Source organism: Streptomyces sp. NPDC007088, assembly GCF_042869355.1.
GTDB lineage: Bacteria > Actinomycetota > Actinomycetes > Streptomycetales > Streptomycetaceae > Streptomyces.
In genome coordinates this window covers 72,540-129,021 of sequence record NZ_JBIAFO010000003.1, presented here as the reverse complement: position 1 = coordinate 129,021, position 56,482 = coordinate 72,540, and the positions used below count along the sequence as shown (strand labels likewise).

46 protein-coding genes, 1 tRNA gene and 1 pseudogene are annotated in these 56,482 nt (G+C 74.4%); 21 read left to right on the top strand and 27 right to left on the bottom strand.

Translation table 11 applies throughout. The annotated features are described in order from the left end of the window. Positions 1-266 precede the first annotated feature (266 nt). Together ACFYMP_RS06280 and ACFYMP_RS06275 are read right to left on the bottom strand one after the other, a co-directional pair. Positions 267-1,031: a TetR/AcrR family transcriptional regulator gene (locus ACFYMP_RS06280; RefSeq protein ID WP_388851358.1), complete on the bottom strand. Its 765-nt coding sequence runs from the start codon at positions 1,029-1,031 to the stop codon at positions 267-269. 489 nt (positions 1,032-1,520) lie between these two features. Beyond that, complete coding sequence (locus ACFYMP_RS06275; RefSeq protein WP_388851355.1) at positions 1,521-2,438, bottom strand: NADP-dependent oxidoreductase; 918 nt, start codon at positions 2,436-2,438, stop codon at positions 1,521-1,523. A 189-nt stretch (positions 2,439-2,627) separates the two neighbouring features. On the opposite strand from ACFYMP_RS06275, the gene ACFYMP_RS06270 reads away from it, so the two are divergent. Then, positions 2,628-3,905: a LuxR C-terminal-related transcriptional regulator gene (locus tag ACFYMP_RS06270; RefSeq protein WP_388851352.1), complete on the top strand. Its 1,278-nt coding sequence runs from the start codon at positions 2,628-2,630 to the stop codon at positions 3,903-3,905. 278 nt (positions 3,906-4,183) lie between these two features. Here the strand turns inward: ACFYMP_RS06270 and ACFYMP_RS06265 are convergent, their stop codons facing one another. After that, positions 4,184-4,777 carry a TetR/AcrR family transcriptional regulator gene (locus ACFYMP_RS06265; RefSeq protein ID WP_388851349.1) on the bottom strand — a complete coding sequence of 198 codons (594 nt, stop codon included), beginning with the start codon at positions 4,775-4,777 and terminating at the stop codon, positions 4,184-4,186. A gap of 83 nt (positions 4,778-4,860) precedes the next feature. Between ACFYMP_RS06265 and ACFYMP_RS06260 the strand changes: the two genes are divergently transcribed. The 3 genes from ACFYMP_RS06260 (at position 4,861) to ACFYMP_RS06250 (ending at position 9,633) form a co-directional block, all read left to right on the top strand. Beyond that, a complete protein-coding gene (locus ACFYMP_RS06260; RefSeq protein WP_388851347.1) occupies positions 4,861-5,904 on the top strand; it encodes an NAD(P)-dependent alcohol dehydrogenase in 1,044 nt (347 codons plus the stop codon). An 881-nt stretch (positions 5,905-6,785) separates the two neighbouring features. Continuing rightward, entirely contained in the window at positions 6,786-7,124 is a 339-nt protein-coding gene (locus ACFYMP_RS06255; RefSeq protein ID WP_388852249.1) for a MerR family transcriptional regulator, read from the top strand. Between the two features lie 547 nt (positions 7,125-7,671). Next, a complete protein-coding gene (locus ACFYMP_RS06250) occupies positions 7,672-9,633 on the top strand; it encodes a GTP-binding protein (RefSeq protein WP_388851344.1) in 1,962 nt (653 codons plus the stop codon). A gap of 121 nt (positions 9,634-9,754) precedes the next feature. Here the strand turns inward: ACFYMP_RS06250 and ACFYMP_RS06245 are convergent, their stop codons facing one another. Both ACFYMP_RS06245 and ACFYMP_RS06240 read right to left on the bottom strand, forming a co-directional pair. Then, entirely contained in the window at positions 9,755-10,918 is a 1,164-nt protein-coding gene (locus ACFYMP_RS06245) for a GDSL-type esterase/lipase family protein (protein ID WP_388851341.1), read from the bottom strand. A 273-nt stretch (positions 10,919-11,191) separates the two neighbouring features. Further along, the gene (locus tag ACFYMP_RS06240) at positions 11,192-11,761 is read right to left on the bottom strand and encodes a TetR/AcrR family transcriptional regulator (RefSeq protein WP_388851338.1); all 570 of its coding nucleotides are present in this window, start codon (positions 11,759-11,761) and stop codon (positions 11,192-11,194) included. Between the two features lie 280 nt (positions 11,762-12,041). Here ACFYMP_RS06240 and ACFYMP_RS06235 point away from each other — a divergent pair, with 280 nt between their 5' ends. The 3 genes and pseudogenes from ACFYMP_RS06235 (at position 12,042) to ACFYMP_RS06225 (ending at position 14,677) form a co-directional block, all read left to right on the top strand. Then, complete coding sequence (locus ACFYMP_RS06235; protein ID WP_388851335.1) at positions 12,042-12,440, top strand: GntR family transcriptional regulator; 399 nt, start codon at positions 12,042-12,044, stop codon at positions 12,438-12,440. After that, positions 12,437-13,312 (top strand): annotated as a pseudogene (locus ACFYMP_RS06230) (ABC transporter ATP-binding protein); the annotation flags it as partial. The gene ACFYMP_RS06235 and the pseudogene ACFYMP_RS06230, both read left to right, overlap by 4 nt. A 405-nt stretch (positions 13,313-13,717) precedes the next feature. Continuing rightward, the gene (locus tag ACFYMP_RS06225) at positions 13,718-14,677 is read left to right on the top strand and encodes a hypothetical protein (protein WP_388851332.1); all 960 of its coding nucleotides are present in this window, start codon (positions 13,718-13,720) and stop codon (positions 14,675-14,677) included. Between the two features lie 26 nt (positions 14,678-14,703). Here the strand turns inward: ACFYMP_RS06225 and ACFYMP_RS06220 are convergent, their stop codons facing one another. From ACFYMP_RS06220 to ACFYMP_RS06195, 6 genes are all read right to left on the bottom strand, one after another. Next, entirely contained in the window at positions 14,704-16,977 is a 2,274-nt protein-coding gene (locus ACFYMP_RS06220) for an FtsX-like permease family protein (RefSeq protein WP_388851329.1), read from the bottom strand. After that, the gene (locus ACFYMP_RS06215; RefSeq protein ID WP_388851326.1) at positions 16,974-17,720 is read right to left on the bottom strand and encodes an ABC transporter ATP-binding protein; all 747 of its coding nucleotides are present in this window, start codon (positions 17,718-17,720) and stop codon (positions 16,974-16,976) included. Before ACFYMP_RS06215 ends, ACFYMP_RS06220 begins: the two co-directional genes overlap by 4 nt. 49 nt (positions 17,721-17,769) lie before the next feature. Then, entirely contained in the window at positions 17,770-18,183 is a 414-nt protein-coding gene (locus ACFYMP_RS06210) for a hypothetical protein (RefSeq protein ID WP_388851323.1), read from the bottom strand. 429 nt (positions 18,184-18,612) lie between these two features. Then, positions 18,613-19,995 carry a carboxyl transferase domain-containing protein gene (locus ACFYMP_RS06205; protein ID WP_388851320.1) on the bottom strand — a complete coding sequence of 461 codons (1,383 nt, stop codon included), beginning with the start codon at positions 19,993-19,995 and terminating at the stop codon, positions 18,613-18,615. Next, on the bottom strand, positions 19,988-21,457 hold the full coding sequence (locus ACFYMP_RS06200) for an acyl-CoA synthetase (RefSeq protein ID WP_388851317.1): 1,470 nt from the start codon (positions 21,455-21,457) through the stop codon (positions 19,988-19,990). The genes ACFYMP_RS06205 and ACFYMP_RS06200 overlap by 8 nt, the downstream gene beginning before the upstream one ends. A gap of 239 nt (positions 21,458-21,696) precedes the next feature. After that, positions 21,697-22,782 (bottom strand): DUF5937 family protein, encoded by a 1,086-nt coding sequence (locus tag ACFYMP_RS06195; RefSeq protein WP_388851314.1) that lies wholly within the window; start codon positions 22,780-22,782, stop codon positions 21,697-21,699. 99 nt (positions 22,783-22,881) lie between these two features. Here ACFYMP_RS06195 and ACFYMP_RS06190 point away from each other — a divergent pair, with 99 nt between their 5' ends. After that, a complete protein-coding gene (locus ACFYMP_RS06190; protein ID WP_388851311.1) occupies positions 22,882-24,123 on the top strand; it encodes an MFS transporter in 1,242 nt (413 codons plus the stop codon). Positions 24,124-24,375: 252 nt separating this feature from the next. Here the strand turns inward: ACFYMP_RS06190 and ACFYMP_RS06185 are convergent. Next, a tRNA-Thr gene (locus tag ACFYMP_RS06185) sits at positions 24,376-24,449 on the bottom strand. 413 nt (positions 24,450-24,862) lie between these two features. Between ACFYMP_RS06185 and ACFYMP_RS06180 the strand changes: the two genes are divergently transcribed. The 3 genes from ACFYMP_RS06180 to ACFYMP_RS06170 all read left to right on the top strand — a co-directional run bounded on the left by ACFYMP_RS06180 (position 24,863) and on the right by ACFYMP_RS06170 (position 27,679). Then, a complete protein-coding gene (locus tag ACFYMP_RS06180; protein ID WP_388851307.1) occupies positions 24,863-25,993 on the top strand; it encodes an ABC transporter ATP-binding protein in 1,131 nt (376 codons plus the stop codon). Between the two features lie 439 nt (positions 25,994-26,432). Further along, positions 26,433-26,849 (top strand): hypothetical protein, encoded by a 417-nt coding sequence (locus ACFYMP_RS06175; RefSeq protein ID WP_388851304.1) that lies wholly within the window; start codon positions 26,433-26,435, stop codon positions 26,847-26,849. Between the two features lie 62 nt (positions 26,850-26,911). Beyond that, a complete protein-coding gene (locus ACFYMP_RS06170; protein ID WP_388851302.1) occupies positions 26,912-27,679 on the top strand; it encodes an NDP-sugar synthase in 768 nt (255 codons plus the stop codon). Positions 27,680-27,824: 145 nt separating this feature from the next. On the opposite strand, the gene ACFYMP_RS06165 is transcribed toward ACFYMP_RS06170, so the two are convergent. The 6 genes from ACFYMP_RS06165 to ACFYMP_RS06140 form a co-directional block, all read right to left on the bottom strand. Continuing rightward, positions 27,825-29,645, bottom strand: coding sequence for a DoxX family membrane protein (locus ACFYMP_RS06165; protein ID WP_388851299.1), 1,821 nt, complete (start codon positions 29,643-29,645; stop codon positions 27,825-27,827). 132 nt (positions 29,646-29,777) lie between these two features. Continuing rightward, complete coding sequence (rlmB, locus tag ACFYMP_RS06160) at positions 29,778-30,722, bottom strand: 23S rRNA (guanosine(2251)-2'-O)-methyltransferase RlmB (protein ID WP_388851296.1); 945 nt, start codon at positions 30,720-30,722, stop codon at positions 29,778-29,780. Between the two features lie 203 nt (positions 30,723-30,925). Beyond that, positions 30,926-32,329 carry a cysteine--tRNA ligase gene (cysS, locus tag ACFYMP_RS06155; RefSeq protein ID WP_388851293.1) on the bottom strand — a complete coding sequence of 468 codons (1,404 nt, stop codon included), beginning with the start codon at positions 32,327-32,329 and terminating at the stop codon, positions 30,926-30,928. Positions 32,330-32,549: 220 nt separating this feature from the next. Beyond that, complete coding sequence (gene ispF, locus ACFYMP_RS06150) at positions 32,550-33,047, bottom strand: 2-C-methyl-D-erythritol 2,4-cyclodiphosphate synthase (RefSeq protein ID WP_388851290.1); 498 nt, start codon at positions 33,045-33,047, stop codon at positions 32,550-32,552. Beyond that, positions 33,037-33,822 carry a 2-C-methyl-D-erythritol 4-phosphate cytidylyltransferase gene (gene ispD, locus ACFYMP_RS06145; protein ID WP_388851287.1) on the bottom strand — a complete coding sequence of 262 codons (786 nt, stop codon included), beginning with the start codon at positions 33,820-33,822 and terminating at the stop codon, positions 33,037-33,039. The genes ispF and ispD overlap by 11 nt, the downstream gene beginning before the upstream one ends. Positions 33,823-34,133: 311 nt before the next feature. Beyond that, on the bottom strand, positions 34,134-34,616 hold the full coding sequence (locus tag ACFYMP_RS06140; RefSeq protein WP_003953493.1) for a CarD family transcriptional regulator: 483 nt from the start codon (positions 34,614-34,616) through the stop codon (positions 34,134-34,136). 839 nt (positions 34,617-35,455) lie between these two features. Between ACFYMP_RS06140 and ACFYMP_RS06135 the strand changes: the two genes are divergently transcribed. Continuing rightward, positions 35,456-36,106 carry a DUF461 domain-containing protein gene (locus tag ACFYMP_RS06135; RefSeq protein ID WP_388851284.1) on the top strand — a complete coding sequence of 217 codons (651 nt, stop codon included), beginning with the start codon at positions 35,456-35,458 and terminating at the stop codon, positions 36,104-36,106. Positions 36,107-36,191: 85 nt separating this feature from the next. On the opposite strand, the gene ACFYMP_RS06130 is transcribed toward ACFYMP_RS06135, so the two are convergent. Next, on the bottom strand, positions 36,192-36,872 hold the full coding sequence (locus ACFYMP_RS06130; RefSeq protein ID WP_363144202.1) for a response regulator transcription factor: 681 nt from the start codon (positions 36,870-36,872) through the stop codon (positions 36,192-36,194). Continuing rightward, on the bottom strand, positions 36,869-38,299 hold the full coding sequence (locus tag ACFYMP_RS06125; RefSeq protein ID WP_388851281.1) for an ATP-binding protein: 1,431 nt from the start codon (positions 38,297-38,299) through the stop codon (positions 36,869-36,871). The genes ACFYMP_RS06130 and ACFYMP_RS06125 overlap by 4 nt, the downstream gene beginning before the upstream one ends. 234 nt (positions 38,300-38,533) lie before the next feature. Between ACFYMP_RS06125 and phoU the strand changes: the two genes are divergently transcribed. From phoU to ACFYMP_RS06110, 3 genes are all read left to right on the top strand, one after another. After that, positions 38,534-39,211: a phosphate signaling complex protein PhoU gene (gene phoU, locus ACFYMP_RS06120; RefSeq protein ID WP_388851278.1), complete on the top strand. Its 678-nt coding sequence runs from the start codon at positions 38,534-38,536 to the stop codon at positions 39,209-39,211. A 201-nt stretch (positions 39,212-39,412) separates the two neighbouring features. Then, the gene (locus tag ACFYMP_RS06115) at positions 39,413-39,571 is read left to right on the top strand and encodes a hypothetical protein (protein WP_388851275.1); all 159 of its coding nucleotides are present in this window, start codon (positions 39,413-39,415) and stop codon (positions 39,569-39,571) included. Positions 39,572-39,742: 171 nt separating this feature from the next. Next, positions 39,743-40,159: a 5-carboxymethyl-2-hydroxymuconate Delta-isomerase gene (locus ACFYMP_RS06110; protein WP_388851273.1), complete on the top strand. Its 417-nt coding sequence runs from the start codon at positions 39,743-39,745 to the stop codon at positions 40,157-40,159. 532 nt (positions 40,160-40,691) lie between these two features. Here the strand turns inward: ACFYMP_RS06110 and ACFYMP_RS06105 are convergent. Then, positions 40,692-41,453 (bottom strand): phosphoglyceromutase, encoded by a 762-nt coding sequence (locus tag ACFYMP_RS06105; protein WP_388851270.1) that lies wholly within the window; start codon positions 41,451-41,453, stop codon positions 40,692-40,694. A 193-nt stretch (positions 41,454-41,646) separates the two neighbouring features. Between ACFYMP_RS06105 and ACFYMP_RS06100 the strand changes: the two genes are divergently transcribed. Further along, positions 41,647-43,005, top strand: coding sequence for an MDR family MFS transporter (locus ACFYMP_RS06100; RefSeq protein WP_388851267.1), 1,359 nt, complete (start codon positions 41,647-41,649; stop codon positions 43,003-43,005). Positions 43,006-43,018: 13 nt separating this feature from the next. Here ACFYMP_RS06100 and ACFYMP_RS06095 read toward each other — a convergent pair whose 3' ends face one another. The 4 genes from ACFYMP_RS06095 to ACFYMP_RS06080 form a co-directional block, all read right to left on the bottom strand. After that, positions 43,019-43,933 carry a class I SAM-dependent methyltransferase gene (locus ACFYMP_RS06095; RefSeq protein ID WP_388851264.1) on the bottom strand — a complete coding sequence of 305 codons (915 nt, stop codon included), beginning with the start codon at positions 43,931-43,933 and terminating at the stop codon, positions 43,019-43,021. Between the two features lie 343 nt (positions 43,934-44,276). Next, on the bottom strand, positions 44,277-44,729 hold the full coding sequence (locus tag ACFYMP_RS06090; RefSeq protein ID WP_388851261.1) for a DUF6114 domain-containing protein: 453 nt from the start codon (positions 44,727-44,729) through the stop codon (positions 44,277-44,279). A gap of 326 nt (positions 44,730-45,055) precedes the next feature. Continuing rightward, on the bottom strand, positions 45,056-45,721 hold the full coding sequence (locus ACFYMP_RS06085) for a DUF6230 family protein (protein ID WP_388851258.1): 666 nt from the start codon (positions 45,719-45,721) through the stop codon (positions 45,056-45,058). A gap of 234 nt (positions 45,722-45,955) precedes the next feature. Continuing rightward, the gene (locus ACFYMP_RS06080) at positions 45,956-46,750 is read right to left on the bottom strand and encodes a TetR/AcrR family transcriptional regulator (protein WP_388851255.1); all 795 of its coding nucleotides are present in this window, start codon (positions 46,748-46,750) and stop codon (positions 45,956-45,958) included. A gap of 454 nt (positions 46,751-47,204) precedes the next feature. Between ACFYMP_RS06080 and ACFYMP_RS06075 the strand changes: the two genes are divergently transcribed. Together ACFYMP_RS06075 and ACFYMP_RS06070 are read left to right on the top strand one after the other, a co-directional pair. Continuing rightward, positions 47,205-48,152 (top strand): hypothetical protein, encoded by a 948-nt coding sequence (locus ACFYMP_RS06075; protein ID WP_388851253.1) that lies wholly within the window; start codon positions 47,205-47,207, stop codon positions 48,150-48,152. A gap of 214 nt (positions 48,153-48,366) precedes the next feature. Beyond that, positions 48,367-49,029: a Tat pathway signal sequence domain protein gene (locus ACFYMP_RS06070; RefSeq protein ID WP_388851250.1), complete on the top strand. Its 663-nt coding sequence runs from the start codon at positions 48,367-48,369 to the stop codon at positions 49,027-49,029. 178 nt (positions 49,030-49,207) lie between these two features. On the opposite strand, the gene ACFYMP_RS06065 is transcribed toward ACFYMP_RS06070, so the two are convergent. Both ACFYMP_RS06065 and mshA read right to left on the bottom strand, forming a co-directional pair. Then, positions 49,208-49,759 (bottom strand): YbjN domain-containing protein, encoded by a 552-nt coding sequence (locus ACFYMP_RS06065; protein WP_388851247.1) that lies wholly within the window; start codon positions 49,757-49,759, stop codon positions 49,208-49,210. Then, positions 49,752-51,107, bottom strand: a complete 1,356-nt coding sequence (gene mshA / locus ACFYMP_RS06060; protein ID WP_388851244.1) for a D-inositol-3-phosphate glycosyltransferase — start codon at positions 51,105-51,107, stop codon at positions 49,752-49,754. Before mshA ends, ACFYMP_RS06065 begins: the two co-directional genes overlap by 8 nt. A gap of 345 nt (positions 51,108-51,452) precedes the next feature. On the opposite strand from mshA, the gene ACFYMP_RS06055 reads away from it, so the two are divergent. The 3 genes from ACFYMP_RS06055 (at position 51,453) to ACFYMP_RS06045 (ending at position 56,354) form a co-directional block, all read left to right on the top strand. Next, positions 51,453-52,289 (top strand): class I SAM-dependent methyltransferase, encoded by an 837-nt coding sequence (locus ACFYMP_RS06055; protein WP_388851241.1) that lies wholly within the window; start codon positions 51,453-51,455, stop codon positions 52,287-52,289. A 274-nt stretch (positions 52,290-52,563) separates the two neighbouring features. After that, entirely contained in the window at positions 52,564-54,189 is a 1,626-nt protein-coding gene (locus ACFYMP_RS06050) for an NlpC/P60 family protein (RefSeq protein ID WP_388851238.1), read from the top strand. 494 nt (positions 54,190-54,683) lie between these two features. Continuing rightward, positions 54,684-56,354, top strand: coding sequence for a SpoIIE family protein phosphatase (locus ACFYMP_RS06045; protein WP_388851235.1), 1,671 nt, complete (start codon positions 54,684-54,686; stop codon positions 56,352-56,354). Positions 56,355-56,482: the final 128 nt, after the last annotated feature.

The window sequence follows — 56,482 nt, the reverse complement described above, 5'->3', positions numbered from 1 at the left end:
GCCCACCGTCCTGCGAGTCCCGCGCCGCGAACGGCCGTTGGGAAGAAACGGCCGTCAGGGAGAAGGGGCCGTCAGAGAGAAGGGGCACCCGGACGGGGCCGGCGTCGCCTTGCCGCGACCGCTCCCTCTGACCCGCGCGGCCACACGCCCGCCGCCGAGGACGGCGGCCTCGACGCAGTCGCCCTGCCCGTCGCCGCGGCCGCCGGTCCGGGCCGAACCCGCCACCTCGCGGGTCGAGTCGGGCCCCACCGCGCCCGCTGTCCCGGTCACTCCCGCGCCAGCCGGAACCGTTCCGCCAGTGCCTCGGTCTGGGCGTGCAGGAGGGCCGCCGGGTCGTGGCCCATGCCGGTGAACTGGCCCGTCACCTCCAGGCTCACCGTGCCGTGCACCTGCGCCCACGCGAGGAGAGCCCCGGCCAGGCCCGTGGCCACCGCCTCCGGGGACGCCTCCGCTCCGGTGTACCGCGCGGCCCACTCGCGTACGGCGGGGGTGGCGGCCGCCCATGCGGACATCTCGGCGATCAGCGGGGCGTCGGCGCCGGACTCCGCCGCCGGGCGGGGGGACGTGGCGAGGACGCCGACGAAGGGGCCGAGCGCGCCCCGCGCCCGGTCCACCGTGTCGGGCGGCGCCTGGTAGCCGGCCACCGGGGACCCGGCGATCAGCAGGTAGCGGTGCGGCTGGGCGAGGGCCCACGCGCGGAAGGCGTCCGCGAGCGCGGTGAGTTGTACGGCGGCGGGGCGGCCCGCGCAGGACTGCCGTGCCGTCTCGACCGCCGCGGCCGCGTCGTCGTAGGCGTCCCTGATCAGAGCGCTCAGGAGTTCGTCGCGACCGGCGAAGTACCGGTAGAGCGCGGGGCCGGACAGGCCCATGGCCTTCGCGATGCGGGTCAGCGCGACCGCCTCGACGCCGCCCTCGGCGAGCTGCGCGAGCGCCGTCTGCTTGATCTCGGCGCGGGTCTGCTCGCGGTAGCGGTCCCTCGGACTGCTCGGCGTCCTCGGCGGTGCCGTCGCCTTCGGCGTCCTCGATGTCATGGGAAGGGGTCCGTTCCTCGTCGCACGCGGATGCCGGGCCGGGCCACCGCACAGCCCCGCACGCCCGCCGTCCTCGCTTCCCATCCTAGCTTTCGTTAGGCCCCCTAACCCGGGGCCGGGGACGTCCCTGGCGGGGACGACGGGCGCCCCCGCCAGGGACGTGCCCGGTGAGGACGGCCGCACCGTCGGGGAGGACCTCACAGCACGCGCGGGCCGCCCGCCTTCTTCGACCACCCGCACACGCACACGGTCGGCGAGCCGCCGTCCGCGAGCCGCACCGCGCGGTGGCAGCACGGGCGCGGGGAGGTCGCGACAGCGTCCGCCGGCGCGGGAAGGTCGCGACCGCGTCCGCCGGCGCGGGGCGGCGCCTGGAGTGTTCGCACGAGCGCGGCGGCGGGCCCTTCCCCTTCCCGCCGGGGGCACGGGCGCCCCGCGGGTCTACTCCCCCGGGCGCGGAAACCGCAGTAGCGCGGCGGGGCGGCCCGTTCCTCACGCCTGGGCGATCCGCAGCACCAGCTTGCCCCGCACGTGTCCCGCGTCGCTCTCGGCCGCCGCCTCCGCCGCGTCCTCCAGGGGGAATTCGCGCGCCACCGGCAGGACGAGCGTGCCCTCGGCCGCGCGTCGCGCGTGCTCGGTGAGGCCGGGGCCCGGGTCGCCGGTGCGGCTCGCGGAGAAGGTCACGCCGTAGGTGGCGGCGTCCGTGTCGGCGATCGTCACGATCCGTCCGGTGCTGCCGCCGAGGAGTTCGAGCGAGTCGGGCAGCGCGCCCCGGCCCGCCGCGTCGAACACGGCGTCGGCACCCTGCGGGGCCACCTCACGTACCCGCTCCACCAGCCCCGCCCCGTACGCCACCGGAACCGCGCCCAGCTCGCGCAGGTAGGCGTGGTTGGCGGGGGAGGCCGTCCCGACGACCGTCGCACCGGCGGCGACGGCGAGCTGGACGGCCACCGTGCCGACCGCTCCGGCCGCCCCGTGCAGCAGCAGTGTCTCGCCGGGGGCGAGGGCGAGCAGTCCGAGGACGCGGGAGGCGGTCTCCGTCGCGACCGGCAGGGCCGCCGCCGCGGCCCAGTCCAGCGAGGCGGGCTTGGGCACCCAGCTCTCGGTCAGCGTGTACTGGGCCCAGGAACCGCCGAGGGCCCAGCCCAGGACCTCGTCGCCCGGGGCGACCCCGCGCACCCCCTCGCCGACGGTCTCGACGACCCCCGAGAACTCCTGGCCGGGGACGGCCGGCAGGGAGGTCGGGAAGACCTCCCGCATCCGGCCGGCCCGGATCTTGCCGTCGAGCGGGTTCACTCCCGCGGCGACCACCCGGACCAGGACCTGCCCGGCGCCAGGGACGGGCCGCTCGACCTCGCGGACCCCGAGCACCTCGGGCCCGCCGAACTCCTCGAACACACTCGCTCGCATGACTGTCTCCTTCTCGCCGCGCCCGGAGCCGTGACCGCGTGACGCGGAGCGGTACCCGCCGTATCCCTGCCGGACGCGGCACCCCCAAGACTGCCCGGGGGCGGCCCCCTGTCCGGCCCGCCTTTCGGACAGTCCGCCCCGTCCGGAAGGACAGCCGTCCGCGCGCGGTCCCGGCTTAGCCTGAACGGCATGGGACTTACCGGAACCGACACGGCGGCGCGGACGCTGTCCGCCGTCCACGACGTCCTGCGGCAGCCGCTGGGCGAGATCCTGCCGGCCCTCTCGCGCGTCCTGCGCGACCTCGTCCCGCACGCGGCCGCGGCCGAACTGGCCACGCACTGCGCGCACTCCCCCGTGAAGACAGCCGGGGACACCGCGCTCACCTCGGGTGTCACCGCCGCCGCGCTCGGCCCGCTGCTCTCCTACGTACCGGCCGGGGCGCCCTGGCAGGGAGAGCTGGCGCTCGGCGGGGTGCGGCGCCCGGTCCTCGCCGTGGTCAGCGACGCGACCCCGCGCGGGGCGCTGCTCGTCCTCGTACGGCAGGACGCGCCGGAGGCGGAGGTGCCCGCCCCGGTCCGCACCGTCGTGCAGGCGCTGTGGGACGTGGTCACGAGCCACTACGACCGGCTGGCCACCGAGGCCGTGCCGGGGCAGCTCGCGCCCTCGCGGGCCGCCGCCGGGGAGCGCGCCCGGGTGCTCGCCGCCCTGTCCGAGGCGCACGCGAGCACCCTGTCGGCGCTGCTCGGCGTCCTGCGCAGCCGGGGGCTGGACGACGGCGCGGCGCGCGCGAGCGCCACCGACCTGGCCGCGAGCGCCCTCGTCGACCTGCGCGCGGAACGCGAACTCGACCAGGCCCTCGTGGAGGAGCCCGCCGACCGGGCCTTCACCCGGCTCGCCGACTCGCTGCGGCCCCTGCTGCGACACGGCCCGGTCCGCCTCGAACTGGGCCCGCCAGCCACGGACCGGCCGCTGCCGGACACGGTCGCGCACGTGGCGCGCGCGGTGGTCCGCGCCCTCGTCCTGACGGTGCTGGAACAGGAGACGGTCGGCCGGGTGCACGTCGGCTGGACGGTGTCCGAGAGCAGCCTGCGCGCGACGGTACGGGACGACGGGCCCGGCGAGCTGACCTTGTGCCGGCTGGGCCCGCACCGTGTGCGCGAACGCCTCGAAGCGCTCGGCGGCCGGCTGGAGATCGACGCCGTGCCGGGCTGGGGCACCACGGTGACGGCGAGCCTGCCGCTGGGCAGCACGCCGCCCGCCCCCGCCGAACCCCTGGCCGCGCTCGGCAGCCGCGAACTGGAGGTGCTCGGCCGTCTCGCGCGCGGCCACCGCAACCGCGTCATCGCCGAGGACCTGCACATCAGCGAGTCCACGGTGAAGTTCCACGTCGCGAACATCCTCGGCAAACTCGGCGTCAGCTCGCGCGGGGAGGCGTCGGCGGTGTTCCACGCGGCGGCCCAGCCGTAGGGAGCACGAGCGTGGGAGGCAGCGGACAAGCGGTCCGATTGTCAGGTCGTCAGCCGGTGAATCAAACGGCGAATCAGACGGCGAATCAGGCGGTGAAGGGGAGCCGGACGCGGCAAGGGCGCCGGACGCGGCAAAGGCCCCGGCCGCCACGGGCCAGATGCCCGGAGCGTGCGGTCCCGGCGACGAAAGGTCCTCCCCGGCCCTCCCTCCCCGGTCCTCCCCCGCGACGGCAGGTCCTTCGCGCCGCACGGTTCGGCCGATCGCGGGGCCGGCCTACGTCATCGTTCGGCGCGAAGTCCGGCGAGATGGACGCGGACGAAACGACGCCACGGTGCGTCGTCGCCGTCTGGTGAAGCGGCGACCACTCCCGGGATCGCGACGATGAGGGCCTTGATGTCGTCCGCGGTCACGTTCCGCGTGAGATACCCCGAGGCGACCGCCCTCTGTACGAGCCGTCGGATCCGGTCCGCTGTCCTCGTGCTCACCTCGTCGTCGCCGGGGACGCGGTCGGCCAGGGATGACGCGTAGCGGCGCTTCTCCGCGTTGAAGGCTCCCACGAAGTCGAGGAACTGTTCGAGCCCGGTGCCTGGTTCCGGGGCTGCGAGCGCCTCCGCCGCAGCCTGGTCGATCTCTTGGGTGAACAGGCGCGCTATGGCGTCGAGGAGGGCGTCCTTGCCCGGGAAGCGCCGGTAGATCGTGCCGACGCCGAGGCCGGCGCGGGAGGCGATGGACTCCATGCTCGCCTGCGGTCCCTGTTCCGCGAACACCGTCCGGGCCGCGTTGACGATGATCGCGTCGTTGCGCAGCGCGTCCCGGCGCGGTGCGCGAGGGCTTTTCGAGGAGTTCGCCCGAGGGCTCGCCTGGGAGGTCATCGTCCCCAGGATACCAAAACGGAATCCGCATTCACCTTCATGTTAAAGTGAATACAGATTCCGCTTTGAAGGGATGGACTGCCATGAGGACCACGACCGGCTGGCAGAGCCTCGACCCGGCCACCAACGCGCTGACACGCGTCACCGTCGAGCGACGTGATCTGCGCCCCGACGACATCGCCGTGCGGATCGACTTCTGCGGTGTCTGCCACAGCGACCTGCACCGCATCCACGGGATGCTCGGGGAGAAGGACCTCGTTCCCGGGCACGAGGCGACCGGTGTCGTCCTCGCCACCGGCCCGGAGGTCACCGGCTTCGCCGTCGGCGAGCGGGTCGCCATCGGCACGATCATCGACTCGTGCGGCGAGTGCGCCATGTGCGAGGCCGGTCAGGAGAACTACTGCTACCAGCGTCCGACCACCACCTACGGCGGCACCGACCGCGTCGACGGCACCCCGACCCAGGGTGCCTACAGCCGCGAGTACGTCCTGCGGGAGAAGTTCGCGTTCCACCTGCCCGACGGGCTCGACCCCGCCGCCGCGGCGCCGCTCCTGTGCGCCGGGGTCAGCGTCTGGGAGCCTCTGCGGGCCGCCGGTGTGGGACCGGGCAGCCGCGTGGCGGTCGCCGGCCTCGGGGGGCTCGGTCACATCGCGGTGAAGCTCGCCACCGCGCTGGGAGCGGAGGTGACCGTCCTCAGCCGCAGCACGGCCAAGGAACGCGACGCGCTGGCCCTGGGGGCGACCGGACTGCTCGTGACCACTGACGACTCCCAGATCGCCGCCGCACGGGGCCGCTTCGATCTCGTCCTCGACACCGTTCCGGCCGACCACGAGCTCACTCCGTTCATCGGCATGCTCGGCCTCGACGCGACCCTGTGCGTCCTCGGGAACCCCTTGCTGGCCGGACCGAGGCTCTGGGAACTGGGGGCCGGCCGCAAGAAGCTCACCTCCTCCGGCACGGGAGGACTGCGGCAGACCGTGGAGATGCTTGAGTTCTGCGCCGAGCACGGCATCACGGCCGATGTCGAAATCGTCCCCTCAAGCGAGATCGAGACCGCCCTGGACCGCCTCGCCGAGGGCGACGTCCACTACCGGTTCGTCCTGGACATGTCCGACCTGGACGCGTAGGCCACCACCGCGGGGCCGGAGCCTTTGGACGCGGAGCGTCCGGGCCCCGGCCCCGCTCCACTTCCCCGAGCCGACGGGGGCCCAGCCGACTGGCAGGGGCCCAGCCGACCCGCGGGGGCCCAGCCGACCCGCGGGGGCCCAGCCGACCCGCGGGGGCCGACTCGTCTTCCCCGCCCCGGCCCATGCCATGCCTCGGGGTCGCGTGTTTCCAGTGTCGCTTTCACTGACCGACGACGGCAGAAGACCGTCATTCACCCGTTCGGTAAATCTGTCGTGGCGGGAGTAGACATGCGGCGCTCCATGGGGTTAGCGTTTTCCTCGTAGCCAGAGATCCACGAAGGCGCGGCAGACACGAACTGCCCGCACGCAGGACCAGCAGGTCGGCACGGTGGTGGAGCGGCGGGGCCGGAGAGACACCGGGGTCCCCTCGCTGACGGCCGGGCCGGGCGGCTCGACAGGAGCCGCCGCGGAAGTACGCGGTACCCATCACGTTGACAGGACGAGGAAAGAAGGAGGCAGACGCCATCAGGATCGCCCGGGGCGAGGACATAGCGGCCCCGGGTACCGCAGGCCCCGGAACGGAAGGTGGTCCCACGGTCACGCAACCGCGATCCCCGCACACGTCCCCCTCCTTCGGGAGACGAAGCGGAATGAGAAGGCCGGCCCCGCAGTAGGCCGGCGGATGGTGTTCCAATCCCTCGGGGCTCCGGTGCCGCACGGCACCGGAGCCCCTCAACGCGTTCCCCTGCCGGAGACCCGGCCAGAGGCCCGGTCAGAGGCCCGGCCAGAGGGGCGAATGTGTGGGACGAGACGAACCGGATGAACGAAATGAGTGAAATGAACGAGACGGACGAGACGGACGAGAAGCGGACGAGGTGCAGATGACAGCGGAGAACTCCTTCGACCGTCTCGACGACGAGGACTACCCCGCCTACACCATGGGCCGAGCCGCCGAAGTGCTCGGCACCACCCCGGCGTTCCTGCGGGCGATCGGCGAGGCCCGCCTGATCACCCCGCTGCGCTCGAAGGGCGGCCACCGCCGTTACTCCCGTTACCAGTTGCGCGTCGCCGCCCGCGCCCGCGAACTGGTCGACCAGGGAACGCCCGTGGAGGCCGCCTGTCGCATCGTCATCCTTGAGGACCAGCTGGAGGAGGCCCGGCGTATCAACGAGGAGCGCCGCGGCGCCCTCCCCGTGACGCGCCAGGAGACGGACGCCTGACGCCGCGCGGCGCCTGACGCCGCGCGGCCCCGCATCGCCGGACACCTCCGGCACCTCCGGCACTTCCGGCACCACAGGTACCTCTGGCACCTCTGGCACCACCGGCACCACCGGCACCACCGGCACCACCGGCACCACCGGCACCACCGGCACCACCGGCACCACCGGCACCACAGGTACCGCCAGGCACCACTCCGGCGGACGACGAGGGCATCCGGCCCGGTGGAAATTGCCGCGCCCCGCGCCCCGCCCTGCGGTAACGTCCGCCCGCGAGACCGGCCCTCCCCCGGTGGAGGGCCGGTCTCGCGGGTGCGCCGCCCCCAGGGGAGGTCCCCACCCACCCCTCCACTCGCCCGACCGGTCCCGGACCCCCGGGGCCGTCCTCGGAACACAGCAACGCCGCACCGCCGCACCGCCGTCAGGTCGCAGCACCACCTCGCGACACCACGGCCGACCGGCGACGCGACCGGAAGGAAGAGAGCCATGCGCCGTCACTTCGGAGCAGTCACGACGCCCCGCGCTCTCTCTCCGATCTCCGAGGACCACCTTGACCACCACCCCCTCGCTCCCCCTGAACCTGGGCGTCCTCGCCCACGTCGACGCCGGTAAGACCAGCCTCACCGAGCGGCTGCTGTTCGAGTACGGCGCACTCGGCGCGCTCGGCAGCGTCGACGCGGGGAACACCACCACCGACAGCGGCGAACTCGAACGCGAACGCGGGATCACCATCCGCTCGGCCGTCGCACCGCTGACCGTCGGCGGCCGTCGCGTCAACCTTGTGGACACGCCGGGCCACCCGGACTTCATCGCCGAGGTCGAACGTGCCCTCGGCGTGCTCGACGGCGCCGTCCTCGTCGTCTCCGCCGTCGAAGGGGTCCAGCCGCAGACCCGCGTCCTGATGAAGTCGCTGCGCCGGCTGCGGCTGCCCACCCTGATCCTCGTCAACAAGATCGACCGGCCGGGCGCGCGGGAGGACGGGCTGCTCGACGACATCCGGCGCGGGCTCGCCCCGTACGTGATCCCGCTCGCCACCACGAGCGCGGCAGGCACCCCGGCCGCGCGTTCCCTGCCGCTGCCGCTGTCGTCCGCCGGGCACCACTCGCCCGCCGAACTGCTCGCCGCGCACGACGACTTGCTGCTCTCCCGGCTCGTGGACGGGCCCGCGCCCACCGAGGAGGAGGTGCGCGCGGCGCTCGTACGGCACACCGCCGCCGGACTGGTCCACCCGCTGTGCTTCGGTTCCGCCCTCACCGGCACCGGCATCCGCCACCTCGGCGAGGCGATCGCCACCCTCCTGCCCTCCCCCGACGCCGACGAGGACGCCCCCGCCCGCGGCACCGTCTTCGCCGTCGAACGCGGCGCGAACGGCGAGAAGACCGCCTACGTGCGGCTGTTCGGCGGGCGGCTGCGCGCCCGGGAGCGGGTCGTGCTGCACCGCGACGAGCCGGACGGCTCCACGGCCCCGGTGACCGGCCGCCTCACCCGTCTCGACGTCGTCGGCGACGAGGGGGACCTGCGCGCGGGCGGTATCGGGGCCTTCCGCGGTGTGCCGGGGGTCCGGGTCGGCGACCGGCTCGGCGCGCCCGGCCCCGGCCGCCCCGTGTTCCGCTTCGCCCCGCCCGGACTGGAGGCCGTCGTGCGTCCCGCCGGTCCCGGCCGGGGCGCGGCCCTGCACTCCGCGCTGTCCGCGCTCGCCGAGGAGGACCCCTTCGTGCGGACGCGGATTACGGCGGACGGCGAGTTGTCCGTGCTCCTGCACGGCGCCGTGCAGCGCGAGGTGCTCGCTGAGCGGCTGCGCCGGGAGTTCGGCCTCGCGGTGGAGTTCGCCCCGGTCACCCCCGTGTACCGCGAACGGCCCGTCGCGACCGGCGAGGCCGTACGGGAGCTGGGCCCGGGGCCGGAGGAGTTCTGGGCGACGGTCGGGCTGCGCGTGGACCCGGCGCCGTACGGCAGCGGGGTGCGCTGGGCGCGGGAGACGGAGTGGGGCACCCTGCCCCGGGCCTTCCACCGCGCGATCGAGGAGACGGCCCTCGGCGCGCTCGGGCAGGGGCTGTACGGCTGGGAGGTCACCGACTGCGTGGTGACCCTGACCCGGACCGGGTACGCGGCGCCGTTGAGTACGGCCGCCGACTTCCGCCACCTCACCCCGCTCGTCCTCCTGCGGGCCCTGGACCGCGCCGGTACGCGGGTGTACGCACCGTGCCGCGCGGTGGAGGCGGAGGTGCCGCGGGACGCCCTCGGCGCCGTGACCGGGCGGCTCGCGGCGCTCGGCGCGGACATCGGCGAAACCCGCGAGAGCGGGGACCGCTGGACCGTCACGGCGGAGGTCCCGGTCGGCGACGTGCGGGAACTCACGGCGGCGCTGCCCGGGTTGACCGGCGGGGAGGGCGCCCTGTGGTCCCGCCCCGGCCGCGACCGCCCGGTACGCGGACTGCCCCCGCGCCGCGCCCGCACCGACGGCGACCCGCTCAACCCGGAGTCCTACCTCCGCTTCCTGGCCGGCCGGTGAATCCCGATCCCGCGCTCCGGCGGTACGCGGCCGCGCCGCCCGTGTCCGGGGCGCACCGGACCACCGGACACGCGGAGGACGGCGGTCAGCGAGCGCCCCGGTACGGGTACGGCCCCCGCCCCTATGCGAACGGCCCCCGTGGCCCGAAGACCGAGGCCGCGAAGTTCTCCGCGATACGGCGGTGACCGGCCGCGTCGGGGTGGATCTCGTCGGGGAGCGGGAACTCGGCGTAGTCGGCCTCGCCGTAGAGCGAACGGCCGTCCAGGTAGTGGAGGTTCGGGTCGCGGCCGGCGCGCAGCGCGACGATCCGGGCGAGTTCCTCCCGGACGACGTTCAGGGTGAGCCGGCCCGAGGCGACCTCGGCCGGGTCTCCGGTGGCCCGCAGCCGCAGCGTCCCGTCACTGAAGTCCGGCGCGAGCGGCCCCGGGGTGTCCTCGTGGACGGGGCACAGGACGGCGGAGACGACGAGCAGCGGGGTGTCCGGGTGGCCCTCGCGGATCGTGTCGAGGAAGCCGTGCACGGCGGGCCCGAGGGCGCGCAGCCGCATGAGGTCGGTGTTGACGATGTTGATGCCGATCTTCACGCTGATCAGGTCGGCGCGCGTGTCACGCATCGCGCGGGCCGTGAACGGGTCGAGCAGCGCGCCGCCGCCGAAGCCCAGGTTGATCAGGTCGACCCCGCCGCGGGCGGCGGCCAGCGCGGGCCACGTGGTGCTCGGCGTGGCCGCGTTGGAGCCGTGGCTGATCGAGCTGCCGTGGTGCAGCCACACCCGGCGCCCGTCCGGCAGCGCCTGCTCGACCGGGGCGTCGGTGCGCAGGGCGATCAGCTCGGTGGTCTCGTTGTGGGGCAGCCAGATCTCGATGTTCTTGTCGCCGGGAGGCAGCCCCTCGAACCGCGCCGTTCCGGGCGGCCCCTCCTGGATCTCGGCCTCCTGCGTGGCCATGTCGATCAGGCGCAGCCGCCCCCCGGGCACGGTGGCCCGCCCCGCGAGCCGGCCGTCCACCAGAAGCTCGTACACCCCCTCGGCCGGGGCGGGCGCCCCGCGGTAGGCGCGCTTGGTGGGCAGCGTGTCCAGTTCCACGACGGTGGCCCGGCTGCGGAAGGCCACGCGCACCCCGGAGGGCTGCGACTCGGCCATCGCTAGCTGCTCGTCGGGGATCTGCCACCTGGCCGCCTCGGGCAGCCGGTGCGGGAGCAGTCCGTGCGCGGTGTACTCGAAGCCGAGGGCGCCGCGCAGCAGCCCGGGAGCGGCGGGGGTGGTGATCAGTGCGGAATCGGCGGTCATGTTCCCAGCTCGTTCGGTGAGTTCGGTGCGTTCGGTGCGTTCGGTGCGTTCGTTGGGTCCGGTGAGTCCGGTGGGTTCGAAGGCCGGTCGGGGGCCGGTGGGTTCCGAGGCCGGTCGGGGGCCGGTGGGTTCGAAGGTCGGTGCGCCGGGTGGGTTCGGTGAAGGGGAGGGGGTGCGCGCCCTTCGGCTCCGGGGCTTCGCCCCGGGCCCTTCCGCCCCTGGGCCCCTGCGCCCCTGGGCCCTTCGGTCCCCGGAAGGACAGGGGGCGGGCGCTCAGTGGGGGGCGCGCTCGCTGAGTTGGGCGTCGAGGAAGCCGAGAATCCACGTCCAGCTCTCCTCGGCCCCGGGCGCGCTGTGGCTGAAGCCGTCGGCCAGTTCGAGGCTGACGAAGCCGTGGAACATCCCGCCCAGCATCCGTACCGCGTGCGTCTGCTCCGGTTCGCCCAGCTCGTAGCCGCGCAGGATCGCCCGGGTCATCCGCGCGTGCCGGACGCCCGCACTGGCCGCCGCCGTCTCCGCGTCGAGCGGCAGGCGCGTGGCGGCGTACCGGCCCGGGTGCTCCTTCGCGTACGCGCGGTAGGCCCCGGCGAAGGCGAGCAGGGCGTCCCGGCCGGCCCGTCCGGCCACCGCGTCGGCTACCCGGTCGGCCAGTTCCTCCAGGGCGAACAGCGCGATCCGCACCTTGAGGTCGTGGGAACTCCTGATGTGCGCGTACAGGCTCGCGGTCGCGACACCGAAACGCCGCGCGAGCGCCGGCACGGTCACCTTGTCGAACCCGGCCTCGTCGGCCAGCTCCGCCCCGGCCCGCGCCAGCCGCTCCGCGTTCAGCCCTGCTCGTGGCACGCTCACCCTCCCCTCGATCCGGCGCCCCCGGTCCGGGGCCGCACGACTGAACCTAAAGCATTTAGGTAATCAACCTTACCACTTAGGAATCCTGGCCGCGCCGACACCCGGGGGGCGCGGCCGGGGCGCCGACACCCGGGGGGCGCGTCCGGGGCGCCATCACCGCGCACCGACCGCCCAGGCGGCGCCGTTCACCCGGCGTCCCGCTCTCCGCCACTTGACGGGATTTCCACCCCATGAGACCTTTCACTAGTTAATTAGGGAAAGGGAGGGAGGGGTCGTGGCCGAGCAGCGCGTCGAGTTCCGCGTCGACCGGCGCAGCGGGGTCCCCACCTATCTCCAGATCGTGGCGCAGACCCAGCAGGCCCTGCGGCTCGGTCTCCTGGAACCGGGCGACAGACTGCCCACCGCCCGCGAGGTCGTCGAGGCCACGGCCATCAACCCGAACACCGTCCTCAAGGCGTACCGCGAACTGGAGCGGCAGGGCCTGGTCGAGGGCCGGCGGGGCCTGGGCACCTTCGTCCTGCGCACGCTCGGCGCGGAGGGCGCCCACTCCCCGCTGCGCTCGGCGCTGGACGACTGGGCCCTGCGGGCCCGTACCGCCGGCGTGGACCGGGAGACCGCCGCCGCGCTCATGGCCTCCGCTCTGGACGCGCATTTCCCGAAGGAGGACCCGTGAGCACCACCAGCAGCACCCCGCCCGCGATCGAGGCGAGGGGGCTCGGCCAACGCCACGGCCGGGGCCGCCGCACCACCCACGCGCTGCGGGACTGCACGTTCCGGATACCGGCGGGCAGCGTGTGCGCCCTGGTCGGCCCCAACGGCGCGGGCAAATCGACGTTCCTCCAGGTCGCGGCCGGTCTGTTGCGGCCCACCGGCGGCAGCCTCTCCGTCCTGGGCGCGGCGCCGGGCACGCACCGCGACCGGGTCGGCTACCTCGACCAGGAACAGCCCCTCTACGAGCACTTCACCGTCGCGGACGCGCTCGCCCTGGGGGCCCGCCTCAACGCCGGGAACTGGGACGCGGCGCACGCGGCCCGGATCGTCGAGGACCTCGACCCCCGGCGCCGTGTCCGCCGGCTCTCGGGCGGCCAGCGCACGCGCGTGTCCCTGGCCCTCGCGCTCGGCAAACGCCCCGAACTGCTCCTGCTGGACGAGCCGATGGCCGATCTCGACCCGCTCGCCCGGCACGAGCTGATGGGCGTTTTGCTGGCGGACGTGGCCGACCGGGGCACCACCGTCCTGCTCTCCTCGCACGTCGTCGCCGAACTCGCCGACTGCTGCGACCACCTGCTGCTCCTGGCCGACGGCCGGGTCCGCCTCGGCGGCTCCGTGGACACCCTGCTCGACACGCACCGGGTGGTCACGGGAAAGGGCCTGGACCTGTCCGCGCACACCCTCGTCGAGTCCCGCCCGGCGGGCCGCGGCCTCGTCTCCCTGATCCGCCCCCGGGGCCCCGTCCCCGACGCCTGGCAGCCGGAACCACCCACCTTGGAGGAGCTGATCCTCGCGCACCTGCGCAGCCCGTCGGCCCCCGCGTTGCTCACTCCGGAGATGAACACCGGCGCGGAGACCGCCCTGCGCACGGACGCGGACACGGAGACGGAGACGGAGACGGAGACGGAGACGGGAACCAGCACCGGCTCCGACACCGACACCGGCTCCGGCTCCGGCTCCGGCTCCGGCACGAGCGCGGGTGCCAGGGCGCCGAGGCGCGGTGCCGCCAGTACGGACACCGGTTCCGGCACGACGGCGGCCTGAACCGTCCGGCCGAGGGCCCACCGGGCCGGCTGCCGCCGGGCCGGACCACGCCGAAGATCGGCCGCCCGGCGCGGAGCGAGACCCCCGCGTGCCCCCGGCCCCCCGGCCCCCTGGCTCCCCACTTGCCTCCTCCCCCCTCCCCCACTCCCTCTCCCCTCCCCCTCCCACTCCTCCCAGCACCCACAGGACCGCACGATGACCACGACGCAGCTGACCAAGGACGGGCCGCCGGCCGTGTCCCGGCCCTCCGCCCTCGACCTGATCCGCTCCGAGATCCGCCTGCAACGCGGGGCGCTGTGGGTCTGGCTCGCCTTCGTGACGCTCACCGCGGCCCTGCTGCTGTGGCTCCTGGGCCCCGGGGCGCACGGGACGCAGCGGCTGTTCGACACGTACGGCTACAGCGGAGTCCAGGGGGCCGCCTGGGGGCACGGGGCGGGCGGCCAGCTCCTCTTCGGCACGTACAACGACCTCATCCAGCTGCCGGCCACCCTGCTCGGCCTCGCCTCGCTCTGCGTGGCGCTGTACGGGGCCGGCCCGCTCACCGCCCGCGAGCTGGAGAGGGGAACGGTCCGCCTCGCGTGGTCCCAGTCGGTGTCCCCGCGGCGCTGGCTCGCCGCCAAGCTCGGAGCGGTCTCCGCGTTCCTGGTCGTGGGCACGGCGCTGCTCGTCGTGCTGTACCGCGTGCTGTGGTCCGCCCACAACAACCTGATGCTCTCCGGGATCGGCCCGCGCGCGCTCTACTTCTCCGTCGGCCCCGCCACCGTCCTCGTACCGCTGCTGGCCCTGGCCGTCGGCGTGTTCTGCGGGCTGCTGCTGCGCCGCACCCTGCCCGCGATGCTGGTCGCCGGTCTCGCGCAGTACCTGATCACCGGGGCGGTACGGGGCGGCCGCTGGCCCTTCACCCACACGCGTCTGCCACCCGAGGTCCCGGTGCGCGGCAGCGCGATCACGTCGAGCGGCGCGCACATCCCCGACCCGCAGTGCTACGACAGCCTGCGCTGCCTCGCCCGGCACGACGTGGTCGGCTTCAGCCGCACCTACCTGCCGGCCCCGGAGTTCTGGCCCCGCCAGCTCACCGAGAGCGGCGTCCTCCTCGCCGTGACCGCGCTCGCCGTGGCCGGGGCGTTCTGGCTGCTGCGGCGCCGGGCGGCCTGACCGGCGGGGGGCGGGGCCGCCGCCGGTCAGTCGCCGCGCAGCACCTCCGGGTCCAGATGCCGGCGCGCCATCGGCAGCGAGGCCAGCCCGGCCACGAGGAGGACACCGAGGGTGCTGAGCAGCAGCAGCGGCAGCCCCTCGCCGTCCCAGAACACCGCCCCGCCGCCGGTGACCAGATAGCTCGACTCGGCCAGCCGCCCGGCGACCAGCGCCCCGCCGAGTCCCAGCGCGAGCGGCAGCAACACCTGCGCGCACTGCGCGGCCCGCAGGGTGCGCGAACGGGCGCCGAGCAGGGTCAGAGCCGTGATCTGCCCACGCCGGTCCATGGCCCGGTCGGCGGCCGACACGAGGAAGGCGGCCACACCGATCACGAGCCCGAGGACCATCCCCGTCCCCAGCAGCCCCTTGATGACGCCGAGCTGACTCAGCGACTCGATGACGATGCCGACCGGGGTGATCTCGGCGGTGGGGGCGATACCGGCCAGCCGGTCCAGCGTGCGCCGGACCGTCCCGGGGTCCGGGGCGCTGCTCAGCACGAGGTGGGCGCCCGCCGGGTGGGTTCCCGGGGGGAGGGCGCTCGGGGGGAGGACGATGTCGGCCGACATCAGGGCCGAGGGCTGAACGACGGTGAGCCCCACGCTCTCGCGCGGGGCGCTGTAGCGGTACGTGCCCGCGGGGCGGCCGTCCTCGCCGCGCAGGGGCATTCCGTAACGGCGCCCCGGCCGGGCCTTCTCCGCCACCTGATATCGCGAGTCCCGCAGAACGAGAGGCCGGCCGTCGACACACCCACGCACGCTGCCGGGATCCGCGAAGGCACGCAGCTGGGCGCAGGTGCCGACGAAGGCGCCGAGGGAACCGGCCGTGGACTCGACCGTGACCACGTGCCCCCGCACGCCGCCCGCCGCCTTCATGTCCGCGCGTTGCCGGGCCGTCAGCTTGTCGTAGGCGAGTTCGTACTCCTGGACCGGTGCGATACGCCGGCTGACCTGATCGATCTCGACGAGTACGCCCTGGGTGAGGGAACCCGCGTAGACCAGGACGACGAGGCCGCTCACGACGCGCAGGACCGCCCCGGGCCGGGACTCGTTGTGGCGCATGGCGAGGGTCAGCGGCAGGCGCTGAGTGGCGGAGGCGATCCGCCGGGCGAGCCAGCCCGTGGCCGGAGGGAGCGCGAGAACCAGTCCGGCCCCGGTGAGCAGCGCCCCCGCGGGCACCAGCACGGCGGTGAGGGAGGTGGACACGCCGATGCGGCCGAGGGCCCCGAGCACGCAGTACGTACTGACGATGCCGAGCCCCGGAAGCAGCAGCAGAGCACCGAGCCACCGTGCCCGGCGCTGCCGTGCCTGCCGTCGTACGGCCAGTGGGCGCAGCGCCGCCTCGCGCGCGTGCCGTCGCCCCGCGAGGTACGCCAGGGCCGGGCAGCCGAGCAGACAGGCGGCGAGAGTGCTCCCGGACGGCAGTCCGTCGGAGGGGTACCAGGCGAGGCCGGGGAGCCCGGTGCCCGCCACCGCCGTGTTCACCACGAGGTGCAGACCGAGGCCGAGCACGGCGCCGAGCACGGCGGCGCACAGGGTCTCGACGGCGCTCACCCGCATGGTCTGCCGGGCGCTGAGCCCCAGCAGGCGCAGGGCCGCGAGCCTGCGGCCCCGGGACTCGGCGGAGAGCCGGACGCACACCGAGAAGTAGACGGCGAGCGGGAGCAGTACGAGGCAGCACAGCGTGAACCGCAACGGGTCCAGGGTGGAGGAGTCGACCGCGTGGGTGCTCGGCCAGCGGCTCCCGAAGCTCCGCACCGCCTCGCCGTCGGGAAGCTGCGCGTGCGTCCGGCCGACGTAGGCGTACAGCTCGCGGGGTCCGGTGAGCCCGGCGGCGCCGATGGTGCCGGTCACCTGTCCCGGCAGGCTGGGCCTGAGCCCGGGGTGCTCGCGCAGCAGATCGCGCAACTCGGGCGAGACGAGGACCTCGCCGGGGCCCGGCAGCCGGTCCATGCCGGGCGGCACCGGGCCGTTCTCCTTCTCCGGTCGGGCGACGAAGACGCGGGTGAGGAGGTGGGAGCCGTAGGGATCGGTGCGCTTGAGGGCCAGAGTCGTGGACGTCCGGCCCGCCCGCGCCTCCTTTCCCGGCACGAGGTCCCGGGCCGCGTCCCGCCCGTCGTGCGCGGCGAGCAGGGCGGGGATGGTGAGCACGGCGGCCAGACAGGCGACCCCGAGGGCGCAGCCGGCCGTCATCAGCAGGAAGCGGACCCGGGTGGCGCGGTTGCCGCGCAGCACGAGCCGGAGCCCGAGGGCGAAGGTGCTCACGCGGAACTCCGGGCGGGACGGTCGGCGTCAGCGGGGCCGGGGGCCGCGTCGGGAGCGGCGGCGGCCGCGGGGACCGGGACGCCCAGCCGTCCGTCCCGCATGACGTAGCGCGTGTCGGCGTGCCGGGCGACGTTCTCGTCGTGGGTGACCAGGACGACGGCCGTACCGCGGTCACGGGCGAGTGCCAGGAACTCGTCCAGGACGGCGGCGGCGTTGACGGAGTCCAGCGCGCCGGTGGGCTCGTCGGCGAAGACCACGGCGGGCCGGTGGACGAGCGCCCGTGCCACCGCGACGCGTTGGGCCTGCCCGCCGGAGAGCTGGGCGACGCGGCGGTCGCGCAGATCCGCGAGGCCCAGCCGGTCGAGCACGGGCGCGGCGGCCCGGTGGGCGGGCCCCTTGCGCTGGCCCGCCAGTCGCAGCGGCAGCGCGGCGTTCTCCTCGACGGTCAGCTCGGGAAGCAGCTCCCCGTGCTGGAAGACGTACCCGTAGCGTTCACGCCGCAGCCCGGACAACTCCTCGTCGCTCAGGGTCTCGTAGCCTCGGCCCTCGAAGACGACGGCACCGGCAGCGGCCGGCACGATCCCGGCCAGACAGTGCAGCAGGGAGGTCTTCCCGGAGCCGCTGCTGCCCGTCACGGCGACCACCTCACCCGGCGCGAGGGCGAGACAGGCACCGCGCACGGCCAGATGGGAGCCGTAGCGGACGTCCACTCCGTCGGCGCGGAGCACAGACCGCGTCCCCATGGTCACAACCCTTCCTCACCGGTGAACGCGGAGTCCACCGTCTCCCCGGCTAGCGCGAGTAGTGCAGAGTCTTCGAGCAGTTGTCCGGACGCAGCGATCCGCGGTCCCTGCACGCGCGGAACTCCGCCCTGCTGACATAGAGAGCGGCCCCGTCGTACACGACTTTGTTGAGCTTCACGGTTTTGCGCTGCGCCCCGTTGAAGCGCCTCCAGCCGTAGCCCTCGACCTTCGCCAGTACGTAGACGTTGTGGCCGTCGGTCGGCTCCGTGTCCGCCAGATTCCCCCGGAAACCGAAGCCCCCGTGCTGAGTGAACTTCGGGTACATCTGGTACTGACCACGGAACTGGACTCCCGTGCTATGAAGATCCGGCATTCTGCGCCACGAGCCGGCCACCGCGCTGCCCACGCCAGTGAAGAAAAGACCGGCGGCCAGAGCCACCACCATCGACCTACGCACATCCACCTGCCCGGTTACTCGTTGCCTCGCTGTAACTACCTAGCGTAGCCATACCGGGTGCGGATGGATATCCCAGAGGCATAAACCACCCCTGAGGGGGAACATCCGCCCCCCGGTGGACAAAGCGCGGCGCCTCCCCCCTCGTCCGAGGGCGGAGGCGCTGTGAGCCTGGTGGGGGCGGGCGGGGGCCGGCGGCGTCCCCGGTCTCCGGATCAGCGGCGGCGCAGCACCATCACGACGGCGATGATGACGACGATGACCACGACGGTGCCCAGTCCTATGTACATGGCGACTCTCTTCTCTCGCGGGGACGACGGGCACGCCTCGGTGCCACGACGGACAGGTGCCCCGGGCCGGGCGGTTCACCGGGTCCGGGACCCCCTGTTTCCCGCGCACGCCCCCGTCTGTCTCCCGCGCACGCCCCCGTCCGGCTCGTCACCGGTCGTCCGGCCCGGGGGCGAAACCCCGGGCCACGCCCAGTTCCACGGCGTCCTGGGGGCGCGGGCGCAGGGCGTCGGTGGTGGCGGCGAGGGCGGCCGGGGGCCGTTTGAGGATGGCGGCGGCGAGTTCGGGGGCGATGACGGAGAAGTAGCTGTCGGGGGTGACCCACAGGTGGCCGGGCGCGGACAGCGCGAGGGCGCCGCCCGATCCGCCCTCGCCGATGAGCAGCGAGGTGACCGGTACGGTCGCCTCCGCCACGGCGGCGAACACCTCGGCGATGGCGGGCCCGGCGCCCGCCGCCTCCGCCGCCGCGTCGTTCGCCGCTCCCGGTGTGTCGATGAGGGTCAGGACGGGGACGCCCAGGCGGTCCGCGGTACGGATGAGGCGCGCCGCCGTACGGAAACCCGCCGGGCTGTTGGCGGTCCCGCACTGCGCGGCGTAGGCGACGGTGCGGCCCGCGCGCCGTCCGAGACCGCACAGCATCCCGGCATCGACGCCCCCGGCGCGGTCGCCCCGCATCTCCTCCCGCCAGTCGAAGTAGGCGTCCAAGTACGCCTTGGCGCGCGGCCGTTCGGGGGCGCGGGCGCGGCGTACCGCCTCGGTGCCGTCGGCGGGGGCCGGGCCCCGGGTGAGCGCGCGCGGCGGCTCGGGCCGGTCCGGTGCGCCCGGGGCGGACAGCAGGGTGAGCCAGCGGGCGAGGACGTCCGGCAGCGCGGCGGCGGACACGACGCGGTCCACGTGCCCGTTCTCGTACTGTCCCTCGGCCGTGTAGGCGTGCGGGTCGGCGCCGGCCGGGCGCACCCGGGAACCGGCGAAGCCGATCTGCGCGCCGCTCACGGCGAGGACCACGTCGGCGCCGGCGCCCAGCGTGGCCCAGCCCCCGCCGGTCGAGGGATCGCGCAGGACCGCGACCTGGGGGAGGCCGGCGCGACGCGTGAGGGCGGTTTCCCGTGCCACGCGCTGGAGTTGGGTGAGGGCGCGCATGCCCTCCTGCATCCTGCTGCCGCCGGTGGCCACGAGGGAGACGACGGGCAGGCGGTGGCTCCGCGCCCAGGCGTGCGCGGCCACGATCCGGTCACCGGTGGCCTCGCCCAGGGAGCCGCCGAGGAACCCGAACTCCGAGGCGATCAGCACGGCTTCGGTGCCGCTGTGCGCGTCGGCGCCGGCCGGCCCCGCCGGTGTCCCGCGCCCCTTCACCCGTCCGACCGCGCACACCATCGACTCGCTCTCCCCGGTGCGTTCCGCGGCCCGCTCGCGCGAGTCGCCGTAGCCCGGCCAGCGCAGCGGCCCGTCCCCGGAGGCCGTACCGGCGGGTGCGGGCAGCTCCTCGTATCCCGGGGCGAGGGCGGCGAGGAGGGCGCGGGCACGGTCAGTCACGGAGGGCCCGCTTCATGATCTTGCCCATGTCGTTGCGCGGCAGGGCGTCCAGGTAGCGGAAGACGCGGGGGCGTTTGTGCGGGGCGAGGCGGCGGGCCACGTGCTCCGCGACGGCCTCCTCGTCCAGGGCCGCGTCCTCGCGGACCAGCCAGGCGACGACGCGTTCACCCAGGTCGGGGTCGGGTTCCCCGGTGACGGCGGCCTCGCGGACGCCCGGGAACTCCAGCAGCACCTCCTCGATCTCCCCCGCGCCGATCTTGTAACCGCCCGACTTGATGAGGTCGGTGGCCCGGCGGCCCACGATGCGGACGTAGCCGTCCGGTTCGCGGACGGCCATGTCGCCGGTGCGGAACCAGTCCCCGTCGAAGGCCCCGGCGGTGGCGTCCGGACGGTTGAGGTACTCGGTGAACAGGTTCGGGCCGCGCACCTGGATCTCCCCGATGCTCTCGCCGTCGAGGGCCTCGATCACCGTCCCGTCGTCCTCGACGAGCCGCAGCCCGACCCCGGCGAGCGGCAGGCCGACGGTGCCGGGCCGGGCCTCGCCGTCGGCGCGGACACTGGTGTTCATCAGCGTCTCGCTCATCCCGTACCGCTCGACGACGCGGCGGCCGGTGGCCGCCGCGATCCGCTCCTGGTCGTGGACGGACAGCGCCGCCGAACCGGACACCAGCAGCCGGGCCTTGGCGAGCGCCGCCGCGAGCGCCGGATCGGCGTCGACCTCCCGCGCGAGGCGGTGGTACATCGTGGGGACGCCGAACATGAGCGTGGCGCCGTCCTCCTCCAGCGCCCGCCGCACCCCCTCGGCCGAGAAACGCCCCAGGTGCAGCAGCGTCCCGCCGCGCCGGAGCGGCCCGAGGACCCCGAGGATCAGCCCGTGCACGTGGAACAGGGGCAGCGCGTGGACGAGCACGTCCCGGTCGGTCCACTGCCAGGCGTCCTCCAGGGCGTCGAGGGTCGCGACGAGCGCGCGGCGCGGGAGGACGACTCCCTTGGGCGGGCCCGTGGTACCGGAGGTGTAGACGACGAGGGCCGGGGTCTCCTCGTCCGGTTCGGCGGGGAGGCGTGCGCCGGCGGCCGTCTCCGGCACCGCGTCCGGATCGGTGTCCACCGCCACGCGGGGCAGCGCGGCGAGCGGGCCTGGCAGGGTCTCGCCGGGGGCGGCGAGGACGAGCGCGGGGTCGCTGTCGCCCAGGATGTGCGCGAGTTCGCGCTCCCCCGACTTCGGGTTCAGCGGTACGGCGGCGACCCCGGCGAGCAGGGCGGCGACCACCGCGACCGCCGTTTCCAGACTCGGCGTCGCCCACACCGCGACCCGCCGTCCCGGCGGCAGCTCCCGGGCCAGCGCCCCCGCCGTACGCGCCAACTGGGCGTAGTCGAGGCCCCGGTCACCGAACCGGAGGGCGGGCTTGGGCACGGCCTCGTGCGGGGCGTCGCGCAGTGCGGGGAAGAGGACGGCGGGCACGGGAACTCCTCGTCGGTCGGGGTCAGTCGGCGTCGGCGGGAACCGGCCGGTGCCGGTCGGCTCACGTGCGGTGACGGGACGGCCGGCCGGCAGCGCGGCCGCCCCCGTACAGCATGAGCCGTACCGAGGCGACCTGGAGAGTTTCCCGGGGACCGGAGCGCGGAGCCGGACCACGGGGGCGTCGGACCGGCCCCCTCGCGCGGGCGGCGGGCGCCCGTGTCCCGGCGGACCGGCACCGCTCAGCGCAAGACGGCCGCCAGCAGGTCGGTCCCGAGCGCCGTGAGTTCGGGCAGGTTGAGGGTGTACCGGACGTAACGACCGTGGCGCCGGGACGTGAGCAGGCCCGCGCGGCGCAGGACGGCGAGGTGGCGGGAGACCTCCGGGGGCGACAGTTGCCAGGCGTGGGCCAGCTCACCGGTGGTGTGCGGGCCGCGGGCCAGCGTACGCAGCAGCCGCAGCCGTACCGGATGCGCGAGCGACTCCAGCCGCAGCGTGACCGTTTCCAGCGACACCGGCTCCGGCCGGTCCTCCTCGGCCACGGGGTACTGCACCACGGGACGCCACCCGGGCGCGTGGACGGCCACCAGATGCGGGCGGCCGAAGACGCTGGGGAGGAACGCGACCCCGGTGCCGTCGGCGGCGGTCGCGTTGTCCTGCAACTTGTCCACGACGATGCTGTTGCCGTCGGGCGCGAGGGTCACGGCGCTGGAGACCGCCGCGAGGGCCGCCCCGACGCCCTGGCGCTGCAACAGGTCCCTCTTCACCCGCAGATCGGCGGCGAGTCGCACGGCGACGCCCCTCCAGGCGGTGTCGAAGAACGCCTCGGCGCACTGTTCGAAGGTGTCGCGCACCCGCGCCCGCACGACGGCCGGGTCCGCGAGCAGCCTTGCCGCGAAAGCCTCCTGGAGCGCGCCGCGCGCCTGGGCCAGGTCCAGGGCCCGCTCGCGCGCCGTCGCGTCGGCGAGCGGCGAGCGCGCGGCGAAGTGGACCCGGTTGCTGCCGCACGTGGTGACGAGCGCGGCGGCCACATAGGTCTCGTCGTCGATCCGGTCCACCTCGTCCAGCTCCTCGGCGAGGGTCGGCCGGGGACGGGCGGGGACCAGGAAGTCGGCCCGCGAGGAGCGCCACAGGAACTCCGCCTCCCGCAGCCGTTCGGCCAGCTCCGGCCGCAGCCCCGCCCAGACCTCCGCCGCCCAGCCGGCGAGCCGCGGGTGATGCGCGGGTTCGGCCAGCACGTGCAGCATCGCGGTCAGCTCGGCCAGCGGGGAGGCGGCGAACCGCAGTCGCCCGGACGACGGGCCGCCGATGTCGATCCTCAACGTCATCCCCTCATCATCACGGGCCGGACGGCCCGCGACCGCGTCGATTGACGGTGCCCGTCAACCGGCGTGGCCGGCCCGACGGGTGAACGCAGCGTTGGCGCCATGGCAACCACCGTCAAGATCCAGCCGCGTTCCCTCGTCCGCGCCTCCGGAGGACCCCGCTACGCCGTGGCCCTGGCCGTGGACGCCCTCGGCACCGGCCTGCTGCGGCCCTTCCTGCTGCTCTACGGGGTGGCCGTGCTGGGGCTGTCCGCGCCGGCCACCGGCGTCGCCATGACGGCCGGCGCCGTGGTGGGCCTGGTGTGCGTGCCGGCGGTCGGCCGATGGCTGGACCGCGGCGCGCGCAGCACCGTCGTGGCGGCGTCGATGCTGGTGCGGGTGCTGGGCGTGGCGCTGCTTCTGGCCGCCCCGGCGGGGCACGTCGGGCTGTTCGCGGCGGCGGCGCTGTTCCTCGGCATCGGCAACCAGGCGTGGCCGGCCGCCCACGCGGCCCTCGTGGCCACGGTCGCCCACGGCAGGGAACGGGACGCCGCCCTCGCGGGGGGCCGCGCCCTGCGCAACGCCGGCCTGGGCGCCGGCGCCCTCCTCGCCACCGCCTGCCTCGCGGGCGGCACCACCGTGTTGCAGGCACTGGCGGCCGTCACCGGGCTCGCCTACCTCGCCGCGGCGGGCTTGGCCTGGTCGGTCCACGTGGACGCCCGTCCGGCCGCCGCCGCGGCCGGGGGCGGCGACGACGCGCCCGCGCCCCGGATGCGCGCGCTCCTGGCCGCCAACGTCGTCTACGTCTTCTGCCTCAGCGTCCCCGAAGTCGCGCTTCCCCTCGTCCTGGTGACGCGGATGCACGCCTCCCCGGTGTGGTCGGGAGCCGTCTTCACGGCCAACACGGTGCTGGTCATCGCCCTCCAGGTTCCGGTCACCGTCCTGACGTCCCGCTTCCCGCGCCGGTCCGTGCTGGCGACCGCCGGGGTGGTGCTCACCGCGTCCTACCTCGGCTTCCTCGCGGCCACCTCCCTGGGACACGGCTGGGGTGCCCCCGCCCTCGCCGCGGTGTCCGTGGTCTGCACCCTCGGCGAGATCCTCTACGCGGGCAGCGCCACGGCGCTCGTCGCCGCCCTCGCCCCGGCGCGCGTCCTGGGACGCGCCCTCGCCCGCTTCCAGCTCTCCACGGGCTTCGGCCTCGCCGTCTCCCCCGCGGCCATCACCGCTCTCGCACCCCACGGCCCGGCCGCCCTCTGGGGCGGCCTCGCCGCCGCGACGCTCCTCTCCGCCGGAGCCGTCGCCACCGAACAGGATCAGGAAACGCGGCCCGGCGCTCGCCGCCGCCGCACGGAAGCAGGCTCGTGAACCGGGCGCACGCTCCCGACCAGCTCAGCGCGGCCCGCACCCGGCGCTCACCGATCCGCGCGGTGCGGCAACCGGACCCGCCACTGTCCCGCCCCGCCCGCACAGCCCCCGGCCCACCGCCGCCACGCGCCGCGCACACGTGCGGCCACCAGGACCCGCCCGACAGAACCGCCGGGCGGGCACACCGACGGGAGAAAGGTCCCGGAACAGAAAAACCCCAGGCCGCAGACGGTGCGACCCGAGGTCTCCTTGAGCCCCCTGTCGGATTCGAACCGACGACCTACGCTTTACAAGAGCGTTGCTCTGGCCAGCTGAGCTAAGGAGGCGTGCTCCGGCAGTGTAACCGGAGCGCGGGGGCGGGTCAGGGGTGTGGGGGCGGGGATTCGCGGGGGCCGCCGGGGTGTGCGGTGCGCTGTCGCGGGGGCCGCCAGGTCAGTCCGCCCGTCCGCCGGCGCACACCGCAGCCGCCGGTCACCCCCGTCGCGTCCGTCCGCGGCGGCCGGCGCACCCCGTCACCCACAGCGCACCGCCTCGCAGCTCCGCGTCACCCTGCCGTCCTTCCCCGGCCTCCCTCGTCCCGTCCGGGCGAAAAGTCGGTGAACATCACATGAGCCGGAGTACTGACAAGTGGGGTTCCCAGGGGTAGCGTCAAGCTCCGGTTCACCCGTGTGGACTACACCACTCATCTTCCTTTACTCGGATCGTCCGGCACGTTCCTGCCGGTGAAGGGGGCCTCATCATGGCCACTGTGACGTTCGACAAGGCAACTCGTGTGTACCCGGGTTCCGAGAAGCCCGCTGTCGACCAGCTGGAGATCGCGATCGAGGACGGCGAGTTCCTCGTGCTCGTCGGTCCGTCCGGCTGCGGTAAGTCCACCTCCCTGCGCATGCTCGCGGGGCTTGAGGACGTCAACGGCGGAGCGATCCGCATCGGCGAGCGCGATGTGACGCACCTGCCGCCCAAGGACCGGGACATCGCCATGGTGTTCCAGAACTACGCGCTGTACCCGCACATGACGGTCGCCGACAACATGGGCTTCGCCCTGAAGATCGCCGGCGTCAACAAGACGGAGATCCGCGCGAAGGTCGAGGAGGCGGCGAAGATCCTCGACCTCTCCGAGTACCTCGACCGCAAGCCGAAGGCGCTCTCCGGTGGTCAGCGTCAGCGTGTCGCGATGGGCCGCGCGATCGTCCGTGAGCCGCAGGTCTTCCTCATGGACGAGCCGCTGTCGAACCTCGACGCCAAGCTGCGTGTGTCGACGCGTACGCAGATCGCCTCGCTCCAGCGCCGGCTCGGCATCACCACCGTCTACGTCACCCACGATCAGGTCGAGGCCATGACGATGGGCGACCGGGTAGCCGTGCTCAAGGACGGGCTGCTCCAGCAGGTCGACTCCCCGCGCAACATGTACGACAAGCCCGCGAACCTCTTCGTGGCCGGCTTCATCGGCTCCCCCGCGATGAACCTCATCGAGGTGCCGATCACCGACGGCGGCGTGAAGTTCGGCAACTCGATCGTCCCGGTCAACCGCGACGCCCTCAAGGCCGCCGCCGACAAGGGCGACAAGACCGTGACCGTGGGTGTGCGCCCCGAGCACTTCGACATCGCCGAGCACGCGAGCGCCGCCGACAAGGCCGCCCTGTCGAAGGACGCCCCGGCCGGTCTGCCGATCACCGTGAACGTCGTCGAGGAGACCGGCGCCGACGCCTTCATCTTCGGCACCGTCGAGGTCGGCGGCGAGACCAAGGACCTCGTCATCCGCGGCAACAGCCGTGCCGTCCCGGACAAGGGCACCGTGCTCCACGTCGTCCCGCGCCCGGGTGAGTCGCACGTGTTCGCCACCTCCACCGGCGAGCGCCTCAGCGACTGACGACGGAAGCCCGACGTCAGCCGGGCGCCCGTCCGACGTCAGCCGGACGCCCGGCCGCGGCCTTCGCCCGGTGTCAGCCGGGCTCCGGCGGTGAACCGAGCAGCACCCCTGGCCCCGTCCTCCCCAGCGGAGGGCGGGGCCTCGGCCGTACCCCGGGAGCCCGGCGGAGGCCCGGCCCCCAGCCACGCGCAGCCCCCGCGCCCCGGGGCCCCCGCGACACCCCCGCCCCGCCCCGCCCCGCCCGCTGTTTTCCCCCGCCGCCCCCGGGGGAAGGCGCGCCCCTGTGGCGGAAAGCCCGCCACAGGGGGCGAATTGAGGATTCCGGTTCCGTCGTCCCGACCTGCGGCGTCAACTTCCGTACAGCGAGGGCGCGGCGAAATGTCACTCGGGAGAGTGACTAAATGTCGCCGCGTCATCACTGCCCGCTACGCTCTCACGCGTGAACCACACCGCTCGCCGTATCGGCCGTTCCCTCGCCCTCGTCCTGCCCGTCGTCCTGGTGCTCTCCGGAACCCTCGCCGTGACCCGGGTCAGCTGGACCACGACGCCCGTCGAGTCCTCCACGCTGACCGCCTCCGCCACCGACATCTCGGCCCCCGCCGCCTCCCGCACCCCGCAGGACCGGCTGCGCGACCGGCTCCTGACCGAGCTGAAGGAGAAGGACCCGGGGATCGCGCTGACCCACCTCCAGCAGGAGGTCCACGAGCGCCCCTCGCTCGCCGCGCACTGCGTGTCCATCGCCCGCTCCCTCGGTGAGGCCGCCGTCCGCGCCTACGGCCCCTCGCGCGCCCAGTCCTTCTCCCGCCCCGTGTGCGACACCGCCTACGCGACGGGGGTGGCCGCCCATCAGAGCTGACCCGGTACGGACACCCCGCCGTTCACGCCCTGGCGTCCCGTGGCGCCGCGTAGGGTTCCGCCATGAACGGCGAATCGAACACCCGCCCAGAGCCGGCCGCCCCCACCGGCCGGACTCCGGGCCTTCCGCGCCAGGCGGTGATCCTGGCCGGCGGCCAGGGCTCGCGGCTGCGGCCCTACACGGACGACCGCCCCAAGCCGATGGTCGAGATCCCCGGTACGGGGGTGCCGATCATCGGCCACCAGCTCGACTGGCTCGCCCATGAGGGCGTCACGGACGCCGTCGTGTCCTGCGGGCATCTCGCGGACGTGCTCCAGGACTGGCTGGACAGCACCGAACTGCCGCTGCGCGTACGGACGGTCGTCGAGACGGAGCCCCTCGGCCGGGGTGGCGGACTGAAGTACGCCGCGACCCGGCTGCCGCACGCCGACGAGCCCTGGTACGCCACCAACGGGGACATCTGGACGAGGTTCCCGCTGCGTTCCATGGCCGCCTTCCACGCGGAGCGCGCCGCGACCGCGACGCTCGCACTGGCCCGGCCCCGTATCCCCTGGGGCGCCGTCGAGACCGACGCGTTCGGCCACATCACCGACTTCATCGAAGCGCCCCCGTCGCCGTATCTGATCAACGCCGGGGTGTACGTCCTCGCCCCCGAGTTCGCCGGTCTGCTGCCGGACCGGGGCGACCACGAGCGGACGACCTTCCCGCACCTCGCGCGCGAGCGCAGGCTCGCCGGCTACCCCATTCCGCAGGGCGCCTACTGGCGGGCCATCGACACCGCCAAGGACCTCAAGGAAGCCGCCAAGGAGCTGGCCGGCGACCGGCGTTAGCCCCTCTACCGCGACCGCGGGACCTCCTCCGGCCCCGGCCCCGCGCCCGCGCGTACGAGAGCGGGGCCCCGCCACCCGGCGGGGCCCCGCTCTCGTATCGTCCGGCCGCGAACGGCCGCGCGGGCCGTCCCGCGTCCGTCCGGGATCAGCCGAACAGGCCGCCCAGGGAACCGCCTTCGGGCTCCGGGTCGGAACCGCCGCCGCCCGAGCCGCCGCCCGAGCCGGTCTCGGCGGGCGCGCCGCCGCCCGTCGTACCGCCCCCGGAGGACGTGGGACCGCCCCCGCCGGAGGAGGACGGGGCCTGCTGCTGCGGGGCCTGCCGCTGGGGCGGGGGCGCCTGCTGCGCACCGCCGCTGCCCGGGGTGGAACTGCCCTGGGTCTCGCTGGGCTGCTGCTGCGCCGTGCCCGAGCCCGGGGAGGTGGCCGCCCCGGTCCCGGCCTCCGGCTGCGCCGGGGAGTCGCTGCTGCGCGAGGGCTGCGGGGCGGGGCTGCCGTCCTGCCGGCCCTGCGTGGGCGTCCCCGGGGTGCTGGGGCTGGTGCTGCTCCTGGGGGCCCGCTTCTTGCCGGGCTCCTTCGGCAGCGGGACGCCGGGCAGTTCGTTGCGCGGGGTCTGCCCGGGGCCGGTGACCCGGTCGGCGTCGCGCACGGCGCTGCCGAGCAGCGAGCCGACGAGCAGGGTGAGGCCCAGGATGACGGTCGCGGCGAGCGTGCCGCGCCGCAGGACACGGCGGCGCAGCGCGGCGAGCGTGACGCGCGGGCCGAGCCGGCGCCACGCCTCGCTCGCGAGCCGGCCGTCCACCGAGTACACGGGGGCGCCCGCGATGATGAGCGGGCTCCACGCGGCGAGGTAGATGAAGTCCGGCGCGTCGTAGGCCGGGACGGTCTTCCAGCTGACCGTCACGAGCAGCGCCGCGGACAGCAGCGCGCCGAGGCTCGCGGCGACCCGCTGCCACAGGCCGAACACCGTCAGGACGCCCGCGATGACCTGGAGGAAGGCGATGGTCAGCCCGGCGCCCACGGGGTGCTGGAGCGCGAAGTCGCGCATCGGCTCGGCGAGCGCCCACGGGTGCAGGGAGTTGAGCCACTTGACCATGGAGCCGCGCTCGCCGCCGTCGAAGTACACGGGGTCGCACAGCTTGCCCATCCCCGCGTACACCGAGATCAGGCCGAGGAACACGCGCAGCGGCAGCAGGACCACGCCGAGGTTCATGCGACGGCCCGGGTAGTACGCGTGGCGCACCGCCGCCTCGGACTTGCGGGTCGCGGCACCGCCCCGGTTGGGCAGCGGCTCGACGCGGCGCAGTTCGCGGGTGCTGTCGTCGAGGGCGACGGCGTCCTCGTGGTCCACGTGCGGGCGGCCGGGCTCCTCGCCGGGCCCGCCGCCGTACCCGCTCTCCTCGTAGGCGCTGCCGTAGCTGCGCATGTGCGGGAGGAGCGAGGTCCTGGCGGGCGCCTCGACGGTGCCGGTGGCGGCGGAGCGGGACTCGGCGGCGCTCTGCGGCCCCAAAAGGTCCTTGGGGCGTCCGAAGGGCTGGGTGTCCTCGGTGTCGAGCGCCGGGACGGCCTGCGTCGGGACGCCGTCCTCGTAGCCGGAGCCGGCGGTCTCCGGGTGGCGCAGGCCCGTCGTGCGTACCGCCTGGAGCAGGCCGGTCGCGGCCGTGTCGCCGGGGGCGGAGCGGCCGCTCCAGACCACCGGGGCACGGCGGCGCGCGACTGTGCCGCCCGAGCCGCCGACGACGGGGGCGCGGCGGGCCTCGCTCGCCGCCGCGCCCGCGGGACGGCGGGCGGCGACGCGGGCGGAGCGGGGCTGCGCGGTGGAGGGGAGCTGCACGCGGAAACTCGCGTGCGAGACGATCACCTGCGCCGGGTCGCTGGCCACCTTGACCATGGCAAGCGGTGGGGGCTCGTCGAATCCCGTCGAGGTTCCCCCGGTGGGATTGCGGGGTGTTCTTGTGTCCACACTCATCTAACCGAGTGATGGGTGCTTTGGACACTGCCTTGACGCGGACGATCTGTCCGGGCCGCGTCAAGATCTTCCCAACCCGTACCGGGACGGCCCCCGTTGCCCGTCCGCGGGCGCTTCCGGGGGCCGTGCGGATCAGGCGCGGCGGCGGGCCGCCTCGTACAGCACGATCCCGGCGGCGACCCCGGCGTTGAGGGACTCGGCGCCGCCCGGCATCGGGATGGACACGCGGTAGTCGCAGGTCTCGCCGACGAGCCGGGACAGTCCCTTGCCCTCGCTGCCGACCACGATGACGACCGGGCCGTCGAGCGCGGCCAGTTCACCGACGGTGGTGTCGCCGTCGGCGGCGAGGCCGACGACGGCGATCCCGGCCTTCTTGTACGCCTCCAGGGCGCGGGTCAGGTTGGTGACGCGGGCCACGGGGGTGCGCGCGGCGGCGCCCGCCGAGGACTTCCAGGCCCCCGCGGTCATCCCGGCGGCGCGCCGCTCGGGGACGATCACGCCGTGGCCGCCGAACGCGGAGACGGAGCGCACGACGGCGCCGAGGTTGCGCGGGTCGGTCACGCCGTCGAGGGCGACGACGAGCGGATCGCGGCCCTCGTCGTACGCGGCGGCGGCGAGGTCCTCGGGGTGCGCGTACTCGTAGGGCGGGACCTGGAGCACGAGGCCCTGGTGGTTGAGCCCGTTGGTCATGCGGTCCAGCTCGGGGCGCGGGGCCTCCATGAGGTGGATGCCGCCGCGGTCGGCGGCGAGCTTGAGGGCGTCGCGCACCCGCTCGTCGTTGTCGATGAACTGCTGGACGTAGAGCGCCGTCGCGGGCACCCCGTCGCGCAGCGCCTCGAAGACCGGGTTGCGGCCGACGACCAGCTCGGAGGTGGACCGGTTGCCCCTGCCCTTGGCGGCGCGGGCGCGGGCCTGCGCCTGCTTGGCCTTGGCGTTGGCGAGGCGGTTCTTGACGTGCCCCTTGCGTGCTTCGGCGGGCGGCGTGGGGCCCTTGCCTTCGAGGCCGCGGCGCCGTTGGCCACCGCTGCCGACCTGCGCGCCCTTCTTGCCGGACATGCGTCGGTTGTTCGCGGCCATGATCTACCTGTTTCTGGAAAGTCCGGGGTTTCTGGAAAGTCCGGGGTTGCTGGAGAGTCCGGGTGTGCGGAGGATGCCGGTTCTACGGTCGGTCGGTCGTGCCCGCCCGGGAGAGCGCGCGTCCCCTACGAGCGTACGGAAGTGTGCGGGCGACCGCGCCGGTACGGGTGGGCCGGGGGCGGCCGGACCCGTACCGGTGCTGGTCAGCGCGGACCGAGGGTCCAGCGCGGGCCGGCCGGGGAGTCCTCGATGACGAGGCCGGACTGGCCGAGCCGGTCGCGGATGGCGTCGGCGGCGGGCCAGTCCTTACGGGCGCGGGCGGCCTCGCGCTGGTCGAGGACGAGCCGGACCAGGGTGTCGACCACGCCGTGCAGGTCCTCCGCCTTCTCGCCGCCCTCGCCGCTCCAGTGCGCGTCGAGCGGGTCGAGGCCGAGCACGCCGAGCATGGCGCGCACCTCGGCGAGCCGGGCGACGGCCGCCTCCTTGTCGTCGGCGGCGAGCGCGCTGTTGCCCTGGCGGACGGTGGTGTGCACGATCGCGAGGGCCTGCGGGACGCCGAGGTCGTCGTCCATCGCCTCGGCGAAGGCGGGCGGGACCTCCTCGGCGGGGGCGACCTCGCCGCCCGCGAGTTCACCGACGCGCTGCGCGAAACCCTCGATCCGGGCGAAGGCCGACTCCGCGTCGCGCAGGGCCTCCTCGGAGTACTCGATGGTCGAGCGGTAGTGCGGGGTGCCGAGGTAGTAGCGCAGCACGACGGGGCGCCACTGCTTGACCATCTCGCTCACGAGGACCGAGTTGCCGAGCGACTTCGACATCTTCTCGCCGCTCATGGTGACCCAGGAGTTGTGCACCCAGTAGCGGGCGAACTCGTCTCCGTACGCGACGGCCTGGGCGATCTCGTTCTCGTGGTGCGGGAAGATCAGGTCGATCCCGCCGCCGTGGATGTCGAAGACCGGGCCCAGGTACTTGTGGGCCATCGCGGAGCACTCCAGGTGCCAGCCGGGGCGGCCGCGCCCCCAGGGCGTCTCCCAGCTCGGCTCGCCGGGCTTGGCGGACTTCCACATCGCGAAGTCGCGCGGGTCCCGCTTGCCGGTCTCGCCCTCGCCGGAGGGCTGCCGCAGGTCGTCGAGGCTCTGGTTGGACAGCGACAGGTAGGCGGGGAAGGAGCGCACGTCGAAGTAGACGTTGCCGTCCGCCTCGTAGGCGTGGCCGCGCGCGATGAGGGTGCGCATCATCTCGACCATCTCGGTGACGTGGCCGGTGGCGCGCGGTTCGTAGGTGGGCGGGAGGCAGCCGAGGGCGGCGTAGCCGTCGTTGAAGGCGCGCTCGTTCTCGTAGCCGATGGCCCACCAGGGGCGGCCCTGCTCGGCGGACTTGGCGATGATCTTGTCGTCGATGTCCGTGACGTTGCGGATGAACGTGACCTCGTAGCCGCGGTAGGCGAACCAGCGGCGCATGATGTCGAAGTTGAGGCCCGAACGGATGTGCCCGATGTGCGGAGCGGCCTGCACGGTGGCGCCACACAGGTAGATCGAGACACAGCCCGGCACGAGGGGGCTGAAATCACGGATCTGCCGGGCGCTGGTGTCGTACAGGCGAATAGTCACCCCTCCAGGGTAGACGGAGCCGCGCACTGCCTGTACCTCACCGGTGCACTTCCCCGCGCACCGGGGGCCGGGCGCCGCCCGGAGGGCACGGTGGGAGGGGGTGACGCGCCCGCGAGGGGCCCCCGTGGGAGGCGGCGCGGACCGGTGGCGCGCCACCGGCCGGGGGCCGGGAACGGCCCCCGTCCCCCGTCCGGACCGGTGCGGGAGGCGCCGAGGACGACTACCGGGCCCAGACGAGCGCCGTGGCGAGCGCCGCCAGCCCCTCGCCCCTGCCGGTGAGTCCCAGCCCGTCGGTCGTCGTGCCCGAGACCGACACCTCGGCCCCGGCGGCGGCCGACAGCGCCGCCCGCGCCTCGGCCCGGCGGGTGCCGATCTTGGGGCGGACCCCGATGACCTGGACCGCGATGTTGCCGATCTCGAAGCCCTCCGCGCGCACCAGGCGGGCCGCCTCGGCGAGCAGGGTGACCCCGGCCGCCCCGGCCCACTCGGGCCGCGAGGTGCCGAAGTGCGCGCCGAGGTCGCCGATCCCGGCGGCGGAGAACAGGGCGTCGCAGGCGGCGTGCGCGGCGACGTCGCCGTCGGAGTGGCCGGCCAGTCCGTAGCCCCCGGAGGCCGCCTCGTCCCACAGCAGACCCGCGCACCACAGTGCGCGGCCCGCCTCGAAGGCGTGCACGTCGGTGCCGACGCCGACCTTCGGCAGCCGGAACTCAGTAGCCATCGTTGGCCCTCCTGCGGGCGAGTACGGCCTCGGCGAGTACGAGGTCCAGGGGGCGGGTCACCTTGAACGCCTCGGCGTGACCGGGGACGACGACGACCGGCAGCCCGAGCGTCTCGCACATCCCGGCGTCGTCGGTCGCGCCCTCGCCGTCGACGGGGACGGTCTCGTGGGCGCGTACGAGCGCGGCCCGGTCGAAGCCCTGCGGGGTCTGCACGGCGCGCAGCCGCGCCCGCACGGGCGTCGCGACGACGGGCTCGGGGCCGCCCCCGGCGACCGGCTCGACCTCCTTGACGGTGTCGGCCAGCGGCAGGGCGGGGACGACGGCGGGGGCGCCCGCGCGCACCGCCTCCACCACCGCGTCCACCGTATCGACGGGGACGAGGGGGCGGGCCGCGTCGTGCACGAGCACGGTCGTGACGTCCTCGGGGAGCGCGGCGAGACCGAGCCGTACGGACTCCTGCCGGGTCTCCCCGCCGGGGACCACGCGGAAGTCGGTGCGCTCGGGCAGCGCGTAGTCGGACAGGAGCGCGCTGACCTCGGCGACCCCCTCGGGCGGCGCGACGACGATCACGAGGCTCACGGCCCGCGAGTTGGCCATCGCCCGCACGGCGTGCACCAGCATCGGGGTGCCGCTGAGGGCACGCAGCGCCTTGGGTGCCCCGGGGCCGAGCCTGACCCCGCGCCCGGCGGCGGGGATCACGGCGGCGGTACGGACAGGGACCGTCGGGGGCGTCTCGGCCAGGGGGTCGGGCGTCGGACGGGTTTCGGCAGACATCGCTTCCGTTCAGGTTTGTACGCTCGGGCCGGGTGGGTAGGCCCACAGCGTGCCGGGCGATGCGCCCAGACCGGACCCTTCCGTGACTTTCCGGTCGAGCCACTGTCCGGGCACGTGGACTTCTACGGCACCAGCGTGCCGTATCTCACGCGGGACGAGCGGGCCGGGGCCCGCCGGGGGGCCGGATGAGAGCGTGAAGCGAACCGGGCACGGTGCGCCGACGGGGCGCGCGCGCCTGACGCAGACATGCCGCGGTGCCCGGCGACTCTCAGGTCATCGGGCACCACGGCACAGGTGATTCAGCCGCTGGATCAGGAGGCGAGTACCTCGTCGAGCAGCGCTTCGGCCTTGTCCTCGTTGGTGTTCTCCGCGAGGGCCAGCTCGCTCACCAGGATCTGGCGAGCCTTCGCGAGCATCCGCTTCTCACCTGCGGAGAGACCGCGTTCGCGCTCCCGGCGCCACAGGTCGCGCACTACCTCCGCGACCTTGATGACGTCACCGGAGGCGAGCTTCTCAAGATTCGCCTTGTAACGACGCGACCAGTTCGTGGGCTCCTCGGCATAAGGCGCGCGCAGCACCTCGAAGACCCGGTCCAGTCCATCCTGACCGACCACATCACGCACACCCACGAACTCCGCATTGTCCGCAGGCACACGCACTGTCAAGTCGCCCTGGGCGACCTTGAGCACCAAGTAGGTCTTGTCCACGCCTTTGATCTGGCGAGTTTCGATTGCCTCGATCAGCGCGGCCCCGTGATGGGGATAGACCACGGTGTCGCCAACCTTGAACGTCATGTGACAGGTACCCCTTCCGTGGCTATCCAGGGTAACACGAGAACCGCGTCTTCTGAATGGCGTTTTCGCAGGTCAGGGCATATCTCGGGGCTTGACAACAGCGGCGCGAACGTGCTGCGAAAGGCTTCCGGAAGCGGGTATTCGCAGGTCGGAGCGGCTGTCCGGCAGATGCGAAACGCGTAACTTTCCCGCATCGGAGAGCCCGGTCAAGGCGTCATACGTCCCGTTTTGTCCACCCGGAAGAACGCGATTTTCGCTACTCCGTTCGTGAGCCGGAACTCCGTACGAGCGAATCCGGAATTCGCGGGTCGGCCGGAACACGATCATCAGGTGTGGCGTGAAACTCTCCGCTCCCGCGCGCTTCCGGCGGGGCCCGGAGGGGAGCCGGCCGGATGCCGGTGATCGGCTCCGCCCGGGTCCGTGTTGATCAATTCCCATTAACCACGCAGGTCACTTAGCCGGCGGCAACCACTTATGCAGTGCTTAAGTCGCCGGATAGCGGTGAGGCTCACGCGCCGCGTCCGGCGCGGGCACGGCGGCCGCCCCTCTCCCCGGCCCGCGCGGCCGCCTCTCTTCCCGGCCCGCGCGGGGGCCCGGTTCTCCGGTCGCCGGTGGTGCCGTGGGCGGAGATCCGCGGGGCGCGGTGGGGGCCCGGTGTGCTTCCGGTGCGGTTGCGCCGGTCGTTTGGGGCGGGTCGGGTGCGGCGCGTGTGGGACGGCTCGGTAACCTGAGCGCGCTGACACACCCTTAGGGCGGCTTTACGCCGTCCGCACCCGTAGCGCCCCGTACCGCCCTTCCGTAGAACCCGTACCGCCCCCGTTCAAGGAGTAGCAGCCGCCGTGAGCAGCAGCCTTCGACGCGGCGCCCTCGCCGCCTCCGCCCTCGCGTTCTCGATCGCCACGCTCGCCGCCTGCGGCGCCGGTAACAACGCCCAGACGCTGGAAGTGAAGCCGGACAACGCCGCCGCCACGGCGGGCAACGTGAAGATCCAGAACGCCACGGTCGTCACCCAGCCCAAGCGCGACGCGACCGGCCCCGCCGTGGTCACCGGCACCGTCTTCAACAACGGCGCCAAGGACCAGACCCTCGACTCCGTCACCGTGAACGGGGAGCAGGCCGAGCTGAAGAGTGCCAAGGGCGGCTCGACCATCACCGTCCCGGCCGGCGGCAGCGTGCTGCTGGGCGGCAAGGGCAACGCCTCCGCCGTCCTGCCCAGCGGCCGCGAGTCCGTGCGCGACGGCGCGACCCAGCTGGTCAGCTTCACCCTCAGCGAGACCGGCAGCGTCAGGATCGCCGCGTACGTCGTCCCGGCGACGAGCTACTTCAAGGGCTGGGGCCCGACCGAGGCGCCCTCGCCCTCCGTGAGCGCCGCGGACTCCTCCTCGCCGAGCGCCTCGGCCTCGTCCTCCGCCTCGGGCGAGCCCGGTACGGACACCGGGGAGCCCGCCGAGGGCTCCCCCTCGGGCACGGCGTCCGCGAACGCCGGCTGAGCGGACACCACGGCAGTACGCGGGAGGGGCGGGACCACCACGTGGTCCCGCCCCTCCCGCGTACGCGCGCCTCGTCCGGGCCGGTCTACGGCTCGAACTTGTAGCCGAGGCCGCGCACGGTCACCAGATAGCGCGGGGCCCCCGGGTCGGGCTCGATCTTGGCGCGCAGCCGCTTGACGTGCACGTCGAGGGTCTTGGTGTCACCGACGTAGTCGGCCCCCCAGACCCGGTCGATGAGCTGCATGCGGGTCAGGACCCGGCCCGCGTTGCGCAGCAGCATCTCCAGCAGGTCGAACTCCTTGAGCGGCAGGTCGACCTTGCCGCCGCCGACCGTGACGACGTGCCGGTCGACGTCCATGCGGACGGGTCCGGCCTCCAGGGCGACGGGGCTGACCTCCTCGGGCTCCCCACGCCGGCGCAGGACGGCGCGGATGCGGGCGACCAGCTCCCGCGAGGAGAAGGGCTTGGTGACGTAGTCGTCGGCCCCTATCTCCAGGCCGACGACCTTGTCGATCTCGCTGTCCTTGGCGGTCACCATGATGACGGGCACGTTGGAGCGCCCGCGCAGCTGGCGGCAGACCTCGGTCCCGGGCAGGCCGGGCAGCATCAGGTCGAGCAGGACGAGGTCGGCTCCGTTGCGTTCGAACTCGTCGAGTCCGTCGGGCCCGGTGGCGGCGATCGCCACCTCGAAGCCCTCCTTGCGGAGCATGTAGGACAGGGCGTCGCTGAAGGATTCCTCGTCCTCGACGACGAGCACTCGGGTCACGGAAGGACCTCCGGGGCGGGAAGGGGTTCGTACGAGGTGGACTCGTCGGACGGACCGGTGGTGGGGGGCGCGGGGGTACGGGCCGCGCCCGTGGCGCGGGAGCGCGCGGTGAGAGCTGAGGTCGTACGGGAAGGGGCGGCGCTCGCGCCGGAGGGGCCGCCGGGGCCCTGGTGGCGCGGGGCGCGGGAGGAGGTGGCGCCCGCGGCCGGTTCGTCCTCGTCCGCGCTCTCGTACGGGTGGGCGTCCGAGGCGCGGTCGCGGCCGGGGGCCGAGGCCTCCGGGAGGCGGAGGGTGAACGTGGAGCCCTGGCCCTCGGAGCTCCACACGGTGACCTCGCCGCCGTGCGAGGCGGCGACGTGCTTGACGATGGCGAGGCCGATGCCGGTGCCGCCGGTGGCCCGGGAGCGGGCCGGGTCGACGCGGTAGAAGCGTTCGAAGACCCGGTCGCGGTCCTTCTCGGAGATGCCGATGCCCTGGTCGGTGACGGACACCTCGACGAGCGGCCCGGTGCCGCCTCCGGCCGGGACGCGGCGGGCGGCTATGCCGACGCGGGTGCGGGCCGGGCTGTAGTTGACGGCGTTCTCGACGAGGTTGCCGAGGGCGGCGGCGAGCTGTCCGCGGTTGCCCCACACGTACAGGCCCTCGGTGCCGCCGGCCGCGATGGTGATGTTCTTGCTGCCCGCCGACTGCCGGCAGCGGTCGGTGGCCTCGGCGACGAGGTCCTGCACCCGGACCGGCTCGGCGTCCTCCAGCGGGTCGTCGTTCTGGACGCGCGAGAGGTCGATGAGTTCCTGGACGAGGCTCGTGAGCCGGGCCGCCTCTATCTGCATGCGGCCCGCGAACCGCTCGACCGCCTCCGGGTCGTCGGAGGCGCCCGCCACGGCCTCGGACAGCAGGGACAGCGCGCCGACCGGGGTCTTGAGCTCGTGGCTGACGTTGACGACGAAGTCGCGCCGGACGGCCTCGATGCGGCGGGCCTCGGTCAGGTCCTCCACCAGGAGCAGCACGAGCCGGGAGCCGAGCGGGGCGACGCGCGCGGAGACGGCCAGGGCCTCGCCGCGGCCGGTGCCCCGGCGCGGCAGGTCCAGTTCGATCTGCCGTATCTCGCCGTCACGCCGGGTGTCGCGCGCCATCCGCAGCATCGGGTCGACGGCGAGCCGGCCGCCGCGCACCAGGCCGAGGGCGTAGGCCGCCGAGGAGGCCTTGACCACGGTGTCCTCCTCGTCGAGGACGACGGCGGAGGAGCTGAGCACGGACAGCACGGTGTCCACTCCCGGGGGCAGGACCGCCTCGGTGTGCAAGGAGGTGCGGGTCCTGCTGGGTCTCTTCTGCTCCCGCTCACTCCAGCGGAAGGCCAGGGCGGCGATGACGCCGGTGCACAGACCGGCGAGCGCGGCCGCTGCGGCCACCGCCGCGTTCACGTCCATGTCCCCAGGGTAGGCGGACGGCAGGCCCCGCTCCCAGCCGTTCGGGTGCCGACTCGAACACTCGTCGCCCAGAGTTCACCGTGGCGACGGTGCCGGTTCACTTCCGCGGCCGGAGCCCGTCGCCGGCACCGCAGAACCTGGCAGCGTGGGGCGCGACGTACCGGCCCCCGGCCCGACGGGAGGGCGGCCACCGTGCCGGCCCGGCCACCCTCAAGCCCTGGAGAAGGAACCGCTATGCGCGACGCGTACCACGAGGAACTGGACTCGATCGGCGACGACCTCGTCGAGATGGCCCGGCTGGTCGGCTCGGCGATCGGCCGGGCCACGACCTCGATACTCGACGCCGACCTCAAGCTGGCGGAGAGCGTCATCGCCGCCGACCAGAAGGTCGACGACCTCCAGCACGAGCTGGAGGCGAAGGCCATCGCCCTGCTCGCGCGGCAGCAGCCGGTCGCCACCGATCTGCGGGTCGTGGTGACGAGCCTGCGGATGAGCGCCGACCTGGAGCGCTCCGGCGACCTCGCCCAGCACGTCGCGAAGCAGGCGCGACTGCGTTTCCCGGCCTCGCCGGTGCCCCGGGACCTCCAGGCGACGCTCCTGGAGATGGGGCAGCTCGCCCAGCGCCTCATGGCGAAGGCCGCCGAGGTCATCATCACGAAGGACATCGACCTGGCGCTCCAGCTGGAGCAGGACGACGACGAGATGGACCTCCTGCACCGCGCGCTCTTCCAGCACCTCATGGACGACCGCTGGAAGCACGGCGTGGAGACCGCCGTGGACGTGACCCTGCTCGGCCGCTACTACGAGCGTTTCGCGGACCACGCGGTGTCGGTCGCCAAGCGCGTCGTGTATCTGGTCACGGGCGAGCACGCCGACGAGATCCAGGCCGCGAGCCCGGTCGAGGGCGGCTGAGCCGTCCGGCCCCGCCTTCGGCCGCGGGCCCCGGGGCGGAGCGCCCGGCCGGGGGCGTGGGCGGGCCGGGGCCGGACCGGCTCACTCCTGTGCGCCGTTGATGCGCCCGGCGGGCGGGCGGTGCAATGGGGTGGGCCGTACGACATCGCCTGATCGCCTGCCCCCGCGCCCTCTTCGGGCGCCCGACGAGGAGGGAACCCCATGGCCGAGTCCCCGAGCCCCACCCCCACCACCGAGCCGCCCACCCACTCCCCCGAACCGCCCGCCCTGGTCCTCCTCGGCGCGTGCGGCTGCGGTTCGGGCTGCGGCTGCGGCTGTCAGTCGGGCTCGCCCTGCCAGTGCGGCGGCTGCTCGGGCTGAGGCCGTGTACGGCGGGGCTTCGCGGGAACGGTTCGCCGGACGCTCCCGCGAAGCCCCGCCGTCGTCGCGTACCGCCGTGCCGGGGGTCCGGGCGCCCGGGGTGACGGGCCTCACGGTCCCTCCGCGCCCGGCCGCCCCCTCCGTGCGCGAAAATGGATGTACCGCCCATCGATGAGTGATCGACCGGGCGCCGGGATCGGGAGGCCGGAGCGTCCATTGCCGCACATCACCGTCGACTACACCGCACGGCTGGACGAGACCTTCGACCGCCTGGCCTTCGCTAAGGAACTCCAGCCCCTGGTCGTGGAGACGACCGACTCGGCAGGCGTGTGCAAGGTGTTCTTCCGCCCCGCCGCCGAGACCTACGTGGCCGGCACGGAGGAGGCGGTGTTCGCCCACGTCGACGTCGGCCTCCTCCCCGGCCGCCCGGCGCCCCTCAAGTCCCGCCTGGCGGAAGCACTCCTGCACCTCCTGCACACCCACGTCCCGCCCCGCCCCGGCGCCCTCCCCGTCCTGTCCGTGGAGGTACGCGACCTGTCCCCGTCGTACCGGCTGACGGGGGAGGGGCTGCGGGGGTCGGGCGGGTAGGGCGGGCGGCCCAACGCGATTCCCGCGTGGGCGAGTTCGGGGTGGCGGAGCGAGTGGGGGCCGGGCCCACGGGGAGGCGCCGGGGACCGGGCGCAGGGGTGCGGGGCGGCCGGATACCGGTACGCCGGGACGGACCCGGAATCCGGCGGCCCCCGCACCCCGCGCTTCGACGTCCGTCGCCTGCCGGACGCGCGGGAACGGACCGCCGACATGCGGCACCCCTGCCCCGACGCCCCGCACTCCGGCAGGCTCCCGGGCCTGAGCACCTGGCCCCTGCCCCGGCTCACCCGGCCGGAGGCGCGGGCCGGGGTGAAGCTCCCGCCCGCCCGCATGGTGACCGACCACTCCGGCTCGTTCCGCACCGATCCCGTGCGCCGCTACCTCATCGCGATCCCCGCCGTACCCCTGATCGCCCTGGTCGTGAACGGCACCGAACTGCTGCTCCTGGCCCCGTCCGGGGAGACCGGCCCCGGGCAGCGACAAGCCCCCCACCGCGCGGAGAACCGCGGGCAGGGGGCTTGCGGCGGTGGGGCTACTTCTTCTTGCCCTGGTTCTTCACGGCCTCGATGGAGGCCTTCGCGGCTTCCGGGTCGAGGTAGGTGCCGCCGGGGTTCAGCGGCTTGAAGTCGGCGTCGAGTTCGTAGGCCAGGGGGATGCCGGTCGGGATGTTGAGGCCCGAGATGTCGGCGTCCGAGATGCCGTCGAGGTGCTTGACCAGGGCGCGCAGGCTGTTGCCGTGGGCGGCGACCAGGACGGTGCGGCCGGTCAGGAGGTCGGGGACGATGCCGTCGTACCAGTACGGGAGCATGCGCACCACGACGTCCTTGAGGCACTCCGTGTCGGGGCGCAGCTCCGGGGGGATCGTCTCGTAGCGCGGGTCGTCGCTCTGGGAGAACTCGGCGCCGTCGGCCAGCGGGGGCGGCGGCACGTCGTAGGAGCGGCGCCACTCCATGAACTGCTCCTCGCCGAACTCGGCCAGGGTCTGCGCCTTGTCCTTGCCCTGGAGCGCGCCGTAGTGGCGTTCGTTCAGGCGCCAGGAGCGGCGCACCGGAATCCAGAGGCGGTCGGCGGACTCCAGGGCGATCTGCGCCGTGCGGATCGCGCGCTTCTGGACCGAGGTGTGCACGACATCGGGGAGCAGGCCGGCGTCCTTCAGCAGCTCACCGCCGCGGACCGCCTCCTTCTCGCCCTTCTCGGTGAGGTTCACGTCCACCCAGCCGGTGAACAGGTTCTTCGCGTTCCACTCGCTCTCGCCGTGGCGGAGGAGGATCAGCTTGTACGGTGCGTCGGCCATGCCCCCGAGCGTAATCGAAGCCCTCGCGGGCCGGTGTCCTGGCCCGGTCCGTGGACGCCACGCACGGGCCTCCTTTCCTTCCCGTCGGCGGTTGACGGCAAACGTCAAATGAGTGGCCTTTCACCGATCACGCTTCGTAAGGTGTGGGTATCCGATGAGCCGCTTACACCCGCTGCACCCTGGGGGAACGTCCATGTCCGTCAACGCCTTGCGCCGGGCCGCGCGCGACAGCGTGTCCGGGTTGCCGCGCGCCTTCTGGTGGTTGTGGGCCAGCACGCTCATCAACCGGCTCGGCGGGTTCGTCTACACCTTCATGGCCATCTACCTGACGCTGGAGCGCGGCTACTCCGCTTCCTACGCCGGTCTGGTCGCCGCGCTGTTCGGGCTCGGCGGGGTGCTCGCCTCGCTCGTCGGCGGGGTGCTCGCCGACCGGTACGGGCGGCGGCCCACCATGTTCCTCGCGCAGACCGCGACGGCCGTCTCGGTCGCGGTGCTCGGGCTCGTGACCGATCCCGTCACCATCGCGTGCGTCGCCGCCGTCGTCGGCTTCGCGAACAACGCCTCCCGGCCGGCCGTGCAGGCGATGCTCGCCGACATCGTGCCGGCCGAGGACCGGGTGCGGGCCTTCGCTCTCAACTACTGGGCGATCAACCTGGGGTTCGCCGTCTCCTCCGTCGCCGCCGGGCTCGTCGCGGAGCACAGTTATCTCGCCGGTTTCCTCGGGGACGCCGTACTCACCCTGCTCTGCGCGCTCGTCGTCTTCCTCAAGCTGCCCGAGACCCGGCCCGAGCCGGCGCCGGGCGCGGGCGCGGACTGTGGCGCCCCGGCCGTCGGCCTCGGGACGGTGGCCAGGGACGGGCGGTTCATGGCCGTCGTCGGCATGTCCTTCCTGGTGGCGCTGATCTTCCAGCAGGGTTCCGTCGGTCTGCCCATCGCGATGGGGCAGGCGGGTTTCACGCCCGCCGACTACGGCATGGCCATCGCCGTCAACGGTGTCCTGATCGTCGTCCTCCAGATCCCCGTCACCCGGTTCATCGAGCACCGCGATCCGGGGCGGCTGCTCGTCATCTCCTCCGTCCTGGCCGGTTACGGACTCGGGCTCACGGTGTTCGCCGGTTCCATGGGCGTCTTCGTGCTGACCGTGTGCGTGTGGACCCTCGCCGAGATCGTCAACGCGCCGACCCAGACGGGTCTGGTCGTGCGGCTCTCGCCCGTCCACGGACGCGGTCGCTACCAGGGCGTCTACGGGCTCTCCTGGGCGGCGGCCGCGCTGGTCGCGCCGCTCATGTCCGGGGCGATCATCGACCACCTCGGGGCGCGCTGGCTGTGGATCGCCTGCGCCGTCCTCGGCACGATCGCCGGCCTCGGTTACGCCGTCGTGCTGCGGAGTTCGCCGGAGGACGAGGTGGCCGGGGGCGGGGCGGCGGCAAAGGCCGGGGACCGGGCCGCGACGGGGGCCGTCGGTGCGGGGTCCCTTCCGGAGGACCTGGGTGTCGCCGCCGCCGGTTCGGTCTCCGGTTCCTCCCCCGTGGCCGTGTCGAAGTCCGCGTAGCCGCGGCCGGGCGTCACCGTCCGCGGCCGCCGGTCTCCGCGTTCCTCCCGCCCGGGGGCCTGCGCCACAGCCCCGCCCACAGGAACGGCTCGCCGAAGCGGCCCGTGCCGGGGCTCTGGTGCCGCATCGGGCGCAGGGCGAGGCACTCCAGGCCGGAGAAGACCGCGCGGAGCGAGCCCGCCGTGTAGGCGAGTCCGCCGTACGGCCCGGGGGCGCGGTACAGGTCCGCGTCGGGAATCTCGGTACCCGAGCCGGCGACGCCCGCCGCGAAGCAGGTCAGGCTGAACAGTCCGCCGGGGGCGAGCGCGCGGTCCAGGAGCGCGAGGTGACTGATCCTGCGGTGCGGGGCCAGGTGGTGGAAGCAGCCGGAGTCGTGGATCAGGTCGTAGGGGCCTTCGAGGGCGGGGAGTGCGAAGGCGTTTCCGTGGTGGAAGCGGATGCGTCCCGCCTCCGGCCCGGCCACCGGTCCCGGGCCGGCCGCGAGCCCCTCCGTCCGCGCCCGTTCCGCGGCCCACGCGAGGGCCTTCGCGGACAGGTCCACCGCGTCCACCGCGTATCCGCGCGCCGCGAGGTACAGGGAGTTGCGTCCGGGGCCGCAGCCGAGGTCGAGGGCGCGGGGCGGCGTGGTGCCGCGCCCCGCCCCGGGCGTGACGGCCCTCGCCGGAACCCCGCCACTCGTGGCGGAGGGGGCCTTGCCCACGGTGGAGGGCGCCGTGTCCGGGAACGGGGCCTCCTCCAGGAAGGAGACCAGGCTCTCGTCGGGGTCGCGTACGAAGAAGGGGACCGCCCGGTCGCGGTCGGCGTAGAAGCCGTCCCACCAGTCGGCGCCCGGCGGGGCCGCCGCGTCCGCCGCCCGCGGGGCGAACAAGTCGTCCAGCAGGCGCATCACGTCCCCCGTCGTACGGATATGACGGGCCGCGTCGTCCATCGTCTTCCCCCTGGGCTGTCCTCGGTCCGGCTCGCCGGTGTCCGGCGCACGCCATGGCCGCGCGCACCCGTCGGCTGTGTGCCGGGGGCGTCTCGTGGTGGCGCGTCGGTGGGATCACCGTAGGCCGCGGCGGCCCGCGCCGCACCCCGCGGGCGGTCCGGCCGGGGCCGGGGATCGCCGACTGCCCCACGGGCGGGCCGACGGGGACCTCCCGGGCCGGGCGCGGGGGCAACTGGCCTCACAGACAGGCCAGTACGGCGGGAAGAGGGTGATACGCGGGGCCCCGGGGGCGGGAATCCGAGGGCCGGGAACGACCCTCGCGCCCGCGCCCGTGCCGGTCCCCTCAGAGGCGGTCCGGCCCCTGCGTCACCGCCCTCCCGGGTGCGTGCGCCTGTTCCCTCGCCCCGGTCCGGGCCGCTCGCGCCGCGCGGCGGTCGCGCCCGCGCCACCTGCGCGGTTCCTGGTCGGGCAGCCAGCCGAAGGCGAGGGAGCTGCCCAGCACACCCAGCAGCATCCCGATGACGAAGCCGCCGAGGTTGGAGGTGATCCAGGTGGCGAGGGAGCACAGGACGGCGATGACCGAGTAGAACAGCCGGTGCAGCGGGTTGAGGAGGATCAGCAGTCCGCACACCACCATCAGGACCGGCAGGACGTAGCCCGCGAGGGACTCCGCGCCGGCCTTCAGGACGACGGACACGCTGGCCTGTTCACTCAGCAGGATCTCCGCGCCGCCGAGGAGGACCAGAAGCCCGCCCCAGAACGGCCGGCCCCGACGCCACCCGCGGAAACCGCGCACGGGGCGGCGCGAGGAGGCGTCCGCACGTACTGCCGGTGCGGGGTTTCCGTGGACTGCCGGTGCGGCGTCTTCGTGGGGCTTCGGCGCGGTCTCCGGCGCGGCGTCTTCGTGGGGCTTCGGCGCGGTCTCCGGCGCGGCGTTCTCGCCGGTCCCCGGCGCGGCGTCCGTGTGGGGGCCCTGCCCGCCGTACCCCCGGGCTGTCCGCGTTGCGTCCCCGTCCGCCCGCCCCGCGCCGCCGTCCGCACGACCCCCCGGCCCGGACGGGTCGCCGCCGGGCTCCGGGGCCTCGCGCCGCGGTCCGGCGGTGCCGTCCGCGTTCTCCACGGTCAGCAGCCCTTCGAGCTGAAGTTCATGTGGAGGTCGGGGAGTTTGAACTTCGCCGCCGTGGTGGCCCAGTTGGTCTGCCGGACGTTCTTGATGCTCACCGTGTCGGCCTGTTGCCCGAAAACCCCGAGCGGGCCCTTGACCGGGGGCTTCTTGAAGGTGCTCGCGTCTCCGCCGATCTCGATGTTGTCGAAGGAGGCGAGCTTGCCCGCGATCTCCGTCGAGTCGGTGGTGAGCCCTTCGGCCTGTACGGGTGTGCCCTTGCCGCCCGCCGTGAGGTGCAGGTACGTGCCGCCGATCTCCACGCTCTGGCAGAGGTTGGTGAGTTCGGCCTTGCGGATCGCGGTGACGATGGTGAGTACCTGGCCGCCGCTGTCCCCGGCGTTCGGGCTCCCGTCCGGCATGTTGTCGAGCGCGCCGAACTGGCCGAATCCGGTGCCGGTGAGGCTGTCGGCGGTGATGACGAAGGGCATTCCGGAGATCGCGAACTGGGCCGCGATCGCGCCCTGCGCGGTGAGCACCACGAGGGTCGCGCCGACCGCGAAGGCGGGCAGCCCCATGAGCGAGGCGCGGCGGAAGCGGACCCGCCCACCGCCCTCGGGGCCGCCCCCGGACGGGGAGAGGGGCGGGGCGGGGGGCGGTGGCGTAGCGGGCTGGGACGTGGCCATGTCGGCTCCTCACGCGAAGGGTGCGTTCAGTGAGCGTGCTCGGCTGGTCCTGGCGCGGACGGCTCCTCGCGAGGGCACGGGTTCCCCGGCCGGCCGACGCACCGGTCGACGGTCGACGCACCGGCCGGTCGCCGGTACGGCCTTCGCTGCCACAGGAGTCGATCGGAAGTTACCGCCAGGTACGTTGACGGTCAACTACCTTGTGCAGATTGGGTGTTGATCCAGCGAACGACCTCACCCCGCCCCCGGTTCCGTTCCGGGGGCGGCGAACGGGGAGAGCACCACCTGGACGAGGGTCGGCAGCAGTTGCGGCAGCCGTTCCACTTCGCCGCGCGCGATCCTGCGGTACAGGGCCGCGTGCACCGCCCCCACCAACGCGTCGACCAGTTCGGCGCGTTCGTCCTCACACCCGCCCCGCGAGGACGCCTCCCCGAGGTCGCGGGGCGCCCCCGTGAAGAAGGTGCGGAACCTGCCGAGCAGGCGCTCGCGTTCGGCGCGGCCGGCCGCGCCCACGCCCTCCACCTCGACGACCATCACGGCGAAGGCCGGATTGTCGGCCAGCAGGCTCAGCAGCGCGTCGAGCCCGGCCCGTACGGCGGCCGGCCAGTCCCGGTCACCTCCCGCGTCCTCGTAGGCGCGCTCCATCGCCTGCACGACGAGGGCGACGCCGAGACGGTAGGCGGCGAGCACCGCCTCCTCCTTGCCGGAGAAGAGCGCGTAGAACACCGGCCTGGTCACCCCGGCCGTGGCGCAGATGTCGCTGATCCTGGCGCCCGCGCAGCCCTGTTCGGCGACCGTGCGCGCCACCCCGTCGAGCAGCCGTTCCCGCTGCGTCGCGGCCACCAGCTCCTGCGGCACGCGGCGCGGCCCGCGCCGGATGGAACGCTCGGGCTCCCGGCCGGTGCGGGCCCCGGGGAGCACCGGGGAGCGCGTCGCCGCGGCGCGTCCGGGCAGGTCAGGGGCCGGCTCGGTGCCGCGCGGGGCGCCGGCGGGCCGCAGGGCGGAAGCGGGGGCTGCTCGGTCGGTCATGGCCATATCCTCGCTACGGACGGTTGACGCGGACAACACAGCGGGTTTACAACCCTCTTGGGTTTTCCATTCGAGCCGCAGTCTCCGGAGGGACGCGGACGGGTCCGTGGCGCCGGCCCCGTCCTCTCCTCCGGCACCACCGCTCTCCCCCTGTTCCTCCGGCACCACCGCTCTCCCCCTGTTCCTCCCGTTCTCCTCAGCCCCTCCCCGCTCCTCAGCCTCTCCGCTCCCGCCCTCCGCCGCCGTGCGCCTGGGCACCTCGCGCTCTTCGCGCGACATCTCGCGCACCAGAACCCGCAGAACCCGCACAGGGGCACGTCCCGCGCACTCCCCCGCCCGGTTGAGCCGGGTGCGGCGCGCGCTTCTCCACGCATCGTTCCCCGACGCGCGTCCGTTCCCTCACGGCACCGGTGCGCCCGGCCGCCGCTCCCCCTCCACAGCGAGGAGTACGTGCATGCGTTCCTCCCTCTTCACCAGAACCCCGGCCGGAACCCGGCCCGCCGGCGCGTTACCGGGCCGGCGGAGACGCTCGCGGGCTCTTGCCCTGCTGGCCGCCGCGACCGGTCTCACCACGGTGGCCGCCGTGGCGCCCGCTAGCGCCGCGGGCGGTCCACTGGCCCCGCCCTACGCCGGGATGGACACCTGCCCGGTCAGCTCGGCCGCCCTCAAGGACCCCGCCAACCTCCAGGTGGGATGCGTGAGTTCGACGACACGCGGCGGGAAGTTCCGGATCGGCTCGACCACGGTCGACCTCGGCACGCCGATCGACCTGCGCTTCGGGATCTACTGGGACAAGAGCGGTCCCGGCGTGGACCTGCCGGACGGCGGGAGCGCGAACCTGTACCGCACCGTCGCCCCCTCCTCGGGCCCGCTGCTGAGCGCGCCCGCGACGGAGGTCACCATCCCCGGCATCGCCAATGTGATCCCGGGCATCACCAGCGTCCGCGCGCAGGTCGAACTCGCGGGCCCCGTCACCGATTTCGCGCCACTCGCGGCGGGGACGGCGGTGCCGGTGTTCCGGCTGCCGGTCAAGCTGCACCTCATCCACCCGCTGCTCGGCCCGCGCTGCTACCTCGGCGGCGACAGCTCACCGATCGTGCTGCGCCCGGCCGCCCTCGACGCGGGCACCGTCGACGTGCAGGCCGACCCGAACGGCCACCAGACGCTCATCGCCTCCTTCGCGGACGCGAGCCTGACGGACACCACCTTCTCGGTGCCGGGCGCGAAGGGCTGCGGACCGCTGGGGCTCGGGGCCCTCGACCCCGTGATCAACGGCCTCTTCCACCTTCCCTCGGCGGCCGGGAAGAACGCGGTGACCTTCGCGCCGACCAGCACCTCCCTCGCCTTCAACGACTCGATCGGCGACCTCAGCGCCTCCCTGGCCGAGGCCCCCCGGGGCTGAGCGAGAACCCCGGCACCCCCGGCACGCACCACCGGCCCCGCGCACCACCGCTCGTACCCCGGGTCCGCGCACCATCTCTCGTACCCCGGGTCCGCGCACCACCTCTCGCACCCCCGGTCCGCACCGCCGCACCACCGCTCTCACCCCGGGTCCGCACCGCCGCACCACTCATCCCGCACCACTCCACCACCCCACACATGGCAAGGGGACTTCCATGCGCAGACACCTCGTTCCGGCCGCGTTCACCGCTGTGGCGGCGGCCGCCCTGCTCTCCGTCTCGCCCGCCCACGCGCTGACCGGCGGCGCCTCGGCCGGGAACGTGCTGACGTACGGCGGGGCGGCCGGTTCGGCCGTCGCCGTGGGCGACACCCTCACCGCGTCCCTGGCGCCGGGGGCGAGCGCCACCATCCGTACGACCGCGGGCGGCAGCACCGGCATCACGTGCTCCACCTCGGCGTTCACCGCGAAGGTCTCCACCAACCCGGCCGCGCCGGGCTCGGCGACGGAATCGCTCACCGCGCACACCTTCGGCGGCTGTACGACGAACATCCTCGGGGCCACCGGGGTGCAGAGCTTCACGGTGGACACCCTGCCGCTCACCACCACCGCCACCTCGGCGGGGGCGCTCACCGTCGCCGGGCCGATCCAGACCACGGTCAAGCTCACGACGGCGCTCGGGCCCACCACCTGCGTCTACACGGGGCCCTCGCTGAGCGGGACGACCTCCAACACCGGCAACACCATCACCTTCACCAACCAGGCGTTCACCAAGAAGACGGGGCCGGCGAGCTGCCCGTCCACGGGCTACTTCTCGGCCGTCTACGGGCCGGTGAAGGACACCAGCAAGACCGGTTCCCCCTCGGTCTGGGTGAACTGACACCCCGTCCGGCCGCACCGGCCCCGGGCGCGAACCGGCGCTTCGGAGAGGTGAGTCCGGACCGCGAGCAACAGCTGTGAGACCTCCTCCTCAGGGGCTCGTACGCCTGCCGGTGACCGCCAGGGGACGGCGGCACACACCGGCGGGCGTACGGGCTCCGCCCGCCGCCCGGCCGGGGTCAGTCCCGCCCGCCCGTGAGGTGGCTGAACGCGTCCAGGTTGCGGGTCGGCTCCCCGCGCGAGACGCGCCACGCGTACTCCTTGCGGATCGCGCCGGCGAAGCCGAGTTCGAGGAGGGTGTTGAAACTGCCGTCGGCGGCCTCCAGGACCGAGCCGAGGAGACGGTCGAGTTCCTCCTCGGTCACCGCGGCCAGCGGGAGTCTGCCGTTCAGGTAGATGTCGCCGAGCGGGTCGATGGCGTAACTCACGCCGTACAGCTTGAGGTTGCGTTCCAGCAGCCAGCGGTGGACGGCCTCGTGGTTCTCGTCGGGGCGCCGGATCACGAAGGCGTTGAGGGAGAGCGAGTGCCGGCCGACGATGAGGGACACCGTCGTCGAGAGCTTGCGGGTACCGGGGAGCGTCACGACGTACGTACCGGGCCGCGGGCTCTCCCACTCCAGCTCGGCGTCCCGGAGGAAGGCGTCCAGTACGCCGGTGTGTGTCCGCGCGCCGTCCCCGGGCGCCTCGGCACCCGCCGGTCCGTCCGCTCGCTGCCGCCGCTGCTCAGCCATGGTGCGAGCGTACGCGACGGCGTCGTTCCTGCATGGCGGCGGCGTACACCTCGGCGGTCTCGGCGGCCGCCGTGTCCCAGCCGAAGGACAGGGCGTGCCGGGCGGCCGCCTCGCCCATGCGGGCGGTCAGTTCGGGGGCGTCCACGAAGCGGGCGAGGCGCTGCGCGTAGTCGGCCGGGTCGTGGCCCTGGACGAGGAAGCCGGTGACTCCCTCGCGCACGGCGACGGGCAGTCCGCCGACCGCGGCGGCGATCACCGGCGTACCGGCCGCCTGCGCCTCGATCGCGACGAGGCCGAAGGACTCGCTGTACGAGGGCATGACCAGCACCGACGCGGCGCGGAACCAGTCGGCGAGCTGCTCCTGGCCGACCGGCGGCTGGAAGCGGACGACGTCGGCGATGCCGAGGCGCGCCGCGAGCTTCTGCAGCCGTTCGGGCTTCGCGAGCCCGCTGCCCGAGGGGCCGCCGACGACCGGGACCACGAGGGAGCGGCGCAGTCCGGGCCGCTGCTCCAGCAGCACGGCGACCGCGCGCAGCAGTACGTCGGGCGCCTTGAGCGGCTGGATGCGGCCGGCGAAGACGGGGACGAGGGCGTCCCGCGGCAGGCCCAGGCGCGCGCGGGCGGCGGCGCGGCCGTCGGCGGGCCGGAAGCGGTCGAGGTTGACGCCGGGGTGGACGACGGCGATCCGGCCGGGGTCCGCGTCGTAGTACCGGGCGAGTTCCCCGGCCTCCTCGCTCGTGTTGGCGATGAGCCGGTCGGCGGCGTCGACCACCTGTGTCTCACCGATGACGCGGGCGGCGGGCTCGGGGGTGTCGCCCTCGGCGAGCGCCGCGTTCTTGACCTTCGCCATGGTGTGCATGGCGTGCACGAGCGGGACGCCCCAGCGTTCGGCGGCGAGCCAGCCGACGTGCCCGGACAGCCAGTAGTGGGAGTGGACCAGATCGTAGTAGCCCGGCCGGTGCCCGGCCCAGGCCCGCATCACGCCGTGCGTGAAGGCGCACAGCTGCGGCGGCAGGTCCTCCTTGTTGAGCCCCTCGTAGGGCCCGGCGTCGACGTGGCGGACGAGGACGCCGGGGGCCAGCTCCACGGCGGGCGGCAGCGCGCCCTCGGTGGCGCGGGTGAAGATCTCGACCTCGATGTTGATCGCGGCCAGCCGCCTGGCCAGCTCCACGATGTAGACGTTCATACCGCCCGCGTCGCCGGTGCCCGGCTGGTGCAGGGGCGAGGTGTGCACGCTGAGCATCGCGACACGGCGCGGTTGCCTGCGGCCCTGCCCCGGCAGACGCAGCCGGGGGGAGGGCGGCCGCGTCGGCGAGCGCAGCCCCAGCCTGGTCACGTACTGGCTCACGTGGCGGTCCTCCTTGCTGCGGGCACGACGACGGGCGGGTACCCGCTTCCGCCGCGCGTCCCACGCGGCGCCGCGTCGCGCGCGCGACGAGGTCCCGACCGCGGTCCCACGCGGTATCGGGACTCCCGTGGCCACGCGCACGCGGCACGAGACGGAAACCGGCCCGTCAGCGCAAACACCTGAACGGCTGAGTCCATTTCCCGGCGCGCGCTCCGGGCGGCTTCTTTACCCAACCATTACCGCGCGCGGCTCAACCGTCGCCGGCGCGCGGTGCGGCCTTCCTCCCCACCGGGGCCGCGCCGGGCTCCCGGTGAGCGCGGGCGCGGGCCGCTTACCCTCGTAGCCATGACCTCGCGCGCCGCCTCCCGGCCTGTCGGGACTGTGACGCGCGGGACGACCAACCCGAACCGGCTGCGCCGCATGGACCGCTGGATCGCCCACGCCCTCGGCCCCGCCCTGCGCGCGGCCGGCGCGCCCGTCGCCGTCGACCTCGGGTACGGGGCGGCGCCCTGGACCGCCGTCGAACTGCTCGGCCGGCTGCGCGCGGCGGGCCCCTCGCCCTCCCGTCCGGCCGCCGTACGGGTCGTGGGCATCGAGATCGATCCCGCGCGGGTGGCCGCCGCGACCCCCTACGCGCGCGAGGGCCTCGTGTTCCGGCACGGCGGCTTCGAGGTGCCGCTGCCCGGGGACGTACGGCCGACGCTGATCCGCGCCGCGAACGTCCTGCGCCAGTACGACGAGGAGCGGGTCGCCGGAGTCTGGGAGCGGCTGCGCGGGCGGCTCGCGCCGGACGGCCTGCTCGTCGAGGGCACGTGCGACGAGATCGGCCGCCGCCACGTGTGGGTGGCCCTGGGCCCCGAGGGCCCGCGCACGGTGACCTTCGCGACCCGGCTCGGTTCCCTGCACCGCCCCTCCGACCTCGCGGAACGCCTCCCGAAGGCCCTCATCCACCGCAACGTCCCCGGCGAGCCGGTGCACGCCTTCCTGCGCGACGCCGACCGCGCCTGGGCGGCGGCGAGCCCCTACGCGGCGTACGGGGCCAGGCAACGGTGGATCAGGACGGCCCGGACCCTGCGCGCCGACTGGCCCCTGACCGACCGCGAGACCCGCTGGCGGCAGGGCGAACTGACGGTGCGCTGGGAGGCGCTGGCCCCGAGCAGCGGCGCGCTCGCGGGGGTGTGAGCCCCGCGGGGCGCGCACGTTCTCGCGCGAGGGTCCGCGTCCAGGCGAACCCAGCAAAGGCGCTCCGGGCGGGCCCGGCCGGCCAGGCGCTCCGGGTGATCCACACGACAGCGACGAATCCTCCCGCGCCCCTGTCGCACCCGGGGCCCGCCATGGCACCATCCGAGGTGGTTACCAGGGGTAAGAAACGGTAGCCGTACGAGAGCGGCAGGGGCGGGCACGGAACGGCGGCGGACAGCCGGCGGCAGCCACGGAGTACCTCAGGGGGCACAGCGTGACGCGTGACAACGGGCGTGCGGAGCCGGGCGAGCGTGAGCGTGCGGAGCCGGGCGAGCGCGGGGGTTCGGGAGCCGGTGCGGGCGCGCCCCGGCTGTCCCGGCGCGGGCGGCTCCTCGCGGCGGTGGCCGTCGTGTGCGCCGCGACCGTACTCTCCGCCCCCGCCACGGCCTTCGCCGCTCCCGTCCTCCCCGGTGGGGCCCACGGCACCCACTCGGCGGCCGGGGCGTCCCGCAAGGCGCTGACCAACGCGGAGCTGGAGGCGGTGCGTACCCGTATCGACGACCTGTACCGCGAGGCGGGCCGGGCCACGGAGGCGTACAACGCGGCCGAGGAGCGGCGCGCGGAGCAGTCGGATCAGGTCGGCCTGCTGAGTACGCGCGTCGCGCGGGGCGAGGAACAGATCGCGGGTCTGCGCGAGCGGATCGGCGCCGCCGCCCGCGCGCAGTACCGCGACGCCGGCTCCGGGTTCACCGTCGAGGAACGGCTGCTGCTGAGCGACGACCCGCAGGACTTCCTGGACAACTCCGAACTCGCGCGCCAGGGCCAGCGCGGCAGCAAGCTGCTGCTGGACCGGCTGGACCGTACGCAGAAGCGGCTCGACGCCGACAAGAAGGACGCCGCCGCCCTCCTGAAGCGGCTGGAGAGGTCGCGCGCCAAGAAGGCCGCCGCGCGCGAGGAGGTCGAGAAGCGGATCGACGCGGCCGAACTCCTGGAGTCGCGGCTGGAGAAGAAGGAGAAGGAGCGGCTGCGGAAGCTGGAGGAGGCCGCGGCGGCCAGGGCACAGGCCGGCTGGATCGACTCCGGCGCCCTCAGGAACGGGGGCGCGGGGGCCGGCGGCGGGGTGTCGGCCGGGGCGGCCACGGTCCCCGGCGCGGCCGGGGGCGCGAGCGCGCAGGGCGCCAGGGCCGTCGCCTACGCGACCGCGCAGCTCGGCAAGCCCTACGTGTGGGGCGCCGAGGGCCCCGGTTCCTTCGACTGCTCGGGCCTCACCTCCCAGGCGTGGCTCGCGGCGGGCCGCGCCATCCCGCGCACCTCGCAGGAGCAGTGGCGGCAGCTCACCCACGTGGACGTCAACCGGATGCGTCCGGGCGACCTGATCATCTACCACTCGGACGCGAGCCACGTCGGCATGTACATCGGCGGCGGCCGCATCATCCACGCCCCGCGCCCCGGCCGGAACGTGACGGTGGCGGGCGCCGGCTCCATGCAGATCCTCGGCGTCGTACGCCCGGACCCTGAGGCCGCGTCCCTCCCGGGCGGCGACAAGACGAAGCCGGGCGGGGCCGGGGAGTCCGCGGGGACGGGGAAGCCGCAGGCCAGGACGGTGACGCCGGGCAAGGCGGACGACGCGGGCAAGGACGCGCACCAGAAGGAACGGGCGCGCGAGCCCGCGAAGTCGCGGGCCACGGCGCCGAAGACGGAACCGGCGGGGAAGCCGGGACCGGCGAAGAGGTCCGGCGGGGCCGAGGAGCCGGACGAGGCCGGGAAGAGCGGGACGGGGACGGACGGGGCCGGGAAGAGCGGGACGGGGACGGACGGGGCCGGGAAGAGCGGGAACGCGCCCGGCGCGCCCAAGGGAGGCGGACCCGGGGCCGGGAGGACCGGAGCGGACATCCCCTAGCCGGGCGGCGGAGAGGGCGGCGACGGGACGGGGCAGCCGCCGCCCCCGCCACGCGGAGGGCCACCCTGACGGCGCACCCCCGCCTCCCCGACCCCCGCCCCCGCCCCCGCCCCCGCCCATCCGCCGGGCGGCTCCCGTGGAACCCGCCGCGCGTCAGAGGAGCCACCGGGGACCACCGGGGATCACCGGGGGAACGCGCCGACGCCGTACTCACGGGATGCCACCGACCGCCGTACTCACGGGATGCCACCGACGACGCACCGGGGGCGTGACGCACCCCACGAAACCCCGCCCGGTTGCGGTGCTCCGGCGTGACCTTCGTCATCCGGGGAGCGGGCGGCTCGTCCGTAAATGCGCTGCTGGGGGCGGCATATGACAGGTCCCGCGCGCCTGGTGGCGTTCCGTTACCCCGGTGGCTGCCGCTAAGGTCCCCGTCTGGTGGGGCGTCGTTCGTCGCCCCGTCATGCCCTCGGGGGAGGGAAAGGAACCAGACGATGCCCGCATCCGGGAACGGAAGCGGACGGCCGGACCTGCCCGGACCGCCGTCCACCGCCCCCTCGGCGCACCCCGGCCCCGTCACCGCGCGTGACGGTTCACGTCCGGCGGACCCGGCGCCGGGGTCCGGGCTGCTCGCGCACGGTACGGCCCTGAGGGACGTCACCGCCCAGGCGTCCGGCCCCGCCCACGACCCCGAGAACGCACGAGGAACGCATATCACCCCGCAGGACGCACCGGCCCCGCCCACGACGAGCGAGCGCGGGCCCCGGCCGCAGTGGCGGGAACGGGAAGGGGATCAGGGCCAGAGCCACGTCCGGAGCCGGGAGGAGGGGGCGCCGACGCGGCACGCCTCCGGCGCGGACGGCGTCCTCCCCGGGCCGGCGCGGCCCCCGCTCCCCGCGACCCCGCCCACCGGCGGCGGCAGCCTGACGCTCCTGCTCATCGAGGACGACCCCTCGGGCACCCTGAGCATCCCCGAGATGCTGGACGCCTCGGGCAAGCCCATCAGGATCCGTACCGCCCGCAACCTCACCGAGGCGAGCCGGCTGCTCACCGACGACGTGCACTGCATCCTGCTGGACCTCAACCTCCCCACCACCGGCGGACCGGGCACGGCAGGGGGACAGACGGCCACAACCGGTTCCGGAAGCGGCGGCGGGCGGCCGGACCGGGGCGAGGCGGACGCCGAGGCGGCGGCCGACGACGAACTGACGGCCCTGCACCGCGTCCTCGACCTCGCGCCCCGGCACGCCGTCCTCGCGCTGACCTCCTCCGAGGACGTGGAGCGCGGGACGCGCGCGGTACGGGTCGGCGCGCAGGACTTCCTGTTCCGCGACGAGCTGGACGGGCGGGTGCTGAGCCGCGCGATCCGGTACGCGGTCGAGCGCAAACGGGCCGACGCGGCGCAGCGCCAGCTCGCCGAGGGCCGCCTGCGGGCCCAGGAGAACGCCCGGCTGGAACGCGGACTGCTGCCGACCCCGCTGCTGGAGGGCTCGACGCTGCGCTTCGCGGCGCACTACCGCCCCGGCCGCTCCCGCGCGCTGCTCGGCGGGGACTTCTACGACACGGTGCGCACGCCGGACGGCACGGTGCACGCGATGATCGGCGACGTCAGCGGGCACGGCCCCGACGAGGCGGCGCTCGGCGTGGAGCTGCGTATCGCGTGGCGGGCGCTGACCCTGGCGGGACTGTGCGGGGACCAGCTGCTGTCGACCCTCCAGCAGGTCCTGGAGCACGAGCGGGACGACGAGGAGATCTTCGCGACCCTGTGCACCGTCGACATCAGCGCCGACGGACGCCGCGCGGGCCTGTGCCTGGCCGGGCACCCCGCGCCGCTGGTCACGAGGGGCGGGGGCCGGGCGGAACTGCTCCCGCAGGACTCGAACGGCCCGGCGCTCGGCCTGCTGCCCCGGGCCCGCTGGCCGCGCAGCCAGGTGGAACTCGGCGGTGAATGGAACCTCATGCTGTACACGGACGGCCTCATCGAGGGCCGCGTCGGTCAGGGCACGCTGCGGCTGGGCCAGGAGGGCATGGTGGGCCTGGTCCGCGAACGGATGCGGGCCGGCCTGCACGGCGAGGAGCTGCTGGAGTCGACCGTCAGCCGGGTGCGCGACCTCAACGGCGGGGAGCTGACGGACGACGTCGCGGTCGTCCTGCTGTCCCGCTGAGCGTGGCCCCGGGCCCCGGCCCCCCCCGGGGGGGGGGGGGGGGGGGGGCCGGGGGGCCGGGGCGGCGCGGGGCCCGGGGGGGGGGGCCGGGGGGGCCCGGGGGGGGGGTGCCGCCCCCCCGCGGGCCC

Excerpts from the sequence above, each read along its gene's own strand:
- ACFYMP_RS06180 (WP_388851307.1), top strand. The coding sequence starts at position 24,863 with ATGGCCACTGTGACGTTCGACAAGGCAACTCGTGTGTACCCGGGTTCC.
- ACFYMP_RS06095 (WP_388851264.1), bottom strand. The coding sequence starts at position 43,933 with ATGGACGACGCGGCCCGTCATATCCGTACGACGGGGGACGTGATGCGC.
- ACFYMP_RS06270 (WP_388851352.1), top strand. The coding sequence starts at position 2,628 with ATGGGACTTACCGGAACCGACACGGCGGCGCGGACGCTGTCCGCCGTC.
- ACFYMP_RS06260 (WP_388851347.1), top strand. The coding sequence starts at position 4,861 with ATGAGGACCACGACCGGCTGGCAGAGCCTCGACCCGGCCACCAACGCG.
- ACFYMP_RS06070 (WP_388851250.1), top strand. The coding sequence starts at position 48,367 with ATGCGCAGACACCTCGTTCCGGCCGCGTTCACCGCTGTGGCGGCGGCC.
- ispD (WP_388851287.1), bottom strand. The coding sequence starts at position 33,822 with ATGTCTGCCGAAACCCGTCCGACGCCCGACCCCCTGGCCGAGACGCCC.
- ACFYMP_RS06100 (WP_388851267.1), top strand. The coding sequence starts at position 41,647 with ATGTCCGTCAACGCCTTGCGCCGGGCCGCGCGCGACAGCGTGTCCGGG.
- phoU (WP_388851278.1), top strand. The coding sequence starts at position 38,534 with ATGCGCGACGCGTACCACGAGGAACTGGACTCGATCGGCGACGACCTC.
- ACFYMP_RS06075 (WP_388851253.1), top strand. The coding sequence starts at position 47,205 with ATGCGTTCCTCCCTCTTCACCAGAACCCCGGCCGGAACCCGGCCCGCC.
- ACFYMP_RS06055 (WP_388851241.1), top strand. The coding sequence starts at position 51,453 with ATGACCTCGCGCGCCGCCTCCCGGCCTGTCGGGACTGTGACGCGCGGG.
- ACFYMP_RS06115 (WP_388851275.1), top strand. The coding sequence starts at position 39,413 with ATGGCCGAGTCCCCGAGCCCCACCCCCACCACCGAGCCGCCCACCCAC.
- ACFYMP_RS06065 (WP_388851247.1), bottom strand. The coding sequence starts at position 49,759 with ATGGCTGAGCAGCGGCGGCAGCGAGCGGACGGACCGGCGGGTGCCGAG.
- ACFYMP_RS06105 (WP_388851270.1), bottom strand. The coding sequence starts at position 41,453 with ATGGCCGACGCACCGTACAAGCTGATCCTCCTCCGCCACGGCGAGAGC.
- ACFYMP_RS06080 (WP_388851255.1), bottom strand. The coding sequence starts at position 46,750 with ATGACCGACCGAGCAGCCCCCGCTTCCGCCCTGCGGCCCGCCGGCGCC.
- ACFYMP_RS06215 (WP_388851326.1), bottom strand. The coding sequence starts at position 17,720 with ATGGGGACGCGGTCTGTGCTCCGCGCCGACGGAGTGGACGTCCGCTAC.
- ACFYMP_RS06245 (WP_388851341.1), bottom strand. The coding sequence starts at position 10,918 with ATGACCGCCGATTCCGCACTGATCACCACCCCCGCCGCTCCCGGGCTG.
- ACFYMP_RS06045 (WP_388851235.1), top strand. The coding sequence starts at position 54,684 with ATGCCCGCATCCGGGAACGGAAGCGGACGGCCGGACCTGCCCGGACCG.
- ACFYMP_RS06110 (WP_388851273.1), top strand. The coding sequence starts at position 39,743 with ATGAGTGATCGACCGGGCGCCGGGATCGGGAGGCCGGAGCGTCCATTG.
- ACFYMP_RS06225 (WP_388851332.1), top strand. The coding sequence starts at position 13,718 with ATGACCACGACGCAGCTGACCAAGGACGGGCCGCCGGCCGTGTCCCGG.
- ACFYMP_RS06125 (WP_388851281.1), bottom strand. The coding sequence starts at position 38,299 with ATGGACGTGAACGCGGCGGTGGCCGCAGCGGCCGCGCTCGCCGGTCTG.
- ACFYMP_RS06170 (WP_388851302.1), top strand. The coding sequence starts at position 26,912 with ATGAACGGCGAATCGAACACCCGCCCAGAGCCGGCCGCCCCCACCGGC.
- ACFYMP_RS06190 (WP_388851311.1), top strand. The coding sequence starts at position 22,882 with ATGGCAACCACCGTCAAGATCCAGCCGCGTTCCCTCGTCCGCGCCTCC.
- ACFYMP_RS06195 (WP_388851314.1), bottom strand. The coding sequence starts at position 22,782 with ATGACGTTGAGGATCGACATCGGCGGCCCGTCGTCCGGGCGACTGCGG.
- ACFYMP_RS06275 (WP_388851355.1), bottom strand. The coding sequence starts at position 2,438 with ATGCGAGCGAGTGTGTTCGAGGAGTTCGGCGGGCCCGAGGTGCTCGGG.
- rlmB (WP_388851296.1), bottom strand. The coding sequence starts at position 30,722 with ATGGCCGCGAACAACCGACGCATGTCCGGCAAGAAGGGCGCGCAGGTC.
- ACFYMP_RS06165 (WP_388851299.1), bottom strand. The coding sequence starts at position 29,645 with ATGAGTGTGGACACAAGAACACCCCGCAATCCCACCGGGGGAACCTCG.
- ACFYMP_RS06140 (WP_003953493.1), bottom strand. The coding sequence starts at position 34,616 with ATGACGTTCAAGGTTGGCGACACCGTGGTCTATCCCCATCACGGGGCC.
- ACFYMP_RS06255 (WP_388852249.1), top strand. The coding sequence starts at position 6,786 with ATGACAGCGGAGAACTCCTTCGACCGTCTCGACGACGAGGACTACCCC.
- ACFYMP_RS06265 (WP_388851349.1), bottom strand. The coding sequence starts at position 4,777 with ATGACCTCCCAGGCGAGCCCTCGGGCGAACTCCTCGAAAAGCCCTCGC.
- ispF (WP_388851290.1), bottom strand. The coding sequence starts at position 33,047 with ATGGCTACTGAGTTCCGGCTGCCGAAGGTCGGCGTCGGCACCGACGTG.
- ACFYMP_RS06280 (WP_388851358.1), bottom strand. The coding sequence starts at position 1,031 with ATGACATCGAGGACGCCGAAGGCGACGGCACCGCCGAGGACGCCGAGC.
- ACFYMP_RS06085 (WP_388851258.1), bottom strand. The coding sequence starts at position 45,721 with ATGGCCACGTCCCAGCCCGCTACGCCACCGCCCCCCGCCCCGCCCCTC.